Raw genomic sequence first — 55491 nt, 5'->3', positions numbered from 1 at the left:
GCAGCATCGCCTCGTCTCCGCCGGGCGGTTGCGCGGTGATGATGCGGGCACCGGGGAACGAGGCGCGAAAGAACGCGGCCTCGATCTGGCGGGCGCTTTGCGCGACCTGCGCCGCGATCAGCCCGTTCCAGCGCTCGGTATCGGTGCGCGCCGAACTGACATCCAGCGCCGCGATCAACCGCCCGTCCGGGCCCCAGATCGGCGCATCCATGCAGGACAGGCCGGTATTGCGGGCATAAAAATGTTCGTCGCGATGGATGGTGACCTGTCGCCCCTCGATGATGCAGGTACCGATGCCGTTGGTGCCCTCGGCGGCCTCGGACCAGTCGGCACCGTTGCACAGGCCCCAGCCGCGGAAAACGCCCGCATCGGCCTCGGTCACGCGCTGCTCCAGCACGATGCCACTGGCATCGGTCAAAAGCACGCTGCACCCGGTCGGGCAGACCAGCTGGAACAGCTGGTCCAGCTGCGGGCGGGCGACGTTGATGAAGCCGTCCAGTGCCTCGCGACGCTCGGCCAGTTCGCGCGGGGTCAGCCGGCGCACGCTGGGCGCACCTGCCGGGTCCAGACCATGCTTGACCATCGAACGTCGCCAGCTTGCCGCCAGCCGCGTCACCGCGCCGGGCGATTGCGAGGCTTTCGCGACGCGATCCTCATGTCGGTGTTCGGGCAAGGCGTCCTCCCTTCCTTACTCGATCCCCGGAGTATCGACCGGCTTGTCGTATGGGGCAAGAAATCCTTTACGGCGTGACGGTGACGTGACCCCCGGCGCTCCAGGCCCGGAATTCGGGGCGATACATGTCCTCGACGCTGGCCGAGGGGTGGCGGAAGCTGCCCTGCGTCACCGCGCGGATGATATAGGCCAACCGGAAGGGCTCGGTCCCGGTCCAGCTGAGCGCGGCGGCAAAGCGGTCGGCGCGGAACTCGGTCATCTCGGCATCGGTCTGGCCGTCCAGCCAGTCCAGCGAGGATACATCGCCCGCCCGCAGCAGGTTCGGGTTGTCGATCTCCCATCCGGCGGGCAGGGGGTTGGTGACGATCAGGCGGCCACCGCCGTCGGATTCCGGGGTGACCTCCAGCCGGACGACCATGCGCGTGCCCTGCGGGACCTGCGTGGGGTCGATCGCTTCGCCTTCCATGGTGAAGTAGCTGCGCGCGATGCGGTAGCCGCGCCCACCGGCCTGCGGCGGAGTGGCGGGCTTGCCGGTGGCGGTCAGCGTTACCTCCAGCGGCTGATCGCCGGGATTGGCGATGGCTGCGGATGCATCGGGCAGGCTGGTCACGGGCTGATCCAGCGCCACGCCGTTCAGGCTGGCCTGCGGCGGGGATTGCGACAGCGCCTGCGCCGCCAGCACCGTCCAGACCGATTCCTGCGTCGAGAGGCTGCGTCCGCTATCCTGCGCATTCCCGATCTGCTCGGCCACGTCGCTGGTCAGCGCGGTCTGGTCGATCACCTGGGTCTTGGCCTCGGCGGCCAGGGCCAGCAGTGCCGTCGCATCGCGCAGGCGCGTGCCGTAATCGGCGCGGAAGACTTGCGGTTCCGGCGTGGACTGGTCCAGCGCCGCGCCCGCCTGCTGGAACATTCGGTCGGCGCGGGCCTGATCGCCATACGAGGCCAGCGCCGCCCCCAGATGCCCTGCCGCCATCGGCGTCGAGAAGGCCGCCGCTGCGGTATCGGCATAGTAGCGCAGATCGCCCACCGTCGCCGCACGTTCCCGCGCCAGCACCGCCAGCGCATAAGCCAGCGCGGCATTGTCCTCGGGCGAGGAGGCGCTGGGGTCGCTGGCGTAATTGGCGCGGTTTCTCAGATTGTCGATCGCCATGCGGAAGGCGCGGTCGGGGACCTGATGACCCGCCGTCCGTGCGCGGGACAGGAAGTCGGTGGTATAGGCCTCGAGCCACAGATCGCCCGAATCCGCCCGCCACAAGCCAAAGCCGCCATTCGGGGCCTGCCGGGTCAGGATCTGGGTGATGGCGTCCGCGACGGCCTTGTCGGTATCCGTCGCGCCGACGCCCTCGATGGCGGACAGGCGCGGCAGATACAGCAGCGGCAGCGCGCCCGAGGTCAGCTGTTCGGTGCAGCCATAGGGATAACGCTCCAGCCGGGCCAGTGCGCCCGCCACATCCAGCCTTGCATAGGGGCCGATGGCCGCGGTCAGCAGCGCGCCGGGCATCAGCCCTTCGGTCAGGTCCGGGGGCAGGGTGACGCTGCTGCCCGGCGCGACGCTCAGCCGGTCCTGCCGCTGGATGTCGGGATCGTTCAGCGCCACGGCAATGGCGATGTCTTTGGAAAGCTGGTTGCCATCGGGCGTGGTCAGGGTCAGGCGCAGGTTGGCCACGCCCTCGGCATCGCTGGCGGTGATGGGCATCTGGACCTGAGCCTCGGATTTCTCGGCCAGGGTGACTTCGGGCTGCGGCAGGCTGGCCAGAACGGGCGCGTCGCCGCCAGTTTGCTGGACCGCCAGACGTATCGCGCCCGTCGGGCCGGAGGCATGGGTCAGGCGCAGTCCGACCTGCGCGGCATCGCCTGGCGCAAGGAAGGCGGGCGCGGTCACGGTCAGCACCACCGGGTCGCGGACAAGGACCGAGGCATCGGCCTGACCGACGCCGTGATCGCTCCAGACCACGGCCATCACCCTCACCTCGCCGTTGAAATCGCCCACGGGGATTTCAACCTTCGCCGTGCCGTCCGCACCAATGGTGACGGGGCCAGAGAACCAGCTCATCAGTTTCTCGGTCGGGGGCGGGCCGTCGGCATTGGCGGACATGGCGTCGCCCCCCTCGCGCAGCGCCCCATCCGGCGCGCCCGAGGGCAGGATCAGCCGCCCATAAAGATCGCGCAGGCCCACGCCCAGCCGCCGCTGGCCGAAGTAATGGCCGGATGGGTCGGGCGGGGCGAAGCGGGTCAGGTTCAGGATGCCCTGATCGACGGCGGCAATGGTCGCCTGCACCGTCTGGCCCGCCGCGCCTTCGACCTTCAGGGTGACCGGGATCACACCGCGCGGGCGGGTTTCCTTGGGCGCCTCGATCGCGGCGGACAGCTTTCGCGGCCCCGGATCGACAGCGGCATGGGCCAGACCCAGCGCCCGCACCGGGACGCGATTGCCCGGCGCGACCTCGCCCAAGGGGCGGATGGCGCTGACGGTGACATAGACGCCGGCGCCCCAATCATCGGTCACCGGCAGGTCCACGGTATTTTCACCGGTCTTCAGCGCCACAGTCTGCATGGCGACAAGCCGGTTCGACAGGACCGAGACGATCCCCATCCCATCGGCCAAGGCCTGCACCTTGACCCGCGCGGTGTCGCCGCTGCGATAGGCGGGCTTATCCAGCAGCACCTGCAAGCGGTCCGGCGTGGGCGACCCGGCATTGGCCACCGCACCCCAGCCCGCACTGAAGGTGACCGAAGCCTGCCCGCCGCTGCCCGAGGCAGGTTCCGCGACCAGCTCATATTGGCCCCATTCCACCGGGACCGCGATTTCGGCAGGGTCCGCGCCGGGCTCGGCCACGCCTTCGGTCACGCGCGAGCGTGTCGTGATCGGCTCCCAGTTCCATTGCCCGTCCAGCGAGTACCATTGGTAATCGGTATCGATCCGGTTCAGCACCCAGCGGACCGGGGCGGTCGCGCGGGTCAGGTCGGGGGCCACCGCGACCAGCGAAAAGCGGGCCTCGACGTTTTCAGCGACGGTATCGCCCTCAAATAGCGGACGGATACCGATGATCGGCGCATCGGGCATGACGATGCGGGATTCCACCCGCTCGACCGGGCGGCCCGCGCCTTCGCGCAGATCAAGGATGACCGTCGCGTCGAAGGGACGCGGACCAAGCTGGGTCGCCGGGGGCAGGCTGGCTTGCAGGCTGTAATTCCCCTGCGCATCGGTCACGCCCGCGGGCAGGCTTTCCATGACCGGTTGGGTTTCGTCGTCAGCACGGCCGAACTGATAGCCGTCGAAACCGGCAAGGCTGCGGCTGGGGGCAAGGCGCAACTGCCCCTCGACCGGCAGGTTCGCGGCGGGCGCTCCGAACAGCCAATGCGCGCTAAGCGAGACGGCAAGTTCGCCACCTGCACGGGCGGGGCCATCGGGCAGGCGGGGGGTAAAGTCGATGCGCTCGGGCAGGAAATCCTCAACCAGCAGGCGGGCCGTGGCCAAGGCCGGGCCATCAGCCTCGGCGCGCAGTTCCAGCCGCCATGTTCCACGTGGGGCATTGCCGGGGATCTGCCAGTTCAGCGTGCTGCCGCCCGCACCGGCGGCAGTGGGCTGCAGCCGCGCCTGCTCAACCCCGTCGGGGCGCAGGACCACCGCCGTCAAAGGCAGCTTGTCCAGCGCACGGACCTGCGCGTCGCGGGCAAGGATCGTGGCGTTCACGACTTCGCCCACGCGATAGGCACCACGATCAGTCGTCAGGAAGATGTCGATGGGCGGCGCGGGGGGCTGGCCCTCGATCCCGCGATCGGACAGGTCGAATTCAGGATCGGTCAGCGACAGGAAGGCCATGTCGCGAGGCGCGCGGTCCGCGCCCTCGCCTTGCCAATCGGTCACCGTGACCAGCGCGGGTTCCGCCCCGCCGGTGCCAAGGCTCAGGCCCGGCGCGAAATGGGCGATGCCTTGGGCATCGCTCGCCACCCGCGCCAGAACCTCGTTCGAGCGGCTGACCAGCGCGACCTCGGCCCCCGGCTTGGCACCGCCGTCGCGCAGGCCCCGCACCGCGACGGTCAACCCATCCGTGCCCGAGAATGTCGAGATCCCGAAATCCGAGATCACGAACCATTGCGTCGCCAGTCCCGTGTCCTGCACATCCTGACCCGTGACATTGGCCTCAAGGATATAGATTCCCGGCTCAAGCGGCCCGGCCTCGGCGGGCACGGCAAGACTGGTGGTCAGTTCCTGATTGAGCGATTCGCGACCGACCGGACGCGCGACCTCGGCCGAGCCCTTCCAGACCTCGCGCGCCATCCGCCCCGAGAAATAATCGGTCTGCCAGCTGTCGAGGGGCGAGGCGAACATGTCCTCGGCCATGGTGCGGATCAGGTTGCGGTCGGAAATCCGCAGCAGGCGCAGATCGACGCGATCGGCATTGATCGTGACCATCGACAGGCGCTGGTCCCCCGATGCGGGCAGGACATAGGCGCGGCCCGGAAAACGCACCTCGGGCGCGCGGTCGCGGACATAGCCTTTCAGCGTCACGTCGCGCGCCAGTTTCTCGCCGTCACCCGAAGGCAGGCCCGCGCGCAGGGTCATTTCGACATCCTGCCCATGGGTCAGTCCGGCGACGCACAGCCGGTCGCCACTGGCCTCAACCGTCAGGTCACCGGCGGGCAGGCGCAGATAGGGGGCGTAATCGGCACCCTTGACCAGTTCGCGCGACATTACGGCGCAAAAGCGGGGCAGGCGGGATTCGGGCTCGACCTGCGTGTCGGTGACGCGGAAACCGTTCCGGGCCTCGGATTCGTCCAATGCGGTCGCGATTTCGGGGTCGTTCGGCGAAAGCTGGGCCGCCAGCCGCAGCGCGCTTAGCCCGTCGCGGCCACGGTCCAGCCGCTCCAGCGCCATGGCCAGCCAGGACAGCGCCCGCCCTGCCACGGCATCGGAATCGGCGCGGAGGTAGCCGTTCACTGCCATCGAGGCGATGGAGCCCGCGGCCTGCCGGTCGTTCGAATCGCTGGTGTAAAGTGTGAGCCGGGCCAGATTGGTCCAGTCCTCGGCCAGATCGTCGGTGGCGACGATCTGTGACAGGCTGCGCGCCGCCCCGGCCAGATCGCCTGCTGTTTCGGCGGCTTCGGCTTCGGCACGGGGATCGCCCGGACCCTGCGTCGGGGTCATCGCGGGCCACAGCCGCGCCTGATCCAGCGCGGCGTCCAGATCGGCAGTAGACAGAAAAGCAGCAGCCCCGGCCCGCGCGCGGGCAAGGTCGCGCTGCTCATCGGGGGTGGCGACGACGCGGGCGGAAATGGCCCCGGCGAAGGGCGCGGGTTCGCCCGCCTCGGATTTGGGGAAGCAGGACCGTGCCTTCTGGTTATAGGTCAGCGCCTGGCATTGGTCGTCACCCAGACAGGCCTGAATGCAGGCCTGCAGGGTGGTGTCGAAAATCCGTGACAGATCGCCGCCGGGCAGGTCGGCATCGGGCAGAAGCTGCAGGCGGCGGTCGGGGATCGGCGCATCCTGCGCCAATGCGGGCGCGGTCAGCGACAGGCCAAGGGCAAGGGCGGCGACAAGATGGCGGGGCGATTGCACGAGCATGGGCTTCTCCGGTCCGAATGCCCATAGTTGTGGCATCACCGGCCCATGCGGGCAATCTGCCTATTCCCATTCGATCTGGGAATAGGCAGTGGCAGCATTGCGGGCGGTGGTCGCCGCGAAATCGGCCCAGCCCTCGGACCAGGGCTTCATCATGTTGACGATGGCGGGGATCGCCTGCGACAGCGGCATGCCATTCGCGACGGCCTTGCGGGTCGTATCGCGCAGCGCCTGCAGGTATTGCTGCTGCGGGGCCACGGCTTCGTCCCAGTTTTCGGCGATGGGGCCGTGGCCCGGCACGATCAGCGCGGGTGCCGGTTCGGGCGGACCTGCCGCGATCCAGTCAAGCCAGCCCTTGAGCGACCCGTCCAGCGACGGCGTCAGCCCGCGAAACACCAGATCCCCGGTGAAAAGCGCGCCTGATTCGCTGTCCTGCACGATCAGGTCATTGTCGGTATGGCCGCTGGGCTCGGGTGTCACCGTCAGCTCGGTCGGTCCCAGCGGGATCACCATGGCTGCGGTCAGCTGCTGGTCGACCGGGGCGATCTGGGTGCCCAGAAAGGCGAGATGCCCGATCTGGTTGGGGATCGAGATCATCCAGCCATCGGCGCGGCGGGCCACTGCCTCGGGCAGGCGGCTGGATGCGACGATGCGCGCGCCGGCCTCTGCAAAGACCTCGGCCCCCAGAATATGGTCGGGATGCATATGGGTCAGGATCAGGTGGCTGATCGGCTTGTCGGTGACCTTGCGGATCGCGGCATAAAGCGCCTCGCCCTCGGCCCGGCTGCCCCCGGCGTCGATCACTGCCACGGTATCGCCGACGATGAACGAGAGATTGGCGATACGACCCTGATTCTGCCGCGAAAGCTGATCGACCGCGCCCTGGTGGAAAAACAGGTCGCCAGCGATTTCCTGCATCGCCAGCGCGGGCAGGTCCTCGGTCGGGACGCAGCGTGCCTCGCCACCCTTCAGCCGGGGGTGGCGGGCCAGCCAGTCGCGGGCGATCGGCTCGGCCCGGCGCTGGCATTCCTCGCGGTCGGCAGAGTCGGCCGCGGGCAACAGGCGCTCGGCGCAGGTGGTTGGATCATTCGCCAGACAGGCGGCCAGCATCAGATGAAACATACCCGCCCTCCATGTTTCGCGCGGCAGGGGAAGGTAGCATGGCATGGCCCGACGCGCCAACTGGAGCTTGTGGGCAGATGTCCCGGGTGAGCCGGTCGAAATGTCCTAAGACCTTTGGCTGGTTGACTGAAATCACCATCGGCATAGCATCACAGGGTCCGCAATTGCGGGCGCTATGATAGGGAGGAACTCATGGCTTGGACCAAACCCGCGCTGAAGGAAATTTCCTGCGGCATGGAAATCAACATGTACGCCCCGGCCGAAGACGAGCCGGTCCTGTTCTGAGATAATCTGACACAAGCGTAATTCCGGCCGGTTCCGCCCGCGTCGGGACCGGTCGCGCCAAAAGCCATAACCATGCGTATCGTGATTCTCGGCACCGGCGCCGGTGGAGGGCTGCCGCAGTGGAACTGTGGCTGTCCGAACTGCGAAGCCGCGCGCGCGGGGCGTATCCCCGCGATGAGCCAGAGCGGGATTGCGATTTCCGCAGACGGAATCGATTGGGCGCTGGTGAATGCCTCGCCCGATCTTCGGACCCAATTGGCCGCCAGCCCCGTGCTGCGTCCTGAAGGGCTGCGGCATTCCCCGATCCGCTCGGTTCTTGTGACCAATGGTGATATCGACCATGTCGCGGGGCTTCTGACCCTGCGCGAAGGGCAGGCCTTTGATCTGTTCGCCACGCCCGCCATTCATCGCGTGCTGGCGGACAACCCGATGCTGGCCGCCCTGAACCCCCAGCTTGTCCCCCGGCGCGAGATCGTTCTGGACCGACCTTTCACGTTGGTCCCGGGCGTCACCGCGACGCTGTTCGCCGTGCCCGGCAAGGTGCCCCTGTATCTTGAGGGCGAGGTGGTCGAGACCGGCCAGATGGGTGAGGAAACGGTCGGCGTGGAACTTAGCGCGGGCGGTCGGCGCGTCTATTACATCCCCGGCTGCGCCACCGTCCCCGAATGGCTCAAAGACCGCATCGCGGGCGCCGATGCGCTGCTGATGGATGGGACCTTATGGACCGATGATGAGATGATCCGCGCGGGTCTTGGTGCCAAGACCGGGCGGCGCATGGGGCATGTCCCGGTCTCGGGCGCGGATGGCAGCATGTCGGCCCTGAACGACGTGCCGGTCGTACGCCGGATCTATGTGCATCTGAACAATTCAAACCCGCTGGTCGATCCCGCCAGCCCCGAGCGCGCCCGCGCCGAGGCTGCTGGCTGGCAGATCGGCCATGACGGCATGGAGATCACGCCATGAAGCTTGCTGATCGCGGACCCCAATCCCGTACCGATTTCCACGAACGGCTCAAGCATATCGGGGCCGAGCGTTATCACGACCGCCACCCGTTCCATAAGCGGCTGCATGGCGGGCAATGCTCGGTCGACGAGGTGCGGGCATGGGTCATCAATCGCTGGCAGTACCAGTCCCGCATCCCGATGAAGGACGCGGCCTTCATGTCCCGGATCGAGGACCCGCAACTGCGCCGCATCTGGCGCAGTCGCATCGAGGATCACGATGGCGGCGTCACCGAGGGCGGCGGCATTCGCCGCTGGCTGGCCTTGGCTCAGGCGGTGGGGCTTGATCCCGACTATGTCGCCAGCGGGGTGGGCGTCATGCCCGCCACCCGTTTTGCCGTCGATGCCTATGTGCGCTTTGTGCGCGACATGCCGCTGCTGGATGCGGTGGCGGCTTCTCTGACCGAGATGTTCGCCCCCAAGATCCATGCCGAACGGATCGAGGGTCTGCTGGCGCATTACGACTTTGCCGATGATGCCAGTCTGGCCTATTTCAAGAAGCGTCTGGCCGAGGCGCCGAAGGATGTCGAATTCGGGCTGAACTATGTGCTGGACCATGCCGATACGCTGGAAAAGCAGGATGCGGCGGCGGCGGCCCTGACCTTCAAGACCGATGTGCTGTGGGCGCAGCTTGATGCGCTGTGGCATGGCTATGTGGAAGGGCGCATTCCCCCCGGCTCATGGCGACCCGGTGAAGGGCTGGCGCTGCGTGGCCCTGCCTTGGCCGAGGTGTCATGACCGGCCCGCGGATCAGCAATCTCTGCGTCCCCTATCTGCCGCGGGGAGTCCGGCTTTATGACGACCGCGTGCGCGGCATCCGCGTGCTGCTGGCCCCGGAACGGGCGATGCAGCTTGATCCGATTGGCGACGCGATCCTGTCGGAACTGGACGGGCAGCGCAGCATGGCCGAGGTCATCCTGACGCTGTGCGAACGCTACAATGCCCCGGTCGAGCAGATCGAGGGCGACGTGCATGAATTCATCGCCGGGCTGGTCGATCGACGCATGGTCTTTCTGGCCGCGGCTGACGAGGTGACGCCATGACCCAGCAAACCTCTCCGCATGACATCCGGGGCAATCCGGTCCGGGTCGGCTTGCCGATGGCAATGCTGGCCGAGCTGACGCATCGCTGCCCGCTGGCCTGTCCCTATTGCTCGAACCCGGTCGAGCTGGCCCGCGTCTCGACCGAGCTTACGGCGGCGGAATGGGGCGACATCTTTCGGCAGGCGGCGGATCTGGGGGTGCTGCAGGTGCATCTGTCGGGCGGCGAGCCCGCCTCGCGCCGCGACCTGACGGAAATTGCCGCCAGCGCCCGCGATGCCGGGCTGTATGTGAACCTGATCACCTCGGGGATCGGTCTGACCGAGGCGCGCCTGCGCGAGTTGGACGGGCTGGTCGATCACGTGCAGCTGTCCTTGCAGGGGATCGATGCCGAGATGGCCGATTGGATCAGCGGCTATGGCGGCAGCTTCGCGCGCAAGATGCAGGTTGCAGAATGGATCGGCCAGATCGGCTTTCCGCTGACCCTGAACGCGGTGGTGCATCGCCAGAACCTTGATCGCCTGCCCGAGATGATCGATCTGGCCGAAAGGCTGGGATGTCGCCGGATCGAGGTCGCGACCGTCCAGTTCCACGGCTGGGCCGACCTGAACCGCCGTCCGCTGATGCCAACCCGCGAACAGGCGCAGCGCGCCCGCGAGGTGGTCAATCAGGCCCGCCACCGGCTGCGCGGGCGCATGGTCGTCGATTACGTGCCTGCCGACCATCATGCGACATTCCCGAAAAGCTGCATGGGGGGCTGGGGCTCGACCGGGCTGAACATCGCGCCGGACGGCATTGTGCTGCCCTGCCATGCCGCCCAGACCATCAAGGGGCTGGAGTTCCAGAACATCCGCGATGCCAAGCTGACCGAAATCTGGCACAACGGCCCGGCCTTTAATGCCTTTCGCGGCACGGCATGGTTGCCTGAACCCTGCGCCAGTTGCGAGCGGCGCGAGATCGACCACGGCGGCTGCCGGTGTCAGGCCATGGCGATGGCCAATGATCCGATGGCAACCGATCCGGTCTGTTCGCGTTCTCCTTTCAATGCGCGGCTGCGGGCCGAGGCCGAGGCCGATGCCGCCAGTGACGATGTCGCGCTGGTCTACCGGCGCATGTCGCGGGAGAAACGGACATGAGACGCCTTGTGCTGATCGCGTTGCTTTGCCTGCCGCAACTGGGGCTGGCGGCCGAGGTCGAAAACCCGCTGGAACCCTCGCCGATCTGGGACGACCTGCGTTCCAGCATCATCGGGACCGAGGACGAACCGGCGATCGACCCCGGCGTGCTGCTGCTGGATGCGCCGAAGCGCGCCGACAACCCGGCGCTGGTGCCGGTGCATGTGGCCCAGCCGCCGGGCGCGCCCGCAATTACCGCGCTGACGCTGGTGATTGACGGCAATCCCGCCCCGGTCGCGGCCGAGTTCACCTTTGGTCCCGCCCTGATGCCGCTGGATTTCGAGGTTCGCGTCCGGGTCGACAGCTATTCCGACCTGCGCGCCATCGCCACGCTGGCGGATGGGCGCAAGGTCATGGCCGGGCGCTATGTGAAAGCCTCGGGCGGTTGCGCCGCGCCGGCCGGAAAAAGCATGGACGAGATGCGCGCCACCATGGGCGAAATGCGTTTCAAGAAGGCCGAGGAAAACGGGCGCGACATTGGCACCCTGATGATCCGGCATCCGAACTTCTCGGGGTTGCAGCGCGATCAGGTGACGCTGCTGACCATCCCCGCCGAGTTCATCCAGACGCTTGAGGTCAAGCAGGATGGGGCCGAGCTGTTCACCATGAGCGCGGGCATCTCGATTTCCGAAGACCCGGTGTTCCGCTTTGCCTATCAGCCGGGCGATGGTCCCGTTCAGGTCCATGCCGTCGACACCGAAAGCCGGGCCTGGGATCAGTCCTTCTGAAGCTCGGCCGGGTTGCCCGACAGTCGCAGGCTGCGGGCGCGCAGGGCCTCGGCCTCGGTCGCGTCATGGGTGACGATGACCAGCCCGGCCCCGGTGTGGGTCAGCAACTCCTCGGTCAGGGCCAGCATCCGCGCGCGGGTGTCCTCATCAAGCGAGGCGAAGGGCTCATCCGCCAGAAGGATGTCGGGGCCGGCGGCAAAGGCGCGGGCCAGCGCCAGCCGCCTTTGCTGGCCAAGTGACATCTGGCGCGGGAACTTGGCCTCATGCCCCGACAGGCCGACCTGTTCCATCCAGTGCCGCGCCGTGTCGACGTCGCAGCCGGTTGGGATGGTGATATTGGCGATGGCATCGCGCCAAGGCAGCAGCACCGGTTCCTGAAAGACCAACGCCAGCCGGTCGCCCCCCTCAAGCTGACCGCGGAAACGGCTGTCCAGCCCGGCAAGAATGCGCAGCAGTGTCGACTTTCCGATGCCGGACGGCCCCAGAATCGCCAGCCTTTCCCCGCGCGAGACCGTCAGCGTGATCCGGCCCAGAATCTCGCGGTGACCAAAGCTCTTGCCGTCCAGTTCAAGCCGCATCCTGCCTCCAGCGATTGGCGCGGCTTTCCCATGGGCGCAGGATGAACAGGTCGATTGCCAGCATCACCGCGACAAAGGCCAAGGCCCAGGCCAGTACCCCGGTCACGTCGAAGCTGGAAAACAGCAGGTGGATCTTGAAGCCGACGCCGTTCGAGCGGCCCAGAAATTCGACCACCAGCACGATCTTCCAAATCAGCGAGATCCCGGCCCGCGCCGAGGCCGCGATCTGCGGTGCCAGCTGGGGCAGAACGACATGGCGCAGCCGCGACGTCCGCGTCATGCGGAATGCGCGGGCCATCTCGTCCAGATCGGGGCGCAGCGCGCGCGCGCCCTCGCGGATCATCACCGCGACGACCGGGATCTTGTTCAGGGCGACGGCAAGGATGGCGGCGGTCTCATTCAGGCCGATCCAGATGTAGCACAGCACGATGACCACCAGCGCGGGCACGTTCAGCAGGATGATCAGGCCGGGATTCAGCCAGTCGTCCAGCGCCCGGCTGCGGCCCATCATCAGCCCGATGACCAGCCCGACGGCCATGGCCAGCGCGAAGCTCGCGCCCACCCGCATCAGGGTCATCCCGGCGTTGAACCACAGCTCTCCGGTCGAGGCGAGGTGACCGATCCGCGCCAGCACCTCCCATGGCGGGGGCAGGGTCTGGGGGCGGTCGGTCAGCATGGAGGCGACCACCCAGACCGCCAGCATCGCCAGAACAGACAGGACGCCCGGCAGCAGCGCCGAGCGCGGTTTTGCGGTATCCGTCAACAGGCTACTCCGGTGACCAGAACAGGCCGTCGGGCAGGGTGGTGACCCCGCCGGTCAGCTCATCCCCGCCCAGTTCGGCCATGGCGGTGAAGGCCTGCTGCGCGTCCTCGGCATTGACCGGGCCGGGCTTGGGCACGCCCGCGCGCCAGCCAGCCTTCAGCGCCTCGAATTCGGCATCGTCCTTGGCATCCATATAGCTGCGGATGTCCTGCCACGCTGCGTCGTCGGTCAGCAGCACCTGCTTGGCATCGCGCGAGGCCTTGGCCAGCCCCGCTGCCAGCGCCGGATTGGCCTTGATCCAGCTGTCGCGCAGCACATAGCCCAGCAGCGGCGTCGAAGGGTCCAGCCCCAGATCCTTGGCGGCGGTCTCGACCGAGATCACCTCGCGCATACCGCGCGCCCGCATCTTGGCCTGGAAATGCCAGAAATTGATCGCGGCATCGACCTCGCCGGTTTCGGCGGCATTCAGGATCATCGGCGGTGCGCCAAATACCTGTTCGGTGGTTTCGGCAATATCCTGTCCCAGCTTCTCACGCGACCATGCCCGCAGGATCAGCCAGCTTTTGTCGACCGGGCCACCGGCGATCCCGATCTTCTTGCCCTTGAGATCGGCCAGAGACTGCACCGGGCTGTCGCCCTTGACCATCAACCCGCCGACGGCGGTCGAATAGGGCAGGAAGGTGAAATCCGTCCCCCGCGCCCGCTGCTGCGCCACCCACAGCCAGTCCGAGACGATGGTTTCGACCTCGCCCCCCTGCATGGCGACTTGCGTGGCGGGGTTTCCGGCCAGAATCATCGGAACCAGCCGGAAGCCGTTCTCGCGGTCCAGCCCGCGCTTGATGATCGTCTGGATCTCCCAGTTGACGGTGCCGTTTTCCAGCGTGCCGATGCGGATCTGCGGCAGCGAATCCGCGGCGCAAGCAGGCAGGGCCAAGCCGCTCAGGACCGCCGCAAAGCCCAGCAGAGCCGTTCGCCTGTTGAATTGCATGATCTGTCTCCCCCCAAATCGCGCCCAAACTGGCATGTGCCGCAATCGGGACCAATCCAACCGAAGTCGTAGAAGATTTTCGACAGCCGCGCCATAAGCCTTGCGCCAAGCGCCCATCGTCCTAAGATGCTGGTTGACTGCCGCAGCGTGAAGAAGCCCGGCAACCATCTCGTTCTTTGGGAGGAGGACGGTGGACTCAGCTACCTCGAATGCGCAGGACCGCAACACGGCACGGCATCTTCCCGTCGACCGCGTGCGCGAGATCCTGATTGTCGAAGACCACCCGCTGATGTGCGATGCTCTCGCGCTGACGCTGAAGATCAGCTTTGGGCTGAAGAATGTCCGCACCGCGCGCAGCCTGTCCGCTGCGCAGGAGCAGATCCGCAATCAGGGCATGCCCGATGCGGTGATCCTTGACGTGAACCTGCCCGATGCGCGCGGCGCCGAAGGGCTGGTCATGCTGCGTCGTCAGATTCCGGATGTGCCGATCACCATGATCTCGGCCGATCTGGACAATGCGATGATCTCGGCCGCGATGGCGGCAGGGGCGCAGGGCTATGTGTCGAAGTCCCTGGCGCGAGAGGCGCTGGTCGCCAGCCTGCGCCGCATGTGGGAGGGCGAACGGGTCACCCCCGACAGCTACGTCCCCGAGGATGCGGGCGAGGAAGACGCCGCCCGTGCCGAACTGGCCCGCCGCTTTGCCAGCCTGACGCCCCAGCAGATGAAAATCCTGCGGCTGATCTGTCAGGGCAAGGCCAACAAGGAAATCAGCTACGAGCTGTCCATCGCCGAGGCCACGGTCAAGACCCACATCACCGCGATCATGTCCAAGATCAACGCCCGCCGCCGCACGCAGGCCGTGCTGCTGGCCAATAGCGTAAGGTTGTTCGAACCCGCATGAACCGCGTCCTGCCCGAGCAATGGCCGGGTGTCGCGCCTACCGACCGCCCGAAACGGACCGGGCCTGCGCCCGCCCCGCCTGTGGCCGTATCCGTGCCTTCGGATGCCCCGGATATCGTCGCGCAGGTTCTGGCCCGGCTGCAACCGGTCGATCCGGCGCTGGTCCTGCTGTTCGGGGATCCGGGGCATGGCTTGGGCGCGGTCGGTGCCCAGCTGACAAAGGCGCTGGGGCCGGGCTGCACCGTCGTCGGCTGCTCCTCGGCGGGTGAGATCGGGCCAAGCGGCTATTGCACGGATAGCGTGATTGCCTTGGGCTTTCCCGCGGACAGCTTTCGGGCCGGGGTCTGCATGTTGCGCGATCAGGCGCATGTGCCGGTCTCGGATTGGATGGCAACCCTGCGCCGCTTCCATGCCGATTTCGCGCCGCGTGCCGGACGGTCCTGCTTTGGTATCCTGCTGGCCGATGCGCAGGCCCGGCAGGAAGACGTGCTGGTCGCCACGCTGGACGCCGCGATTCCGGGGGTGCCGGTGGTTGGCGGCTCGGCGGCACGCGGGCTGAATTTCGCCCCCTCCTGCCAGATGGTCGCGGGCGAGGGGCGGACGGGGGCCGCAATCTTTCTGCTGGTCGAGACCGATTTCGCCGTGGCCGAAGTGTCCTTTGCGCATTTCCGTCCGACCGAGCATCGCGCCGTCGTCACCGCCGCCAACCCCCATGATCGCATTATCTGGGAGTTGAACGCCGAGCCCGCCGCCGAGGAATATGCCCGTCTTGCCGGGCTGCGCCCCGAGGCCCTCACCACCACCGAATTCGCCCGCCATCCCCTGTTGCAGCGCACTGGACGGCGGCACCATGTCCGCGCCATCCGGGCGGTGACCCCGGATGGCGGCCTGCAACTGCTTTCCGGGATCGAGGCGGGGAATATCCTGACCTTGGGCAATGCCGTCGACATGACCCGCGGCTTTGCCGAAGCACTGGACGCGTTGCCGCGCCCGCCGGTGATGGTGCTGGGCTTCGACTGCATCCTACGCCGCCTTGCGCTGGAGCGCGCCGGCATGGCCGAGCAGATGTCCGACCTGCTGGCCCGCTACCATGTCGCCGGCTTCAACACCTATGGTGAGCAGCATAGCGGCATGCATGTGAACCAGACCTTTGTCGGCATGGCGCTGATGCCGCCGGAAAGTTGAGCCATGTTCCTGCGCAGCGATGACAATGAGGCCCGCCGCGTCGAAAAGCTGACGCGCATCTCGGATGTGCTGGTCGAACGGATAGACCGGCTTGAGGAAAGCCGCGGCTCGGCATGGTCGATGTTTCAGGCCGCCGTTGCGCTGGAACAAGAGGTGCAGGCCCGCACCCGCGATCTGGAAAAGGCCCTGGCCGACCTGTCCGACCGCAACCGTGAACTGGCCGTCGCCCGCGCCTTTGCCGAAGAGGCCAACCGCTCCAAGACCCGTTTTCTGCGCGCGGCCAGCCATGACCTGCTGCAACCGCTATCCGCAGCCAAGCTGTTCCTGTCGGCGCTGCAGGACACCGCGCAGGACGAGTTGCAGACCGAGCTGTCGCAGCGTCTGGCCGGGGCCTTTGAATCGGTCGAGGAGCTGATGCATGCGGTGCTCGACATCTCGCGGCTGGACAGCCAGCGCATCGAGTTCCAGCGCAAACCTGTCCATCTGGGCGAGATGTTCCAGCGGCTGGCCGTCGAATACCTGCCGATGGCGCAGGCCAAGGGGCTGCGGCTGCGCTTCATTCCGACCATGGCGGTGGTGGAAAGCGACCCGACCTTCCTGCGGCGGATCGCGCAGAACCTGATCTCGAACGCGATCAAGTATACCGATCAGGGCGGCGTTCTGGTGGGCGCGCGCAAGCGTGGCGAATCGGTCTGGCTGGAGGTGTTCGACACCGGCATCGGCATTGCCGCCCATGACCGCGCCCGGATTTTCAACGAGTTCCACCGCATCAGCCGCGACGGCGGTGCGCCAGGCATGGGGCTGGGCCTGTCGATCGTACGCCGGGCCTGCGCGAAACTGGGCCATCCGATCGCCATGGACAGCGAGCCGGGGCGGGGCACGGTGTTTCGTGTCAGCCTGCCTTTGGTCACGCCCGAAAGCCGGGTCATCGTGCCCGCAGCCCTGCAATCCGGGCCCTGCCTGCGCGGGCGGGTGGCGTTGGTCGTCGAAAATGACGCGGCCATGCGGCGGGCGCTGCAATTGCTGTTGCGCGACCGGTTGGGCATGGTCGCGCGTGTGACCGGTGGCACGGCCGAGGCACTGGCCGAAATGGGCGACGACCCGCCCGATGTGGTGATCGCGGATTACAATCTGGACAATGGGGATACCGGCTTGCAGGCCATTGCCGCGCTGCGCCGGGCGGTCGGTCAACCGGTGCCCGCGATCATCATCACCGCGCGCCGCGACCCCGAGATCGGCCGCGCCGGGCTGGAGATGGGCGCGCTGGTTCTGGAAAAGCCGCTGCGCCCCGATGAACTGCAGGCGGCACTGCAGCACATGCTTGCCTAAGACCAAAGCATCAGAGCCGGATCGCCGCCCTTTCGCGATGCATGGGGCGGGGGCAGGTTCGGCCCGAGGGAAGGAACCACTGATATGAAAATATTCCGCAGTCTGGTCCTGATCGGCCTTCTGGCCGCAGGTCCCGCGCTGGCCGACAAGGCAGGCGATCTGGTTTTCACCGAACGCGGCCCCTGGCAATTGACCGATGCGCCGCTGAAATGGGCGATCAGCCAGACCGGTCCCGAGGTCGAAGGCTTCAAGCCCTTGGGGCAGGGCACGATCACCATGACGCAGATCAGCGATCCGTCCGACGGCAAGCCGGTGCTGCAACTGGCCGAGGACACCGCCCGCATCAAGCGCAAGATCGGGCCGTTTCCGGTCACCGGCGGCGACCCTTCGGTGACCTTCTTTCTGGAAACCGTGGCCCGCGACATGGCCGCGCTGACCGGGGGCAGCCCGTTCTATATCCGCAACCGGCTCAAGGACGCGCTGTTTCGGGGCGGTGAGGTGACGCAGGACGGCAACCTGACCGTCGCCAGCTTCCAGCCCTTCAAAGGCGACAAGAACAGCCAGCGCATGTATGGGTTCGAGACGCTGGTGCTGCGCTTTGCGCTGGACGATCCGAAAAAGCCGATCCGCAAGATGAGCGCGCAGACCGGTCCGCTGGCTGGCGATCGCCCCGCCTATCTCAGCGAAATGGTCCTGAAATGAGCCGGCTTGCGCATCTGGTAGCGGCCCTGGCGCTGTGGGCGGGGTCGGCCTCGGCGCAGTCGGTCAATGACTATCCGACCAATGCGCGGGCGGATTACGTCTTTGTCTGCATGGCGACCAATGGCCAGACCCGCGAGATGCTGGACAAATGCTCCTGCGCCATCGACCATATCGCGGAAATCCTGCCCTATGAGCATTACGTCCAGGCCGAGACCGTGCTGCGCATGCGTCAGGTCGCGGGCGAGCGGACGGCCATGTTCCGGCAGGGCGCGGTGGTGAATGAAATGGTCGCCGAATACCGCCGCGCGCAGGCCGAGGCCGAGATCCTCTGCTTCTGAACTGGACAAAACGCGCGCCCCGCGTTTCCTTGGCGCCAACCATCGAAAAGGGGGAAACGCATGGATCTGGGTATCAGGGGCAAGCGCGCGCTGGTCTGCGCCGCATCAAAAGGCTTGGGCCGTGGCTGCGCCGAGGCACTGGCCGAGGCCGGGGTGGATCTGGTCATCAACGCCCGCGGCGCCGAGGCGCTTGAGCAGACCGCCAAGGACATCGCCGCGAAATACGGCGTCAAGGTGACCCCGGTCGCCGCCGACATCACCACCGAGGAAGGCCGCGCCGCCGTGTTGGAGGCGCTGGGCGGTCAGGCCGACATTCTGGTGAACAATGCGGGCGGGCCGCCGCCCGGCAAATGGACCGATTGGAGCCGCGACGATTTCATCAAGGCCATCGACGCCAACATGCTGACCGCTGTGGCACTGATGCAGGCGCTGGTCCCGGGCATGATGGAGCGCGGCTGGGGCCGGGTCGTCAACATCACCTCGCAATCGGTGCGCACGCCGATCGCGATTCTGGGCCTGTCGAACACCGCTCGCGCCGGGCTGACCGGCTTTGTCGCCGGCATGTCGCGGCAGGTCGCGCCCTCGGGCGTGGTGGTGAACAACCTGCTGCCGGGTATCCATGCGACGGATCGCGCGGACAGCCTTGATGCGGGCGTAGCCAAGGCCGAGGGCATCAGCATTGATGAGGCTCGTCATCGCCGCGAGCAGACGATCCCGACCCACAGCTATGGCACGGCCGAGGATTTCGGCGCGACCTGTGCCTTCCTGTGCAGCCAGCATGCCCGATTCATCGTCGGCCAGAACATCCTGCTGGATGGCGGGGCCTCGAACATCTCGATGTAAGGCACTGGGCGGCAGGTTGGCTCTTGCCAGAATCCTGCCGCCCGGCTAGTCCGAAAGTCGGAAATCGGGAGACACTGGCGCAAGTCAGGGCCGAAGGAGCAACCGCCCCGGTAAACTCTCAGGCAAAGCGAACCGTTTTCCGAAGAAGACTCTGGAGAGTGGCGGCACATGTCGCCCGCCGAAGGGATAACGATCTCAGGCGCCCCGGACGGGGTAGGGACAGAGGGGGCATCGAAACGGACGGGATTATTCCGTCCGCAAGGTGAGGGATGCCCATGGCCGATTTACGGCGCACGAAGCTATATGACCTGCATCTCGCGCTGGGCGCGAAGATGGTTCCCTTTGCCGGCTGGGAAATGCCGGTCCAATACCCGATGGGCGTGATGGGTGAACATCTGCATACCCGCGCCAAGGCCGGGCTGTTCGATGTCAGCCATATGGGTCAGGTGATCCTGCGCGGGCCGGATGTGGCCCTGGCGCTGGAAACGCTGGTCCCCGCCGATATCGCCGGGCTGGGGCAGAGCCGTCAGCGCTATGGTGTCTTTACCAATGTCACCGGTGGCATCCTTGACGACCTGATGATTGCCAACAAGGGCGATCACCTGTTTCTGGTCGTGAACGCCGCCTGCGTCGATCAGGACATCGCCCATCTGCGCAAGCTGGAAGCCTTGGGCGTATCTGTCGAGCCGGTCGAGGGCCGCGCGCTGCTGGCGCTGCAAGGCCCCGAGGCCGAATCCGTGCTGAAGGCGCTGGTTCCCGGCGTCGAGGCGATGAAATTCATGGACGTGGCCGAGTTCGACTGGAACGGCGCGACACTGTGGGTCAGCCGCTCGGGCTATACCGGCGAGGATGGCTATGAGATCTCGATCCCCGGTGAGCGGGCCGAGGATTTCGCCCGCGCGCTTCTGGATCACGATGCGGTTTCCCCGATCGGTCTGGGCGCGCGTGACAGCCTGCGGCTGGAAGCCGGGATGCCGCTTTACGGCCATGACATGGATGCGGGCGTGACCCCGGCTGTCGCGGCGCTTGGCTGGTCGATCCCCAAGGCCCGCCGTCTGGGGGGCACGCGCGAGGGCGGCTTCCCCGGTGCGGATACGGTGCTGGCCGAGCTGGCCAGTGGCCCCGCGATGACCCGTCGTGGCTTGCGCCCCGAAGGTCGCGCCCCGATCCGCGAGGGCGTCGAAGTTTTTGACGCGGCCGAGGGTGGCCGCCGCATCGGCATAGTCTGTTCGGGTGGCTTCGGTCCCACGGTCGGCGGGCCGGTGGCCATGGCGATCCTGCCGGTGGATCTGGCCGAAGGCGCGACCGTTTACGCGGAATTGCGCGGCAAGCGACTGCCTGTCACCCTGACCGCACTCCCCTTCCACAAACCGAGCTACAAGCGCTGAGAGGCCAGGCATGCTGAAATACACCGAAGACCACGAATGGCTGAAACAGGATGGCGACGAGATCATCGTCGGCATCACCGCCCATGCCAGCGAGCAGCTGGGGGATGTCGTCTTCATCGAACTGCCGGAAGTGGGCCGCGAGGTCGAGGCGGGCGAGGAGATCGTGGTGATCGAATCCGTGAAGGCGGCCTCGGATATCGTGGCCCCGGTCGCCGGTGTCGTGACGGCGATCAACGAGGCGCTGCCCGATGCGCCCGGCGCGGTGAATGACGACCCGCTGGGGGCGTGGTTCTTCCGCATCAAGCCGACCTCGGTCGATCTGTCCGAGTTCATGGACGAGGCGGCTTATAACGAACTGATCGGCTAAGGCCGCTCTGCCGGGCCTGACGGCCCGGCGAAAACCGAGGGGGCTGTCTGCCCCCTCGGGCTCCCCCGAGGATATTTCCGCAAGAAAGATGCCGCGCCCGCGGCGTTGCGTGACCTGACTGGAAGGCGCAGATGGCCACCTGGACCCCGACCACCTATAACCCCGACGATTTTGCCAACCGCCGTCACATCGGCCCTTCTCCGGCCGAGATGGAGGCCATGCTGAAGGTCGTCGGCGCGGATACGCTGGACACCCTGATCGAGCAGACCGTGCCGGCAAACATCCGGCAGGATAAACCGCTGGACTGGCCCGCGCTTTCCGAAGCGGCGCTGCTGGGCCGCATGCGCGAAGTCGCTTCGCGTAACCGCGTGATGACCAGCCTGATCGGGCAGGGCTATTACGGCACCGTGACCCCCCCGGCAATCCAGCGCAACATTCTGGAAAACCCCGCCTGGTACACGGCCTATACGCCCTACCAGCCCGAGATCGCCCAAGGCCGTCTTGAGGCGCTGCTGAACTACCAGACCATGGTTGCCGATCTGACTGGGCTGCCGGTGGCGAACGCGTCCTTGCTGGACGAGGCGACCGCCGCCGCCGAGGCCATGGCCATGGCGCAGCGCGTGGCGAAATCGAAAGCGAAGGCATTCTTCGTCAGCGACGACCTGCATCCGCAGACGATCTCGGTCATCGAGACCCGGGCCGAGCCGCTGGGGATCGAGATCATTCGCGGGGTAGAATGCGATCCGAAGGCGGTGTTCGGCGCGATTTTCCAATATCCGGGCACTTTCGGCCATGTCCGCGATCTGACGGCGGAATGTGCGGCCTTGCATGAGGCCGGGGCCGTTGCTGTTGTCGCGACCGATCTTCTAGCGCTTTGCGTGCTGAAAGAACCGGGCGCTATGGGGGCCGATATTGCCGTGGGCTCGGCGCAGCGTTTTGGCGTGCCGATGGGCTATGGCGGGCCGCATGCCGGTTTCATGGCCTGCCGCGACGAGATGAAGCGCGCCATGCCGGGGCGTATCGTCGGCGTGTCCATCGACGCCAAGGGCAACAAGGCCTATCGCCTGTCCCTGCAAACCCGCGAGCAGCATATCCGTCGCGAGAAGGCCACGTCCAATGTCTGCACGGCGCAGGCGCTGCTGGCCGTCATGGCGAGCTTCTATGCCGTCTTCCACGGTCCGGTGGGTCTGCGCGCGATTGCGCAGCGCGTCCATCTGAACGCGGTGACTTTGGCCAATGCGCTGCGTGCCGAGGGGGCCGAGGTCGAGCCGGAAGCCTTCTTCGACACGATTACCGTGCGCGTCGGCGTGGGCCAGCAGGGCATCATGTCCGCGGCGCGTCATCGCGGCATCAACCTGCGCAAGGTTGGCCGTGATCGCGTGGGTATCTCGGTCGATGAGACCACGGATGCCAGCGTCATCGCGCGCGTGCTGGACGCGTTCGGTCTGGCTGCGCCGTCCGAGGCTGCGACCGCACCGGCGATCCCCGAGACGCTGATCCGCGAAAGCGACTATCTGACCCATCCCGTCTTCCACATGAACCGGGCCGAGTCGGAAATGATGCGCTACATGCGTCGTCTGTCGGATCGTGATCTGGCGCTGGACCGGGCAATGATCCCGCTGGGCTCCTGCACGATGAAGCTGAACGCCGCCGCCGAGATGATGCCGATCACTTGGCCCGAATTCGGCGCGCTGCATCCCTTCGCGCCGGAAGATCAGGCTGCGGGCTACCATGAGGTCTTTGCCGATCTGACCGCGAAACTGTGCGAGATCACTGGCTATGATGCGTTTTCCTTGCAGCCGAACTCGGGTGCGCAGGGGGAATATGCGGGTCTGCTGACCATTGCCGCCTATCACAAGTCGCGCGGCGAGGATCGTGACATCTGCCTGATCCCGGTTTCCGCCCATGGCACCAACCCGGCCTCGGCGCAGATGTGCGGGATGAAAGTGGTGGTGGTGAAATCCGCCCCGAACGGCGACATCGACCTTGAAGATTTTGCCGCCCACGCCGCGAAGGCGGGCGACAGGCTGGCCGCTGTGATGATCACCTATCCCTCGACCCATGGCGTCTTTGAAGACACCGTGCGCGAGGTCTGCGACATCACCCATAAGCATGGCGGGCAGGTCTATATCGACGGTGCGAACATGAACGCGCTGGTCGGTCTGGTGAAGCCCGGAGAGATCGGCGGCGATGTCAGCCACCTGAACCTGCACAAGACCTTTGCCATCCCGCATGGCGGCGGCGGCCCGGGCATGGGGCCGATCGGGGTCAAATCGCATCTGGCACCCTTCCTGCCGGCCGATCCGCGCACGGGCGATATCGGTGCGGTCTCGGCGGCGCCTTGGGGTTCGGCCTCGATCCTGCTGATCAGCTGGGCCTATTGCCTGATGATGGGTGGCGAGGGGCTGACGCAGGCGACGCGCGTGGCGATCCTGAACGCGAACTATATCGCGAGCCGTCTGGCCGGGGCCTATCCGGTGCTGTTCATGGGCAATCGCGGCCGCGTGGCGCATGAATGCATCCTCGACATGCGGCCGTTCCAGGCGCATGGCGTGACCGTCGACGACATTGCCAAGCGCCTGATCGACAACGGCTTCCACGCGCCGACCATGAGCTGGCCGGTGGCTGGCACGCTGATGGTCGAGCCGACCGAATCGGAAACCAAGGCCGAGATCGACCGTCTGATCACCGCGTTCGAGGCGATCCGGGCCGAGATCACCGAAGTGGCCGAGGGCCGCATGAGTGCCGAGGCCTCGCCCCTGCGCCATGCCCCGCACACGGTCGAGGATCTGGTCGCTGATTGGGATCGCGAATATTCGCGTGAGCAGGGTTGCTTCCCGCCGGGTGCGTTCCGGGTGGACAAGTACTGGCCTCCGGTCGGACGCGTCGACAACGCCTATGGCGATCGCAACCTTATCTGCACCTGCCCGCCGCTGGAAAGCTATGCCGAGGCGGCCGAGTAAGGCCCATTGAAATCCGGCATCGCGGGATCATCTTGGGGTGAAAGACCCGGAGACCCGCGATGCCCGCCGTGAAACTGACCTGCCTGTCCTGCGGACAGGTGAACCGCCTGCCCGAAGAGCGCCTGTCCGCCAACCCGAAATGCGGGATCTGCGGCGCGGGCCTGATCGCGGCCAAGCCCCAGCCGGTCGATTTCGCGACCCTGCAAAAGGCCGCGCGCAACGACGACATGCCGCTTCTGGTCGATTTCTGGGCACCCTGGTGCGGTCCCTGCCGCGCTATGGCCCCCGAATTCGAAAAGGCCGCACAAGCGCTGAAGGGCCGGGTGAGGCTGGTCAAAATCGACACTCAGGCCCATCCGCAGGCCAGCCAACGTTGGAACATCCGCGGTATTCCGGCCTTCATCCTGTTCCGTTCGGGGCGCGAGATTGCGCGCGAGGCCGGCGCCCGCCCCGCCGCCGATCTGATCCGTTTCGCCGAGTCTGCTGCGCGCGCGAGAACGTCTTGACATTCCCATTCGGGCGGTCCAATTAGCCCCGAAGTGGGGCCGTAGCTCAGTTGGTAGAGCGCGTCGTTCGCAATGACGAGGCCAGGGGTTCGATTCCCCTCGGCTCCACCAAATCCCAGAATTCACCGGATAATCAGCGGCTTCATCTGGCGCTGGCTTGTTGCGTTTTGGCTGGTTCCTTTACGGCCGCTGCCAAATCAGACCCCGCAGCGCTCAAGGAAGCCGTCAAGCACCGCGGCCAGCCGGTCGGCCCAAAGATCCTGCCCGGCCTCGTCCTCGATCAGGTCGTTGCAGATCTCGATCAGCACGTTGGGGCGGCCATGGGCCAGCGCATGGCGGTCGATGGAATCGCCGTCCAGATGGCCGGAATAGGGCTCGTTGTCGCCGGTGATCCAGCCCTTGTCGCGGCATTCGCGGATCAGGGCCGGGCCAAGGCGCTCATCCCGATGTGAATACAGCACACCGACCGCCCATGGCCTGCGCGATCGACCGCGCAATTGCCGGGTAAAGCTGTGGATGGCGCAGATCGCCCGAAGCGGATGGCTGGCGGCCAGATCGGCATAGGCTGCGTGATAGGGGCGATAAAGCCGCTCTAGCCGGCGCTCGCGCTCGGCCATGTCCATGCGGCGATTGGCGGGGATGACGGTGCCGTCATAGATCCGCATCAGCAGGGTCGGATCATCCTCGCCCCGGTTCGGGTCGATCACCAGACGCGAGAAGTTCGACAGGATCGCGGGCGCGTCCAGCCGTTCGGCCAGTCGTCGCGCCAGCCCCGCCGCGCCCACGTCATAGGCGATGTGGCGGGCCATGTCCGCCGGGTCGATTCCCAGGTCCCCGCCATTGATCCAGTCGGGAACACGGTTCGCCGCATGGTCGCAGGTGACAAGCCAACGCGACATGCGGTCGCGTCCGATGGTGGTGTAAGCTTCTGCCGTCATGGTTCCTTGGCCTTGCATGAGGCAAGGTTTAGTGCAAGCCCTGACCCTGGCACAGTTGCCGTGGCACGGCCAATATGGGTATACAGCGCTTGCTAGCGCAAACACCGACGGGAGAGACGGATGAGACGGCACCGCAAGGTCAAAATCGTGGCAACCCTGGGTCCATCCTCCAGCGATTTCGAGACCATCCGCAAATTGTTCGAGGCCGGTGCCGATGTGTTCCGCCTGAACATGAGCCATGGCACCCATGCCGAGCAGAAGGCGCGCTACGACATCATCCGCCGGGTCGAAACCGAATCGGGCCGCCCGATCGCGGTTCTGGCCGACCTTCAGGGGCCGAAGCTGCGCGTAGGCGCCTTTGCCGCCGGGCCGCATGATCTGGCCAATGGTCAGGCCTTCCGTTTCGATCTGGACGCCACGCCCGGCACTGCCGAGCGCGTGCAACTGCCCCATCCCGAGATCTTTGCCGCGCTTGAACCCGGTTCGGAGCTGCTGGTCAATGACGGCAAGATCCGCCTGCGCGTCGAAAAATGCGGCCCCGATTTCGCCGAATGCGTGGTCACGGCCGGTGGCGCGATCTCGAACCGCAAGGGCGTGAACGTGCCCGACGTGGTGCTGCCGCTGGCGGCGCTGTCGGACAAGGACCGCGACGATCTGGAATTCGCCTGTGAACTGGGCGTGGACTGGCTGGCCCTGTCCTTTGTCCAGCGTCCCGAAGACGTGATCGAGGCCCGCAAGCTGGCCAAGGGTCGTGCCGCGATCCTGTCGAAGATCGAGAAACCCGCGGCCGTCCGCGCATTCTCGGAAATCCTCAAGGTCTCGGACGGGATCATGGTGGCGCGGGGCGATCTGGGCGTCGAGCTGCCGGTCCATTCGGTGCCGCCGATCCAGAAGCGACTGGTTCGCCAGTGCCGCGCAGCGGCCAAGCCGGTGATTGTCGCCACCCAGATGCTGGAATCGATGATCGAAAGCCCGATGCCGACCCGCGCCGAGGTTTCGGACGTGGCCACCGCCATCTATGAAGGCGCGGACGCGATCATGCTGTCGGCGGAAAGCGCCGCCGGGGCCTATCCGGTCGAGGCGGTCCTGACCATGGACGCCGTCGCCCGCTCGGTTGAAAGCGACCCGACCTATCGCGACATCATCGAAAGCTCGCGCGTGGCCAAGCGCCAGACCGTCGCCGACGGCATCGTTGCCGCGGCGCGCGAGATTGCCGAAACCACCGACATTTCCGCGATTTGCGCCTTTACCCAATCGGGCACCACCGGCAGCCTGATCGCGCGTGAACGTCCGCGCGTCCCGATCATCGCCATGTCCTCGGAGATCCCGACGCTGCGGCGGCTGTGCCTGACCTGGGGGACGCATTGCGTACTGACCCCCTCGCTGGAGCGGTTCAAGCAGGCGGTGGTCAACGCGGCCAAGGCGGCACGCGATTTCGGCTTTGCCGATGAGACCAATCAGATCGTCGTCACCGCCGGCGTGCCCTTCAATCAGGCCGGTACCACCAACATCCTGCGCATCGCGCCTTGCGACGAGCGCTTGATCTATCGCACCGATCCGGAATAAGCCTTTGTTTCAATCGGATCTGCCAGCGCAAGGGACCGCATGATGATCGATATTCTGTTGCTTGCGGGCGTCGCCCTTTGTGCCCTGTCGGTGCTGCTGGCGATCCTGTCGCTGGCCCGCACGCAGGCCCCGCGTGGGGCGGCGATTGCACTGGTTCTGGGGCTGCTGGTCCTGCTGGGGGTCAATGTCCTTGATGACCGTCCGCTTAGCCTGAACAGCGTGGCGCAGTCGTGGTCGCGCGTGACCAGCGGCAATGTCGCGCCGCCGGCTCCGGAAGCTGCGGCGCCTGCCGCTGCCCGGGAAGCTGCGGCCCCGGTCACGGAGGCTCCGGCCCCTGCGGCGGAAACCCCGGCCAATCCTGCGGCCCCGGCTGCAACTCCTGCCCAATAGGGCTTGCCTTTTCGCTGGCGCCCCCGTATAGGGCGCGCTTCCACCCGCACGGCCGGCCAATATGGCATTGCCGAGTCGTGCGTTCACTCTGACCGCAAGGAGAGTAAAATGCCGAAGATGAAGACCAAATCGGCCGCCAAAAAGCGGTTCTCGATGACGGCCTCGGGCAAAGTGAAAGCTGGCCCGGCTGGCAAGCGCCACGGCATGATCAAGCGCTCGACGAAATTCATCCGCGATGTGACCGGGACCATGATCCTGTCCGATGCGGACGCGAAGATCGTCAAGAAATACATGCCCTACAACCGCTAAGGAGAACCGGACATGGCACGAGTCAAATCGGGTAAAGTCACCCACGCCCGCCACAAGAAGGTTCTTGACGCGGCGAAAGGCTATTACGGCAACCGTTCGCGCAACTTCCGTACCGCCACCCAGGCTGTCGACAAGGCGAACCAGTACGCCACCCGCGACCGCAAGAACCGCAAGCGCAACTTCCGCGCCCTGTGGATCCAGCGGATCAACGCAGCCGTCCGTCTGGTCGATGCGGAAATGACCTATTCGCGCTTCATCGCGGCGCTGGCCAAAGCCGGCATCGAAGTGGACCGCAAGGTTCTGGCCGACCTGGCTGTGCATGAGCCCGAGGCTTTCGCCGCGGTTGTTGCACAAGCCAAGGCTGCCGCCTGATCGTCATCGTCTGAAAAAGGCGAAACGTGATGAAACCCGCGCCCCCGGCGCGGGTTTTTCGTTGCATGCATGATCTCGCCGCACCCCACCCTCTGAGATCCCATTATCCCGCGCGCGTGGCGCTGGGTCGCAGGCCCTTGGGGATCATCGGCTCGGCGCTGACGGCGCGGCGCAATGTCCTTGAACTGATTCCCGAAATCGCAACGCGACAGCCCATGGTCTCGGGGCGGACGGGCAAGCGCTGGCACATGGTCATGGACCCCGGCGCCCTGCGCATCGTGCTGAAGGACCGGGTCGAGGATTACCCGAAATCGGTCATCACGAAATCGCTTCTGGAACCCGCCATTGGCCAGTCGCTGTTCGTGGCCGAGGGCGCGCATTGGCGCTGGCAGCGCCGCGCCGCCGCGCCCGCCTTTGCACAGCGCCATATCGAGGCCCTGACCCCGGTAATGACCGCCGCTGCCGAGGCCAGCGCCCGCCGCCTTGCCGCTGCCAGCGGTCCGGTCGACATCTTTGCCGAAACCGTGGCCGCGACCTTCGAAGTGATCTCGGACGTGACCTTCTCGGGCGATGAGGGGTTTCAGCGCGACGCGGTGCATCAGGCGATCGATAGTTATATCGCGGGCGCGGCGCGGCTCTCGATTCTGGATATCATCGGCTTGCCGGGCTGGGTGCCGCGGCCGGGACGGCTGCGGTCCGGCAATGACCTGAAGCGGATGAAGCAGGTGGCCGATGACGCGATCCGGGCGCGGGCGCGGTCCGGTCCGCGCGAGGTGCCCGATCTGCTGGACTTGCTGCGGGCGGGCGAGGACCCCGAGACGCACCGCGCCATGTCCATCCCCGAACTGCGCGACAACCTGCTGACCTTCATCGTCGCCGGGCATGAAACCACGGCCCTGACGCTGGCCTGGGCGCTGTATCTGTTGGCCTTCGATCCGCAGGTGCAGGACCGTGCGGCCATCGAGGCCCGCACGGTCCTGGGCGCACGCGCCGCCACCGCGCAGGATGTGGCGCAGCTGACCTATATCCGCCAGATCATCGACGAATCCCTGCGGATGTATCCGCCCGCCGCCTTCCTGTCGCGGACCTCGCTGATCCATGACCGCTTGGGCGGGCGCGAGGTCCATCCCGGCGAGACGATCATGCTGCCCATCTATGCGCTGCACCGCCATCACCTGCTTTGGAACGATCCCGACCGCTTCGACCCCGACCGCTTTGCGCCCGGCGTCACCCGCGACCGCTTTGCCTTTCTGCCCTTTGGCGCCGGTCCCCGCATCTGCATCGGGGCAAGCTTTGCCATTCAGGAGGCGGTGATCATCCTTGCCACCTTGCTGGCCCGCCTGCGGTTTGAACTCACCGAGCGCCAGCCAGAGCCGCGGATGATCCTGACCCTGCGACCGCAGGGTGGAGTCTGGCTGACGGTGAAATTACGCTAATTCTTGCGCGGCTTACGCGATGGGGTCACACTCGCGGGCATGTGACAGGAGCAAGCTCATGACAGCGATCATTGACTTCCTGAATACGATTTTCTGGGGATATGTTCTGATTTACGGCCTGCTGGCGGTCGGTATCTATTTCACCATCCGCCTCGGCTTCATCCAGATCCTGCATTTCGGGGAAATGTTTCGCTGCGTGCTGGGATCACGTGCGACGGACAAGGACGGGATCTCGCCCTTTCAGGCGTTGACGGTCAGTCTCGCCAGTCGCGTCGGTACCGGCAATATCGCGGGTGTGGCGGTGGCGATCACGCTGGGCGGGCCGGGGGCGATATTCTGGATGTGGATGGTCGCGCTGGTCGGCATGGCCACGGCCTATGCCGAATCCACATTGGCGCAGCTTTACAAGGAACACGGGCCGGGCGGCATGTATCGCGGTGGTCCGGCCTTTTACATCAAGAAGGGACTGGGGCAGGGGTGGCTTGCGGCGATTTTCGCGGTGACGCTCATCGTCACCTTCGGGCTGATCTTCAACGCCGTGCAATCGAACTCGATCGCCGAGGCTGCCTCGGGGGCTTTCGGCCTTAACAAGGCGGTGGTCGGCATCGCGGTCGCGGTGCTGTCGGCGCTGATCATCTTTGGCGGCATTCCGCAGATCGCACGGGTGGCCGAGTTCATGGTGCCATTCATGGCGGGGGCCTATCTGCTGGCGGCAGCATGGGTGATGATCGCCAATATCACCGAGGTTCCCGGCGTCTTTGGCCATATCATCGCCTCGGCCTTTGGCTGGCAAGAGGCGGTGGGCGGTGCCGCAGGCGGCATCGCGGCGGCCATGATGAACGGGGTCAAACGCGGCCTTTTCTCGAACGAGGCGGGCATGGGCTCGGCCCCGAACATTGCCGCGGTTGCGGTTCCTGTCCCGCACCACCCGTCAAGTCAGGGCTTCGTGCAGGCGCTTGGCGTTTTCATCGACACGCTGATGGTCTGTTCGGCCACGGCGGTGATGATCCTGCTGTCGGGTGCAGTCCCTTCGGCAGAACTGACGGGCGTGGCGCTGACTCAGGCAGCATTGACCGAGCATTTCGGCGGCTTCGGCCAGACTTTCGTGGCGGTGGCGATCTTCTTCTTCGCCTTCACCTCGATCATCGGCAACTACGCCTATGCCGAGAACGCGATGGTCTTTCTTGGCCATAACCACATGACCGGAGTCGTCGTCCTGCGCGTCGCGGTCATTGCCATGGTGATCTGGGGCGCAATCCAGAAGGTGCAGACGGTCTTTGACTTTGCCGATGCCTCGATGGGGCTGATGGCGACAATCAACCTGTTCGCCATCGTTGCGCTGTCGGGAACGATCACCTATGTCACCCGCGACTATCTGAACCAGCGCGCCGCGGGCCGCGACCCGACCTTCCGTGTCAGCGACCATCCCGAAATCGCGCCGGGCGTGAATCCCTTGATCTGGAAGTAAGACGTGATCACCATCTACCACAAGCCGAACTGCAGCACCTCGCGCAAGGTGCTGCAGATGATCCGCGATGCCGGGCATGAGCCGCGTGTCATCGACTATATCAAGCAGGGCTGGGACCGCGAGGTTTTGGCGGATCTGCTCAAGGCCGCCAGCCTGACCCCCGCGCAGGCTCTGCGCGTCAAGGGCACCGACGCCGCCGAGCGCGGGCTGGTCGGCGCGGATGATGCGACAATCCTTGACCACATGGTGCAGAACCCTGCGCTGGTTGAGCGTCCCATCGTCGCCGGACCCAGCGCCACGCGTCTTTGCCGTCCCGTTGATCTGGTCGCCCAGACCTACTGACCCCCCGCACACTTTCGCATTCCGCCCGTGCGTGATAAGGCGCGCGGGAACCGCAAGGAAAGCCGCCATGTCCGATCTGATCACCCTTCGCCAGTCCTATCTCGACCGCATCTCGACCGCCGCCGATGCCGATGCACTGGAACAGGTGCGCCTTGGCGCCCTTGGCAAGAAGGGCGAGATCAGCGGCATGATGAAGGAACTGGGGCGCATGACCCCGGAAGAGCGCCAGACCCGTGGCGCCGACCTGAACCGCCTGAAGGACGAGATCGACTCCGCGCTCCGCGCCCGCAAGCAGGGCATGGAGGACGCGGCACTGGACGCGCGCCTGAAAGAGGAATGGCTGGACGTGACCCTTCCGGGCCGTCCGCGCGGGCAGGGGACCATCCACCCGGTCAGCCAGGTCACCGAGGAAGTCACCGCGATCTTTGCCGATATGGGCTTCCGCGTCGCCGAAGGGCCGCAGATCGAATCCGACTGGTTCAACTTCGACGCGCTGAACATCCCGCCCGAGCACCCCGCCCGGCAGGAACATGACACTTTCTTCATGGCCCGCGCCGAGGATGACCCGCGTCCCCCGCATGTCCTGCGCACCCATACTTCGCCGGTGCAGATCCGCGCCATGCAGGCGACGGGCGCCCCGATCCGCGTGATCGCGCCGGGCCGCGTCTACCGGATGGACATGGACCAGACCCATTCGCCGATGTTCCATCAGGTCGAGGGTCTTGCCCTTGGCAAGGACATCTCGATGGCGAACCTGAAATGGACGCTGGAAGAGTTCTGCCGCGCCTTCTTCGAGGTCGACAATGTCGAGCTGCGCTTCCGCGCCAGCCATTTCCCCTTCACCGAACCCTCGGCCGAGGTCGATATCCGCTGCTCCTGGGAGGGCGGCAAGCTGACCATCGGGCAGGGCAATTCCTGGCTTGAGATCCTCGGTTCCGGCATGGTTCACCCCAAGGTTCTGGCCGCCGCTGGCGTCGATCCGAACGAATGGCAGGGCTTTGCCTTTGGCATGGGCATCGACCGCATCGCCATGCTGAAATACGGCATCCCCGACCTGCGGGCCTTCTTCGAATCCGATCTGCGCTGGCTGCGCCATTACGGCTTTGCTGCCGGTGATGTGCCCAGTGTGGCGGGCGGGTTGTCGCGCTAAACGCGCCAATCTCATCATCCCGCCGCGCTTTTCATGGGCGCGGCGGTCACAGGCCCAGTGGCACGCCCAGCGAATAGCGCTGACGCAGCACCTCCTGGCATCCCCGGACCATGCCAGGGATCAGGAAAATATCCACCACCCACCATATGACGACGGCGATCAGCGGGATCAGCCCGACGCCCAGCACCAGCGTGAGCCAGCCGAGGATCGACAGGATCAGGATGGTGATCGCGGTTCCGGTCTTGCCCAGATAGAAGCGATGGGCACCGAACCCGCCCAAGAAAATCAACAGCAGGTAGGCCACGACCGGCGACGGCGCCTCATTCGTGATGCGTTGCTCAATAAGCATTTGTTGCTGAACGGTCAGGCTCATGGCTCCCCCCTGAGGCTGTGAAATACTTCGCAGTCATGCCACGGCACCGTTTAATATCAGGTGAACGCCGGATCGTGATTTCTGACGCGTAGGGTGCGCTTCAGCGCACCCGTCCCGCTCAACACCCAGACATAAAAATTCTTTGTCACCCCGCCCCGATATGCCACCCTCCTCATGGGGAGGGGCTTTCCGATCGGCGAAACAGCCGCCCCGGCCATGTCTTGTAACATTCCAGTAGGTGACCGGAGTCGATTATGGCAGAATTCGTTGTTGATGCGACCGGAGCGGGCGCTTTCGGAGCCGTCGCGGGCGGCAATGGTGAGGATGACACCATCATCGTGAACATCGGCCCGGATTTTTCGGGCACAATTCAGATCAGTTCCTCGCCTTTTGACGGAGAGATCGAATCCACGACCGTCAATCTGCCCGAGGGCTGGTCGCTGCAGCTGACGGGCCAAGAGGTGATCGGTGATGTCGAAGATCCAGCCTACAAGAACTATTCCTATGTCGTCCTGAATGCCGACGGGCAGGAGGTCGGAACGCTCAGCCTGAACAGCAATGTCATCGACGGCGCGCCCTGCTTCACCCGTGGCACATTGATCCGCACCCCGCAGGGCGACGTCGCGATCGAACAACTTGCGCCCGGTGACCTCGTCCTGACCCGTGATCGTGGCGCGCAGCTGGTGCGCTGGATCGGATCGACCCGCCTCGGCGCTGCGGCGCTTGCAGCCTTGCCGCATCTGCGCCCGATCCGCATCGCAGCCGGAGCATTGGCCGAGGGCGTGCCGAACTCGGACCTGCTGGTTTCGCCCCAGCATCGCGTGCTCGTCCGCTCGCGCATCGCGCAGCGGATGTTCTGTGCGGATGAGGTGCTGGTCGCCGCTCGGCAATTGCTGGATGTGCCGGGTATCACCGTCGCGGATGACGTGCCCGAGGTCGAATATATCCATATGCTGTTCGACCAGCATGAGGTCGTGATCTCGAATGGCGCCCAGACCGAGTCGCTCTATCCCGGCGCGCAGGCGCTGAAATTCGTCGGTCGCGCCGCAGCAGAGGAAATCTTCACGCTGTTCCCTGAACTGCGCGCCGCGGACCACGCCCCGATTCCGGCCCGGACTCTGCCTGGTGGTCGGCAGAGCCGCCAATTGGCCCGACGCCATGTCCAGAATGGCCGCGGCTTGCAGTGACCGTGCCGATGTAGGGTGCGCTTCAGCGCACCCTCGCTCATCCTCCGGCGCGCAAATCTGACAGCAACTCCTCCAGTGCCTCGGGCTGCATCGCGGCGGGCGGACTATAAGGGTTGGAGAACGCAAAGATCATGTAAAGCACGATCCCAGTATAGGCGCTGAAGATCGACAGCAGCACGATGATCTGCCGCTCGGGCGGAAAAATGTAATAGCCCGCCGAGATCAGGATCATCCCCGATACAGCCGCGAACCAGAAGATCGCGAAAGTCGGCAGGGTCCAGCTGCGATCCCGCTGATCGCGGGCATCGGCAATGTCGTGGATGCGCGCCAGCATGTTGTTGTGCAGCGCCGCCTGACGCGGTGTCTGCGGGATCAGATCCAGCACCTCGCGATAGGCCGCGTCCCATGCGTTCCAGCCCTCGGGCAGCAGCTGGCCGCCGGGACCGTCCTCGTTCCATTCCTGCGTCGTCACCACGTCCAGATAGCGCAGCATCGCCGCCCTGACCGGCTCGGCGGTCGGGCTCTCATAGCGGATGGCGTCATTGTAGATATCGGCGACGGCGCTGGCCTCGGAGGACAGCACACCCTCCAGCCTCTGATAGGATTCCATTTCCTGCGCAAAGACCAAGGCCAGGATCAGCCCCTGCAACGCGCCCAGACGAACGACGATGGAGCCAGCCATCTCGCGGTGATGTGGGGCCTCGCCTGGTGCCAGCAAATGGCGGGTCAGGGCATAGGTGATCAGCGAAATCGCCACCGTGCCGCCAATGAAGGCGACACCATAGACGATGCCCTGCCACGTGACCAACATGCACCGGATGATCCGGCAGTCGGCCCGTTAACGCAAATGATATTCCGCGCCGGACGCGGCAGGTCTCAGACCCAGCCCGACCCCATGCGCCGCCGCATCTCGTCCTTGTCGGACTGGATCATGCCGGGGATCAGGAACAGGTCGATCACCGCCCACAGGCAGACCAGCCCGACCAGCGGCCAGCCGATCAGCACGGGCGTCAGCAGCCAGCCCAGCCCCCACATCGCCAGCATCACCAGCCCGCTCATCCAGCGGCCCAGATACATGCGATGCGCACCGAAGCCCCATAGCAGGATCGCCAGCAGGTAAGCCACCAGCGGCGACTTCGCGTCATTCGCGACCCTCTGTTCGATCAGCATTTCTCTTTGGGTGTCCATCGGCCTCACATCCTTGATGTTTACGCTGTTAACATAGGAAGGGGGCAGCGTAGAACAATAGGATCGCGGGCAATTTAAGGGAATCCGCGCAGCGTCTCGGGGGGCCAGGGTCCACAACCCTACCATTCCGCCGCGCCATGCGCTAAGGGACGCCAAACCCGACGGAGCCGCGCCATGAAATTCACCTTCTCCTGGCTCAAGGAGCATCTCGACACCACCGCCTCGCTTGATGAGATCACCGAGGCGCTGACCGATCTCGGCCTCGAGGTCGAAGGCGTGAGCGATCCCGCATCCAAGCTGAAGACCTTCACCCTCGCCAAGGTGATCGAGGCTGTCCAGCATCCCGATGCCGACCGCCTGCGCGTCTGCCGCGTGATGACGGATGAGGGCGAAAAGCAGATCGTCTGCGGCGCGCCCAATGCCCGTGAAGGCATTACCGTCGTTCTGGCCAAACCCGGCGATTACGTCCCCGGCATCGACGTGACCCTCAGCGTCGGCAAGATCCGTGGCATCGAATCCCACGGCATGATGGCGTCCGAGCGTGAGCTGGAGCTGTCCGAAGAGCATAACGGCATCATCGAACTGCCCTCGGGCGAGGTCGGTGACAAGTTCGTCGACTGGCTGGCCGCGAACCGCCCCGAAACGGTCGATCCGGTCATCGAGATCAAGATCACCCCGAACCGTCCCGACGCGCTTGGCGTCCATGGCGTTGCCCGCGATCTGGCGGCGCGTGGCCTTGGCACGCTGAAAGCGGTCAAGGACGTGACCGTTCCGGGCAGCTTCCCGTCGCCGATCAAGGTGGTGATCGCGCCGGAAGTCGCCGCGAAAGCGCCGTTCTTCTCGGGCCGGCTGATCCGTGGCGTGAAGAATGGCCCCTCGCCGGAATGGCTGCAGAAGCGCCTGACCGCCATCGGCCTGCGTCCGATCAACACGCTGGTCGATATCACCAACTTCTTCACCTTCGACCTGAACCGCCCGCTGCATGTCTTCGATGCGGCCAAGGTCAAGGGCGACCTGCATGTCCGCCCCTCGGTTGAGGGTGAGGAACTGCTGGCGCTGGACGGCAAGACCTATGCCTTTGCCCCCGGCACCATGATCATCGCCGACGAGAACGGCCCCGAAAGCGTCGCCGGCATCATGGGCGGCGAGCATTCCGGCTGTTCGGATGAAACTGTCGATGTCTTCCTTGAAAGCGCCTTCTGGGAGCCGATCGCGATCGCGACCGCAGGCCGCGCGCTCAAGATCAATTCGGATGCCCGCTACCGTTTCGAGCGTGGCGCTGACCCCAGCTTCACCCAGCCGGGGCTGGAACTGGCGACGCAGATGATCCTTGATCTGTGCGGCGGCGAGGCCTCGGAGGTTGTGACCGCAGGCAGCGTTCCCGACACCACTCGCAGCTATACGCTGGAGCCCGCCCGCGTCATCAGCCTTGTCGGCATGGAGATCCCCGAGGCCGAGCAGCGCGCGACGCTGACAGCCCTTGGCTTCCGTCTGGAAGGCGATCAGGCCTTTGTTCCCGGCTGGCGTCCCGACGTGCTGGGCAGCGCCGATCTGGTCGAGGAGGTTGCCCGCATTGCCTCGCTGACCAAGCTGCAAGGCCAGCCTTTGTCGCGTCCGCAGGCGGGCGTACCGCAGCCGGTGCTGACGTCGCTGCAGGTCCGCGAAAAGACGGCCCGTCGCATGGCCGCCAGCCTTGGTTACAATGAATGCGTGACCTACAGCTTCATCGACAAGGCGCAAGCCGAGCTGTTCGGCGGCGGCACCGACGCCCTGCGCATCGAGAACCCGATAAGCAGCGAGATGACGCATATGCGCCCCGACCTGCTGCCGGGTCTGCTGGCGGCAGCGGCGCGCAATCAGGCGCGTGGCTTCATGGACCTGTCGCTGTTCGAATGCGGCCCGGTCTTCTCGGGCGGTGAGCCGGGCGAGCAGGACCTGCATCTGTCGGGCATCCTTGTCGGCGCGAATGCCGCGCGCGATCCGTTTGCCTCGCGCCGTAAGGTCGACATCTTCGACGCCAAGGCCGATGCCGAAGCGATCCTGCAGACCATCGGTGCGCCTGCGAAATCGCAGATCAACCGCAAGCTGGACGGCTGGTGGCATCCGGGCCGCGCGGGCAATATCGCGCTGGGTCCGAATGCACTGGCGACCTTTGGCGAGATCCACCCCCGCGTCCTGCGCCATTTCGGCATCAAGGGCACGGTCGTCGCCTTCACCATCCGCATCGCGGCGATCCCGCTGCCCAAGGTCAAGACGCCCTCGCGCCCGGCGCTGGTCCTGTCGGACCTGCAGGCCGTCGAGCGCGACTTTGCCTTCGTCGTGGATGCGCAGGTCGAAGCGCTGACGCTGGTCAATGCCGCAGCCGGTGCCGACAAGGCGCTTATTGAGCGCGTCTCGGTCTTTGACCAGTTCACCGGGCTGGAGGGGGGCAAGAAGTCCATCGCCATCACCGCCCGCCTGCAACCGCGCGACAAGACCCTGACGGATGCGGAAATCGAATCCGTCAGCGCCAAGATCGTCGAAAAGGTGACGAAAGCCACCGGCGGCACGCTGCGCAGCTAAGCCCGCGCAAGTTCCGGATCAGGCGGCCCGCATCACGCGGGCCGCTTTCGTTTTAGAAGTGGCAGCGCGGGCAGAGAGATCGCCAGCAGCAAAAACGCCAGTGGCAGGGAAAAGAGGAAGCCAACGGCCGAATAGCCTGCCGCCCCCACGATCCCGCCCAGCAGGAAGGCCCCGATCAGGGTCAGCAGGATTTTCAGCTTTACGAGATTGGGTCGGACACCCGATGCGGGCAGCAGCAGGCGACACATTGCCCGGCCCAGTTCGATGCCGATATCGGTGATCATGCCGGTTGCATGGGTCGTGCGCACCCGTGCGTAGGAAATCTTGGTGATGGTCGCGTTCTGCATGCCCATGATGAAGCACAGGCAGGCCAGCGCGAACAGATGGCCCAATGTTCCGCGCAAGATGCCGCCAGCGGCAAAGCACAGCAGGAACAGCCCCTGAATGGCGATTGGCAGCGCATATTGCCTGCGCCCCAACCGGATGCGTGCCCAGTTGATCAGAAGGCTGCTGAAGCCCGCGCCGGTGACAAAGGCTGCAATGGCAAGCGCCGCGATCGCTGCCACCGGCAATTCCCCGGCGACCAGATGGTCGGGGATCTGGGACAGGTAACCCGTCATATGCGAGGTATACTGCCCCAGCGCAAAGAACCCTCCGGCATTTGCGGCCCCCGCGACAAAGGCAAGAAGGGTGGCCAGCACATAGTCGCTGCCGGGACTTCTGCGATGCCCGACAAGGATGCGGGCCGAGGCGATCGGATGGAAAATGCGGTTGCGACGAGCCATTTCAGCGGGCCATGCCAAGGGATGTCCACCCTGACTGTCGCGTCTGGTCCCTTCCTGCGCAAGGCGTCTTGACCAGGGGCGCGATGGCGCAGCCGCTCGATTTCGGCGGCTGCGCGCGACGGCTCAGGCCGCGCCGACGACCAGCCCGCGCTGCACGGCGGGGCGCGCCAGGAAACGTTCCAGATAGGCCTGGACATTGGCCATCTCAGCCAGACCCGTCTCGACCTCGGCATCGTAGCTGGTGCGCAAAGTCCGCACCCAAGGTGCGATGGCCATGTCGGCGATGGAATATTCGCCGGTGATCCATTCCCTGTCAGTCAGCTGGCGGTCCAGCACGCCCAGCAGCCGTCGCGCCTCGTTGTAGTAGCGGGTACGGGGACGGGGGTCTTCGATTTCCTTGCCCTTGTAGCGGTGGAAGAAACCGACCTGCCCGAACATCGGCCCGACGCCGCCCATCTGCCACATCAGCCATTGCAGGGTGTGATAGCGCGCCGCCCCTTCGCGCGGCAGGAACTTCCCGGTCTTGTCGCCCAGATAGATCAGCATGGCGCCAGTCTCGAACAGGCCGAGCGGTTGGCCATCCGGCCCGTTCGGGTCGATCATCGCCGGGATCTTGTTGTTGGGGTTCAGCGACAGGAATTCGGGCGTGTACTGATCCTCGGGGTTGCCGATGCTGATGTGATGGGCGTCATAATCCAGCCCGCACTCCTCCAGCATGACCGAGGTCTTGATGCCGTTCGGCGTATTCAGCGTGTAAAGCTGGATCACGTCGGGGCGGACAGGCGGCCAGCGACGCGTGATCGGAAAATCAGAAAGTGTAGACATTTTGGGACGATCCTGAACAATCTTCAAAGGATGGATGCGGGCCAGGACTTGGCCCCGCCAACGCAAGTGGCCTCAGGAAAGGTAAGCAGATGCTCAAGGAGTTCAAGGAATTCATCGCCCGCGGCAATGTCATCGACCTTGCCGTTGGTATCATCATCGGTGCCGCCTTCACTGCCATCGTGAACTCGCTGGTGGCCGATCTGATCAATCCGATCATCGGCCTGATGACCGGCGGGACGGATTTCAGCGGCCATTATTTCGTGCTGAAAGGCAATGTCCCCGATGGTGCCAGCCTGCAGGCGGCGCGCGATGCCGGGGCCTCGGTCTTTGCCTATGGCTCGTTCCTGTCCGCGATCATCAACTTCCTGATCATCGCCTGGGCGGTCTTCCTGCTGGTCAAGGCCGTGAACCGGGTGCAGCGCAGCGTGGTTCAGAAAAAAGCCGAGGAAGCCGCGCCGACCGGTCCCACTTCCGAGGAACTGCTGCTGCAGATTCGCGACGAACTGCGCGCGACCCGCGCCTGAGCGCAGACCCATGCCCGGCGGCGCGTCCCGACGCGCCGTTTTCTTTTGCGCGGATGGCCGATAGTCTGGTGGAAAACACGCCGGATCGACGGATAGACAGCAGGGATGACCACGATGATCGAGATCGACGCCACGGATCGCCGCATCCTTGCGGTCCTGCAGCGCAACGGGCGCATCACCAATGCCGAACTGGCGGTCGAGGTCAGCCTGTCTGCAAGCGCCTGCCACAGACGGGTTCAACGCCTTGAGGAAACCGGCCTGATCCGCGGCTATGTCGCACTACTGGATGCTCGCAAGCTGGAGCGCCCGACCACGGTCTTTGTGGAGATCACCCTGTCCGGGCAGGCGGATGAGTTGCTGGACGCCTTTGAAAAGGCGGTGCGCAAGATCCCGGATGTGCTGGAATGCCACCTGATGGCCGGATCGGCGGATTACCTGCTGAAGGTCGTGGCGCAGGATACCGACGACTTCGCCCGCATTCACCGCCAGCGTCTGGCCAAACTGCCGGGCGTGGCGCAGATGCATTCGTCATTTTCGCTGAAAACCGTGGCCTTCACCACCGCGCTGCCGGTCTGAAAAATAGGAAACCCCCGAAGCCGGGGCCACGGGGGTATCCAGAAAACAAACGTGTCGCTTGTCTTACAGTGCGCCTTCGCGTTGCGCTTTTTTGCGCGCCAGCTTACGGGCACGGCGGACGGCCTCGGCCTTTTCACGGGCCTTCTTGACCGAGGGTTTCTCGAAATGCTGCTTGAGCTTCATTTCACGGAACACCCCCTCGCGCTGAAGTTTCTTCTTCAGAGCACGAAGCGCCTGTTCGACGTTATTGTCGCGAACACTTACCTGCATGTGGTTGTCACCACCTTCCTAGGTTAAAGTTGAGCAGATTTGCAGGAAGCGGTCTCATATCAGGGCGAATCGCTTTTGTCCAGATTTTCCCCGGCCATCCGCAGGAGAGCAGAATGACCACAGAACGGGACAGGTTGATCGACGCAGCGCTGGAGCATGTCGTCTTTGACGGCATGAGCGACAAGGCCATAGCTGCGGGTGCGCGCGACATCGGCATCTCATCCAGTCTTGCGCATGTCCACCTGCCGCGCGGCGGCGTGGATCTGGCCGCGGCCTATCATCGTCGGGGCGATGCGGCCCTGCGCACATGGCTGGCCACGACGCCCTTGCAGGGTCGTTTTCGCGACCGTGTGGTCGATGCGGTGATGCAGCGGCTAAGAATGACCGATCGCGAAATGGCGCGGGCAGGGGCGGTGCTGTTCGCCCTGCCACAGAATGCCGCATTGGGTGCACGACTGGTCTGGGAGACCTCGGACGCGGTGTGGGACGGGCTGGGCGACACCTCGGAAGACGTGAACTGGTACTCCAAACGCGCGACGCTTTCCACGGTCTATGGTGCGACGGTGCTGTACTGGCTGGGCGACGAGACGCCCGAGCTGGACGAAACCCGCGCCTTCGTGGAACGCCGGATCGATGGCGTGATGCGCTTTGAGAAGGTCAAGGCCCGGTTGGCGGGCCTTCCGGGCATGGCGGCGCTGACCGGCCTTGCCACCGGTTGGATTCATCGCCCGGCAGGCGCGCGCGGTCCCGGTCACCTGCGTGACGTGACCCGTCCCGGCGGGGGCGATGCATGAATTCCAATCTGATGCAGGCGGTCGAGATCACCCGACCGGGCAGCCCCGAAGTCCTGAAACCCGCCACGCGTCCGATCCCCCTCGTGGGTCACGGCCAGATACTGATCCGCGTTGCCTGGGCGGGCGTGAACCGCCCGGACGCACTGCAACGCGCGGGGCTTTATGCGCCGCCGGCTGGGGCATCGGATCTGCCGGGCCTTGAATGCGCGGGAACGGTGGTGGGCATCGGGCCGGGGGTGTCGCGCTGGAAGGTCGGCGACCGCGTTTGCGCGCTGCTGCCCGGCGGTGGCTATGCCGAATACGCAGCCTGTCCCGCCGATCACGCCTTGCCGATCCCCGCGGGACTTGGCCTGCGCGAGGCCGCAGCTTTGCCGGAAACCGCATTCACCGTCTGGTCCAATATCGTCACGCGCGGCGGATTGCAGGCAGGGGAACGCTTCCTTGTGCATGGTGGCTCGTCCGGTATCGGGACGATGGCTATTCAGGTCGCGCGCGCCCTTGGCGCTCGGGTCTGGGCCACCGCAGGTTCGCCCGAAAAATGCGACGCCTGCACCCGCCTTGGGGCACAGGCAATCAATTACCGCGATGCCGATTTCGTCGAGATCCTGACGCAGGCCGGTGGGGCCGACCTGATCCTTGACATGGTGGGCGGGGCCTATATCGCGCGCAATCTTCGGGCGCTGGCCGATGACGGTCGGCTGGTGATGATCGCCTTTTTGGGCGGGGCCAAAGCCGACATCAACTTTGCCCAGATCATGATGCGACGGCTGACGGTCACCGGTTCGACCCTGCGCCCGCAATCCGACGCCGCCAAGGCCCGTATCGCGCATGAGTTGTGCCGTGAGCTATGGCCGTTGGTCGAGACCGGCGCGGTTCGCCCGCTGATCGACAGCACCTATCCGCTGGCCCGCGCCAGCGAAGCCCATGACCGCATGGAAGGCGGCGCGCATATCGGCAAGATCCTGTTGCAGGTCTCGGGCGAGGAATGAAGCGGCCGGACATCTGGCTGCTGCCCGGAGCCTCCGGCGGGGATATTTAAGCAAGAAAGAAACGCGCACACCCCGCCCGCCGGAGCAAAGGGTCGGGGTGTGGCTTCTCTCTTGGCGGTCATCGGCGTCCCCGCCTGTTCCGCAAGGCCAAGCTTGCGCCCGAAATTCTTGCGATTCGGTTAACCGCTTCTCCGTTTCCGAAATACCCCCGCCGGAGGCAATGCGAGGCTGCCGCTATTCCGGCGCGGGCATCAGGAAGCTGCCCTGGCAGTCCCGGCGGGCATCGGGTGCGCAACTGCGCGGTTCAAGGTCCTTGGTGACGCAGATTCGCACTTCCTGAAGCGCCTTGGCGCGGCAGGTCACCGTGATGCCGTCGCGCGTCATTCCGGGATTTGTTTCAAGAAAGGCCTCCTCGATCACCTTCGAAGGCAGGGTGACGTCGCGCGACAGGCGGTTCAGCACTTCGGGCAGGTGGACGCGGGCGGTGGCCTTGCGCACCAATGCGAAATAGTCGCGCGAGGTCAGTCCCGAGCAACGGCCGTGTTTTTTCCATTGATACCAAGCCAATCCGCCCGAACCCATGATATCGGCCATGTCGCGTGTTTCGCGGCGCGAGGGGTCGCGGGCATTGGTCCGGCAGTCTGCGGGCCAGCCTTTTTCGTATTGCGGCCAAAGCCCGTGGACGGTGAAGCCAAGCTTGCGGCCGGCGTCGCATTGGTCCGAGTTTTCGGCGCGGCCCTCAAGGTCGCACCAGCTTGGCGACCAACTGAGCGAGAGGACGTAATAGTCGAACTCTCCGGCCTTGTCGGCGGCATGCAATGGGGCGGCCATCAGGGCCAGAACGGCAAGCGTGGCGAGTGATCTCATGGTCGCAAGAGTAGCGGCAACGGTGCAACCGCGCCACGAAATTCAGGCTTTATTCCGGCTTGGCAAAGCCCTATATATCCTGTCAATCCCCCCTCCCCGAAAATGGAATGGCACCTGCCAACAGCCGTTTTCCCGGCCGAAGAAGATATTGTTAAGGAGAAGGTCATGAATAAGCCGCTGATGGCCAAGGCCACCGCCGTCTGGCTGGTCGACAACACGACTCTCAGCTTCAAACAGATCGGCGACTTCTGTGGCATGCACGAGCTTGAGGTGCAGGGCATCGCCGATGGTGACGTGGCGGTCGGCGTCAAGGGGTTCGACCCCATCGCCTCGAACCAGCTCGACCAGATCGAGATCGACAAGGGTCAGAAGGACCCCCGCTACAAGCTGCGCCTGAAGCACAACCCCGCCGCCGATGGCGAGGAGAAGCGTCGCGGTCCGCGCTACACCCCGCTGTCCAAGCGTCAGGACCGCCCGGCGGCGATCCTGTGGCTGGTCAAGTTCCACCCGGAACTGGCCGATGCGCAGATCTCGAAGCTGGTGGGCACGACCAAGCCGACCATCGCCTCGATCCGCGAACGGACGCATTGGAACATCCAGAACATCCAGCCGATCGACCCGGTCGCGCTGGGTCTGTGCCGTCAGTCCGAGCTGGATTCGGCGGTGCAGAAGGCCGCCAAGCGCAAGGCGTCGGAAGGTGGCGCGATGACCGACGATGAGCGCCGCAAGCTGCTCTCGACCGAGACCTCGCTGGCCATGTCGGATGAGCCGCGCCTGTCGGGCGGCCTTGCCGGTCTGGAGGGCTTCGGCCTGACCAAGGATGAGGACAAGCCCGCTGTCGAGGAAAACCTTGATGCGGACAGCTTCTTCAACCTGCCCGCCGCGGACGAGCACGACGAAGACGAGGATCACTGATCCCAAAAACCCCGGAGCGCCGCTCCGGGGTTTTTCATTTCCGCCCGGTCAGACCGACAGGCAGATGTATTTCATTTCCAGATAATCCTCGATGCCGTGGCGCGAGCCCTCGCGGCCAAGGCCCGATTGCTTGACCCCGCCAAAGGGCGCGACCTCGGTCGAGATGATGCCGGTATTCACGCCGACGATGCCGTATTCCAGCGCCTCTTGCACGCGGGTCACACGGCCGATGTCGCGGGCATAGAAGTAGGCGGCGAGGCCGAAGATCGTGTCATTGGCATATCGCACGGCCTCTTTCTCGGTCTCAAAGCGGAAGAGCGGCGCAAGCGGACCAAAGGTTTCCTCGGTCGCGACCTTCATCGTCTGGGTGATGCCGGTAACCACGGTCGGCTCAAAGAACAGCCCCTCGATCGGCTGGCCGCCGGTCAGGATCTGCGCGCCGCCATCCAGCGCGTCCTGAATGTGGTCCTGCACCTTTTCGACGGCCTTTTCGTTGATCAGCGGGCCGGTGGTGACGCCTTCGGTCAGGCCGTCGCCGACATTCAGTTTCTCGACCGCCGCTGCCAGCTTGTCGGCAAAGGCGTCATAGACGCCCGCCTGCACATAGATGCGGTTCGCACAGACGCAGGTCTGGCCATTGTTGCGGAATTTCGAGGCCATCGCCCCTTCGACAGCCGCATCCAGATCGGCGTCGTCAAAGACGATGAAGGGGGCATTGCCGCCCAGCTCCATCGAGCATTTCAGCACCTGATCTGCTGCCTGCCGCAAAAGGATCCGCCCGGTATTGGTCGAGCCGGTAAAGGTCAGCTTGCGGATGGCGGGGTTCTCGCAGAATTCCTTGCCGATCTCGGATGCCTTGGTCGAGGGCACGATGCTGAACAGCCCCTTTGGGATACCCGCACGTTCGGCCAGCACCGCCATGGCCAGCGCCGAAAGCGGCGTTTCCGAGGCCGGACGCCCGACAAAACCGCAGCCCGCCGCGATGGCCGGGGCGCATTTGCGGGTGATCATCGCGTTCGGAAAGTTCCACGGCGTGATCGAGGCCACGACGCCAATCGGCTGGCGGATCACCGTCAGGCGCTTGTCGGGCATATGGCCGGGGATGGTCTCGCCATAGATGCGCTTGGCCTCTTCGCCGAACCATTCGATGAAGCTGGCGCCATAGGCGATCTCGCCCTTGGCCTCGGCCAGCGGCTTGCCCATCTCGGCGGTCAGGATCTTGCCCAGATCGTCCTGATTTTCCATCATCAGGTCGAACCACTTGCGCATGACCTGCGCGCGGTCCTTGGCGGTGCGGGCGGCCCACAGCTTCATCGCGGCCTCGGCGGCGGTGATGGCGCGCTTGACCTCGGCCCGGCCGAGGTCGGTGACCTGGGCGATGACATCGCCACGGGCCGGGTTGGTCACTTCGAAGGTGGCGCCGTCATCGGCTTCGATCCATTCACCGGCGACATAGGCGCGGGTCTCAAGAAGCGAGGGGTCCTTGAGCAGCATTTTCAGGTCGGTCACATGCTTGTTCATGGCGCAACTCCTGGGCAGGGGACGCTGAAGGCTGGCGCTTTTGCCGTCGCAAGGCAAGCCTGTGGTTGAAATTCCCGCAGTTCACGAAAAAGTTTTGAACTCAAGGGGTTCCCGCGCGTTCCGGCGATAGCGTCAGGTTTTTCCCTCTTGGCGCCTCTCGACTGGGGGCGGCGGATCTCTCTCCCGTCGTCCCCTTTTTACGTCCCGCTCCAGCAGGGCTGCAGATCGCCCGGCTGCGGACGGGCCGCATGCACCCCCCGCGCAATGGCGCGCGCAAGGGCCGATGCGGCGGCATGACCCAGTTGGAACGGCGTCAGCACCGGGTCGGGCAGGGGTTTCGCACCAGTCGAGACGGCAAAGACCAGATCCCCGTCATAGGGGGTGTGGCTGGGAACGATGGCGCGGGCCATGCCGTCCTGTGCGGCGGTGGCCAGCCGGGTCAACGCCGCCTTGTCCAGGCTCGCATCGGTCGCAATGATGGCGATGGTCGTGGCCTCGCCCAGCCGTTTGGACATGGGCGGCTCATGGTGGCCGTCGAAGGGGCCGGACAGGCCAAGGCCGCCGAATTCGCCGTCGATTTCCCAGGGCGCGGCCCAGAACTGGCGCGACTGGCCCACCGTCACCGAACCCAAGGCATTGACCACCACCAGCGCGCCCACCGTGAGCCCGCAATCAAGGCGGGCCGAGGCCGAGCCAAGTCCGCCCTTCCAGCGATGCGTCATCGCGCCAGTGCCTGCGCCCTCGCTGCCCAAAGCGAAATGGGTCGCCGCGGTCCCCAAGGCGGTCCGGCCAAGCGCCGGATAGGGGTTGGCCTGCCAGTCCTTGTCGCCGCCATTCAGCAGGTCAAAGACGATCGCTCCCGGCACGATCGGAACGCGCACGGGGCCGACGGCAAAGCCGCGCCCCATCGCCCGCAACCCCTCGGACACGCCGTCGCAGGCCGCAAGGCCAAAGGCCGAGCCACCCGACAGCACCAGCGCATCGATGCCGGGCACCAGCTTGTCAGGGGCCAGCAGTTCCGTCTCGCGTGTGCCGGGGGCGCCGCCCATGACATTGACGCCGCAGGCCAGCGGTCCATCTCCCAAAAGCACCGTCACCCCCGAGCGCAGCGCGTCGTCCCGCGCATTGCCGACCCGCAGGCCGGTGACATCGGTGATCAGGTTCAGCGGGCCGGGGCGCATGGCAATCCTTCGCTTTTCGCCCGCAACCGAACCGGGGCGGGGCTTGTGACGTTGCACGAAGGTATTGTCGCGCTTAAATCCACGGCAAGTCTTTTGAAAGGATGCGCCCATGACCGCTCCCCTCCACCTTATCTACGGCCGCCCGCTGGACGCGCCGGTCCCCAAGGGTTTCGACCAGGCCATCTTCGGGATGGGCTGCTACTGGGGTGTCGAGCGCCTGTTCTGGAAACAGGACGGCATCTGGCTGACCGAGGTCGGCTTTGCCGGGGGCACCGTCCCCGATCCGACCTACAAGCAGGTCTGCAACGGCGATACCGGCCATGCCGAGGTCGTTCGGCTGATCTATGACAGCTCTCGCATCAGCTATGAGCGTCTGCTGCAGATCTTCTGGGAAAACCACAACCCGACGCAGGGCAACCGGCAGGGCAATGATGTCGGTTCGCAATACCGCTCGGTCATCATGTACTTCAACGACAGCCAGAAGGCCGCGGCGGAGCTGAGCAAGGCTGATTACGGCAACCGCCTTGCCGTCGAGGGCTTCCACGCCATCACTACCCAGATACTGCCCGCCGCGCCCTTCTATCCGGCGCATGAGGATCACCAGCAATATCTGGACCGTTACCCGGACGGCTATTGCGGTCTGCGTGGCACGGGCGTACAGGCCTGTGCCTCTCCAACTCCCGAGGAAATCTGATGCCCACCTGGACCGCGCTGACCCAGACCGCAGGACGCGAGGCCGCCGAGGCGCTTGCCGAAATGGGCGAGGATCTGACCCCGGAGCCCGTCGGCAGCGGCGTTTTCGAGATTGAGGACGGCTCTGACCGCTGGGAAGTCGGTCTGTATTTCACCGAAAGCCCGGACGAGGTGTCGCTGGCGCTGATGGCCGCGGCCTTTGGTGCCGATCCCTTCATCATCTCGGAACTGCCCGAGGTGGACTGGGTCGCCCATGTCAAACGCGAATTATCCCCGGTCGAGGCCGGGCGCTTCTTCGTTCATGGCAGCCATGATGCCGAAAAAATTCCCGAAGGTTCCGAATCGCTGCTGATCGAGGCGGCGATGGCCTTTGGCACCGGGCATCACTCGACCACCAAGGGTTGCCTGCTGGCGCTGGACCGGATGATCGAGGCGGGCGCGAACCCGCAGCGCATCGTCGATGTCGGCTGCGGCACCGCCGTTCTGGCGATGGCGGCGGCGCGGGTGTTCCCGGTGATCGTGCTGGCCGGCGACATCGACCCGGTGGCCGTGGATGTGGCCAAGGCCAATGTCATGGCCAACGGGCTGGACGGGCGTGTCGAATGCGTCGAGGCGATGGGCTTTGATCATCCGCTGATCGAGGGTGCCGCGCCCTTCGATCTGGTCTTTGCCAATATCCTGAAACAGCCGCTGATCGATCTGGTCCCGGACATGGCCAAGATGATCGCGCCGGGCGGCAAGGCGATCCTGTCGGGCATCCTGACCACGCAGGCCGACGAGGTCGTGGCCGCCTATGCCAAGGGCGGGCTAGCGCTGGATCGTCGCGACGATTACGGAGAATGGTCGACGCTGGTCGTCTCGCGCTGAACATGAAAAGGCCCGCCTGTTTGGCGGGCTTTTTTCTGCCTGAGTTTTAGGCATGAAAAAGGCCCCGCGGGTCATCCCCTGGGGCCTCATTCGCTTCGCTCTCCGCCAAGCTTAGCGGGCGCGCGAGACGCTTTCGATATCGCCACGGGTCAGGCCGATATCGTCCAGTTCGCGGTCGGTCAAACGGCTCAGTTCATTGCGCGTCACGCGCGCATCGTTCCAGGCAGCGATCGCCGCCAGAAATTTCGAGCCAATACCGAAAGAGCGCGTCCCGCCATGGACGCGGTTCGTGTCAATCGCCGACATGATGTCACCTGTGTTTGGAAGTGCCCTGAAAGTGGGCTTTCAATCTGATGACAAGCATATAGGACGGGCAAAGTTGAAATTCCACGATTGTAGGGGCATTCCACCTATGCGCCGTATGCATAAGCAGGCGTTTTCATTAAGAATTTGTGTCAACGGACCGATTTTGGGCTATTTGTGCAAGCTTAGTGCGCGCAATATGCGAATTGCGCGCAAATCTTGCTTCAATCGCGCCGCCAGTCGCCCAGTTCCGCCTGCCAAAGCGCAAGTGCCGCAACGGCAGCAGTGTCGGCACGCAGGATCCGGGGACCAAGTGATATGCGGGTGACACAATCCATTGCGGACAGTCGCGCGCGTTCCGATTCGGAGAATCCGCCCTCGGGGCCGATCAGGATGGCCCATGGCCCCTTGGTCAGCCCGGCAAGGGTTTCGGCCGGCCCGACCATCGCCTCATCGGCCCAAAGGATGCGGCGCGTGCCGTCCCAGCCGTCCAGCAACCGCGAGAGCGGGTTGAGGTCGGTGACTTCGGGGACATAGGTGCCGCCGCATTGTTCCGCCGCCTCGACCGCATGGGCCTGCAGGCGGTCCTGACGGATGCGCTCGGAATTGGTGAAGTCGGTCTGCACCGGCACGATCCGCGCGGCGCCCATCTCGGCGGCCTTTTCGACAATGAAGTCGGTCCGGGCCTTCTTGATCGGCGCGAATAGCAGCCACAGGTCCGGCGGGTCCATCTGCGGCGCGGTCTGGCGTTCGGGGACGACATCGCCATTGCGCTTGGCCAGCCGGGCAATGCGCGCCAGCCATTCGCCGTCGCGGCCGTTGAACAGCAGGATTTCATCCCCTGCCTCCTGCCGCATGACCGAGGAAAGATAATGTGCCTGATCCGAGGACAGCGCGATGCCTTGTCCCTGTGCCAGCGGGTGATCTATGAACAGCCTGATTTTCGCCATGATGGGGCGCAGGATAATGCAGACCGACCGCCAGACGCCAGAGGCCCACCGCAGTGTCGCCGATGCGCCGCCCGACAATTGGGTGGACCGCCATGCACCGCCCGCCTGGCGGCCTTGGCTGCGGCTGTCGCGCGCCGACCGCCCGATCGGGACATGGCTGCTGTTGCTGCCCTGCTGGTGGGGCGTCGGACTGGCGATGATCGCCGATGCGCCGACCTGGTTCGACCTGTGGATCGTCATCGCCTGCGCGCTGGGGGCGATCCTGATGCGCGGCGCGGGTTGCACGTGGAACGACATCACCGACCGCGACATCGACGCCAAGGTCAGCCGCACCCGCTCGCGTCCGATCCCTTCGGGGCAGGTGACGGTGCGTGGGGCGGTGCTGTGGCTGGTCGCGCAATGTCTGGCGGGCTTCGTGATCCTGCTGACGCTGGGCACGGCGGCGATCTGGCTGGGCGTGGCCTCGCTGGCGCTGGTCGCGATCTATCCATTTGCCAAGCGCTTCACCTGGTGGCCGCAGCTGTTTCTGGGGCTGGCCTTCAACTGGGGTGTGCTGCTGGCCTGGGCCGCGCATATGGGCAATATCGCCCCTGCGCCGGTGCTGGCCTATCTGGCGGGGATCGCATGGACGATTTTCTATGACACGATCTATGCCCATCAGGATGCCGAGGACGATGCGCTGATCGGGGTGAAATCCACGGCGCGCCTGTTCGGGCGTGATTCGAAACGCTGGCTTGGTCGCTTTGGCGTGGCCGCAACCGCGCTTCTGGTGCTGTCGGTGCTGGCGGCGCGTCCCGAAGGTCCGGCCTTGGTGCTGGCCCTGATGGGGATTGGCGGGTTCGCTGCGCATCTTTCGTGGCAACTCAAGCGTTTCGACATGACGGATAGCGCCGGGTGCCTGCGACTTTTCCGCGCGAACCGCGATTCCGGGCTGATCGTTGCGCTGTTTCTTGCCCTTGCGGGGCTGGTCTGATTGCAGATTCCCGCCTGCGGCAGTAAAGGCGGCAGGTCGGAAACAGCCCGAAGGTCCCCCCGATGGCCAATCCCAAGCCACGCCGCGGTTTTGCCGTGGTTACAAGTCTTGCCGCTCTGATCGCCGCTGGCGGTCTGTCCTATCTCGGCGCCGAGGCGGCGACGAATTTTCTGGAAACCCGCTCGCAGAGTGATGTGTCCGATGCGATGCGGCAGGCCGGATATGACTGGGTCAAGGTCGAGTCCGACGGACTGACCGTCCATCTGACCGGCATCGCCCCCGATGAGGTCCAGCGCTTCCGTGCCAAGACGCAGGCCGAAAACACCGTCGGCGCGACCCGCGTCGTCGATGCCATGCAGGTCAAGGCGCATGAGGAACTGGGCACGCCCGATTTCAGCATCGAGCTGCTGCGCAATGATCAGGGCATTTCGATCGTCGGGCTGGTGCCCGCGACTCTGGACCGCGCCGGGATGGTCTCGGCTTTGGAAAAGCAGGTCGGCAACGGCGAGGTCTCGGACCTGGTCGAAACCGCCGACTTCCCCCAGCCCGAGGGCTGGGACGCCGCATTTGAGTTCGGGCTTGAGGCCGCCAAGCTGGCCAAGCGGGCCAAGGTCTCGATCGTGCCGGGCAAGGTCGAGGTGCGCGCCATTACCGACAGCGCCAGCGAAAAGGCCGCGCTGGAAACCGCGCTGGAACGCGCCCGCCCCGAAGACGTCGCGCTGACCGCCGAGATCAGCGCGCCGCGCCCGGTCATCGCCCCCTTTACCCTGCGCTTCGTCAAGGATGAGAAGGGCGCGCGTTTCGACGCCTGTTCCGCCGATTCCGATGAGGCCATGAAAAGCATCATTGCGGCCGGGAACGCCGCTGGCATCCCCGGCACGCCGCAATGCCGTCTGGGTCTGGGCGCGCCCTCGACCCATTGGGCCGAAGCTGCCGTGCCCGCGATTCAGGCCGTCGCCTCGCTGGGGACGGGATCGGTCACCATCTCGGATACGCAGGTCGCGCTGTTCGCCCCGGCTTCGGTCGAACAGGCCACCTTCGATGAGGCAGCGGGACGGTTGGAATCCGCGCTGCCCGATGCCTTCAGCCTGACCAGCGAGTTGGAAAAGAAGGTCGAGACCCAGAAAGGTCCAGCCGAGTTCAGCGCCGTGCTTGACCAAAGCGGCGTCACCCTGCGCGGTCGCGTCAGCGATGAGCGGATGCGCAATGCCGTCGAAAGCCTTGCCCGCTCGCGCTTTGGCAAGGTCGACAATGCCCTGCGCGTGGACGAATCCGTGCCCTCGGGCTGGACCCTGCGCACCATCGCCGCGCTTGAGGCGCTGGCCGCGCTGAAAAGCGGCACGGTCAATGTCTCGCCCTCGCTGATCCGGCTTGAAGGGGTTTCGGGCAATCAGAGCGCCTCGGATTCGCTGGCCGCGCGCCTGTCGCAGCGGCTGGGTGCGGGCGCGCGCTATGAGTTGTCGGTGCAATACGATCGCAGGCTTGATCCGCTGGTCCATATTCCCAGCGGCGTTGAATGCGTGGACGGGCTGAACGCCGTCATGCACGAATCCGAAATCGGCTTCGAGCCGTCGAAATCGGTGATCGCGGGCGATCCCAAGCCGACGCTGGACCGTTTGGCCGAGACGATGGCCGAATGCGGCGACTACCGGATCGAGATCGGCGGCCATACCGACGCGCAAGGCTCTGAGGAGTTGAACGCCGAACTGTCGCGCAACCGCGCACAGGCTGTGCTGACGGCGATGCAGGAACATGGCATCGACGTGTCGCATATGATTGCCAAGGGTTATGGCGAAAGCCGCCCGATTTCGGAAAACGACACCGAGGAAGGCCGCGAGGCCAACCGCCGGATCGAATTCTCGTTGCTGTCCGATCAGCCGATCCTGACCGATGAGACGGTCCCGGCGGAAAACGTGAGCGGTGTGACAGACACCGCCGAGGCAACAGCGGCCCGCACCGCGCAGGCGACTGCCGAGGCCGCAACCGGCGCGCTGCCGCTGGCGCTTGGCGAGGCGGCCAAGGACGAAGCCCCGGCAGCGACCCCTGACGCAGCCCAGCCCACGGCTGAACCGGCCCCGGCCATCGATCCCGAAGCACTGGTCAAGGTGATCGAGGCGCTGACCGTGCCCGCGCTTGAAGCAGCCTTCCCGGACAATAGCGAAGGGCAGATCGGTTCCGAGGGCGAAGCGCCTGCGGATGCTACCGGCAGCGAATGACGCGGGCGGCGCGCACAGCTATAGAACTATAATACCTAAGGCCCGTAATGCTGAAAGCCGCCCATGAATCGCAATGAATTCATCATCGCCACGACTATTATCCTATTTGCCGCCTTTGTGCTGGGCTGGCTTGCCAGTTGGCTGATCCTGCGACTCAGCCGGGTCACGCCGACCCAGATGGACGAATTGGACAACATGGCGCAGAAACTGCACGACGCCGAGGCCGAACGGGCGCGGGCCATCCGGGTGCTGGAACTGCGCGAGGCCCAGTTGATCGAGGATCTGGGAAAATCCAATAATGAGGTGCAGTTGCTCAAGGGTCACCTGCGCGACAGCCAGTCCGAGATCGAGGAACTTCGCACCTATATCGACCGCCAGTTGGGCCGTCGCTGAAGGCAACCGGTCGCATCCCCGGAATAAAAAAGCGCGCGCCGATCGGCGCGCGCTTCGCGTTTCAGCGGGTCTGGATCAGACGCCGGCTTCGATGATGGCGCGGGCAAGGATCGGCACGGTCTCATCGTTCAGACCGGCGATGTTCAGACGCGAATCGCCGACCATATAGATGCCGAATTCCTGCTTCATCAGCGCCACCTGCTCGGGCGAGGCGCCCAGACGCGAGAACATGCCGCGATGCTCGGCGATGAAGCCGAAGCGGTCCGAGCCGGACAGGTCGCGCAATTCGTTGGCAAGGGTCGTGCGCAGGCGCAACATGCCACCGCGGACTTCCTCAAGCTCGGCCATCCAGTCGGCGCGCAGATCCGCGTCGTTCAGCACTGTCGCGACGATCTTGGCGCCGTGGAAGGGCGGGAAGGAGTAGGTCTGGCGGTTCAGGAAGGCCATTGCGCCCTGTGCCAGATCCTTGGTCGCCTTGTCGGTGCACAGCGCCAGCAGGCAGCCGGTACGCTCGCGGTAGATGCCGAAGTTCTTGCTGCAGGACGCCGCGATCAGCACTTCCGGAATGCGCGAGGCGATCAGGCGGGTGCCTGCCGCATCTTCTTCCAGACCGTCGCCAAAGCCCTGATAGGCCAGGTCGATCAGCGGGGTCGCGCCGGTTTTTTCCAGAATCGAGGCGACCTCGGCCCATTGCTCGATGTTCAGGTTCGCGCCGGTCGGGTTGTGGCAGCAACCATGCAGCAGCACCACGTCGCCCTTTTTCGCCGTCGAGATGTCCTCGACCATCGCCTCGAAGTTCACCGCGCGGGTGTCATTGTCGAAATAGCGATAGGTGACGACCGGCAGACCCATGAAATTCATGATCGAGATATGGTTCGGCCAGGTCGGGTCGCTGACGAACACGCGCAGGTCGGGATTGGCCATGCGGGCCAGTTCCAGCGCCTGACGGATCGCGCCGGTGCCGCCGACGGTGGCCAGCGCAGCGGTGGTCTCGGGCTTGTAGCCGTCGGCCAGGATCATCTCGCCCATGGCCTTCTGGAAGTCGGGTTCGCCCGACAGGCCAGCATAGGTCTTGGTGGTTTCGGTCGCCAGCATGCGCTTTTCGGCTTCCAGTACGGCGCGCATGATCGGGGTATGGCCGGTCGCGTCCTTGTAGACCCCTACGCCAAGGTCGATCTTGCCCTGGCGGGGATCGGCCTTGAATTCGCCCATCAGGGCCAGGATTTTATCGGGGGCCTGCGGTTTCAGATTGCCCAGCATCACGCGTCTCCGGTTGCAATTTTAAGGTCCGGGAAGCTGCCCCATTCGGCCCAGCTTCCGTCGTAAAGCGAATGATCCATATGTCCGATACGTTCAAGCGCAAGGAACAGGATCGCCGCCGTCACACCCGAGCCGCAGGTGGTGATGGCGGGTTTGGTCAGGTCGATACCCGCTGCCGTGAATTCGGCGCGAAGATCGTCCGTGGATTTCATCGTGCCGTCGGTGTTGAACAGCCGGCCAAAGGGCAGGTTCTTCGATCCGGGAATATGCCCCGAGCGCAGCCCGGCGCGCGGCTCGGCCGCCTCACCGCGAAAGCGGGGCTCGCCGCGGGCGTCGATGATCTCATGCGTGGCAAGTTTGCTGGCGGCAGCAACCTGCGTCACGTCGCGCACCAGTTCCGGGCGCAGATGCGGGGTCAGTTCGCGTGCCGTGGGGGTGGCAGGGGCGGAAGCGGTGGCGCGACCCTCGGCCAGCCACTTGCCCATGCCGCCATCCAATACGGCGACATCGGACCAACCCATCAGGCGGAAGGTCCACCAGACGCGGGCCGCGGAACGCACCGGGGAATTGTCATAGACGACGACCTGATCGCCATCGCCGATTCCCAGCGTGGCCATCCGTTCGGCAAAGGTCTCGGGCAGGGGGGCCATATGCGGCAGGCTGCTGCGGCTGTCGGTGATCCGGTCCAGATCGAAAAACTGCGCGCCGGGAATGTGGCAGGCGGCGTATTCGGCCTGCGCGTCGCGGCCCGGCTCCAGAAACCATGTCGCATCAAGGATGCGCAGCCCCGGATCGTCCAGATGCGCGGCCAGCCACGCGGTCGAGACAAGCGTCGTCGGATTGTCGGAATCGGTCGGCATGGTCCTTCCCC

The 55491-nt window shown here is 65.3% G+C and carries 56 protein-coding genes, 1 tRNA gene and 1 riboswitch (1 of these 58 cut by a window edge); of the genes, 37 read left to right on the top strand and 20 right to left on the bottom strand.

Annotated elements, in window-relative coordinates:
* From GL300_RS07010 to GL300_RS07000, 3 genes are all read right to left on the bottom strand, one after another.
* Positions 1–673: the 5' portion of a GAF domain-containing protein gene (locus GL300_RS07010; RefSeq protein WP_155038892.1), read on the bottom strand. It extends 299 nt beyond the left edge of the window; the window shows 673 of its 972 coding nt (coding positions 1–673); its start codon is at positions 671–673; its stop codon lies off the left edge, out of view.
* A gap of 67 nt (positions 674–740) precedes the next feature.
* Entirely contained in the window at positions 741–6239 is a 5499-nt protein-coding gene (locus tag GL300_RS07005; protein WP_155038891.1) for an alpha-2-macroglobulin family protein, read from the bottom strand.
* 60 nt (positions 6240–6299) lie between these two features.
* The gene (locus GL300_RS07000) at positions 6300–7358 is read right to left on the bottom strand and encodes a quinoprotein relay system zinc metallohydrolase 2 (RefSeq protein ID WP_155038890.1); all 1059 of its coding nucleotides are present in this window, start codon (positions 7356–7358) and stop codon (positions 6300–6302) included.
* 192 nt (positions 7359–7550) lie between these two features.
* Between GL300_RS07000 and pqqA the strand changes: the two genes are divergently transcribed.
* The 6 genes from pqqA (at position 7551) to GL300_RS06970 (ending at position 11587) form a co-directional block, all read left to right on the top strand.
* Positions 7551–7643 carry a pyrroloquinoline quinone precursor peptide PqqA gene (pqqA, locus tag GL300_RS06995; RefSeq protein ID WP_028720682.1) on the top strand — a complete coding sequence of 31 codons (93 nt, stop codon included), beginning with the start codon at positions 7551–7553 and terminating at the stop codon, positions 7641–7643.
* A gap of 72 nt (positions 7644–7715) precedes the next feature.
* Positions 7716–8606 carry a pyrroloquinoline quinone biosynthesis protein PqqB gene (pqqB, locus tag GL300_RS06990; RefSeq protein WP_155038889.1) on the top strand — a complete coding sequence of 297 codons (891 nt, stop codon included), beginning with the start codon at positions 7716–7718 and terminating at the stop codon, positions 8604–8606.
* Positions 8603–9382, top strand: a complete 780-nt coding sequence (gene pqqC / locus GL300_RS06985) for a pyrroloquinoline-quinone synthase PqqC (RefSeq protein ID WP_155038888.1) — start codon at positions 8603–8605, stop codon at positions 9380–9382. The genes pqqB and pqqC overlap by 4 nt, the downstream gene beginning before the upstream one ends.
* Complete coding sequence (pqqD, locus tag GL300_RS06980) at positions 9379–9687, top strand: pyrroloquinoline quinone biosynthesis peptide chaperone PqqD (protein WP_155038887.1); 309 nt, start codon at positions 9379–9381, stop codon at positions 9685–9687. Before pqqC ends, pqqD begins: the two co-directional genes overlap by 4 nt.
* Positions 9684–10820, top strand: coding sequence for a pyrroloquinoline quinone biosynthesis protein PqqE (gene pqqE / locus GL300_RS06975; protein WP_155038886.1), 1137 nt, complete (start codon positions 9684–9686; stop codon positions 10818–10820). Before pqqD ends, pqqE begins: the two co-directional genes overlap by 4 nt.
* Positions 10817–11587, top strand: coding sequence for a quinoprotein dehydrogenase-associated SoxYZ-like carrier (locus GL300_RS06970; protein ID WP_155038885.1), 771 nt, complete (start codon positions 10817–10819; stop codon positions 11585–11587). The genes pqqE and GL300_RS06970 overlap by 4 nt, the downstream gene beginning before the upstream one ends.
* On the opposite strand, the gene GL300_RS06965 is transcribed toward GL300_RS06970, so the two are convergent.
* The 3 genes from GL300_RS06965 to GL300_RS06955 all read right to left on the bottom strand — a co-directional run bounded on the left by GL300_RS06965 (position 11575) and on the right by GL300_RS06955 (position 13916).
* On the bottom strand, positions 11575–12165 hold the full coding sequence (locus GL300_RS06965) for an ATP-binding cassette domain-containing protein (protein WP_155038884.1): 591 nt from the start codon (positions 12163–12165) through the stop codon (positions 11575–11577). The two genes, GL300_RS06970 and GL300_RS06965, sit on opposite strands and share 13 nt — an antisense overlap.
* A complete protein-coding gene (locus GL300_RS06960) occupies positions 12155–12868 on the bottom strand; it encodes an ABC transporter permease (protein ID WP_155039228.1) in 714 nt (237 codons plus the stop codon). The genes GL300_RS06965 and GL300_RS06960 overlap by 11 nt, the downstream gene beginning before the upstream one ends.
* Before the next feature lie 64 nt (positions 12869–12932).
* On the bottom strand, positions 12933–13916 hold the full coding sequence (locus GL300_RS06955) for an ABC transporter substrate-binding protein (RefSeq protein ID WP_155038883.1): 984 nt from the start codon (positions 13914–13916) through the stop codon (positions 12933–12935).
* Positions 13917–14106: 190 nt separating this feature from the next.
* On the opposite strand from GL300_RS06955, the gene GL300_RS06950 reads away from it, so the two are divergent.
* The 11 genes from GL300_RS06950 to GL300_RS06900 all read left to right on the top strand — a co-directional run bounded on the left by GL300_RS06950 (position 14107) and on the right by GL300_RS06900 (position 24548).
* Positions 14107–14817: a response regulator gene (locus GL300_RS06950; RefSeq protein WP_192336151.1), complete on the top strand. Its 711-nt coding sequence runs from the start codon at positions 14107–14109 to the stop codon at positions 14815–14817.
* A complete protein-coding gene (locus GL300_RS06945; RefSeq protein ID WP_155038882.1) occupies positions 14814–16001 on the top strand; it encodes an FIST N-terminal domain-containing protein in 1188 nt (395 codons plus the stop codon). The genes GL300_RS06950 and GL300_RS06945 overlap by 4 nt, the downstream gene beginning before the upstream one ends.
* Before the next feature lie 3 nt (positions 16002–16004).
* The gene (locus GL300_RS06940; RefSeq protein ID WP_155038881.1) at positions 16005–17330 is read left to right on the top strand and encodes an ATP-binding response regulator; all 1326 of its coding nucleotides are present in this window, start codon (positions 16005–16007) and stop codon (positions 17328–17330) included.
* Between the two features lie 84 nt (positions 17331–17414).
* A complete protein-coding gene (locus GL300_RS06935) occupies positions 17415–18032 on the top strand; it encodes a hypothetical protein (protein ID WP_155038880.1) in 618 nt (205 codons plus the stop codon).
* Positions 18029–18370 carry a hypothetical protein gene (locus tag GL300_RS06930; RefSeq protein WP_155038879.1) on the top strand — a complete coding sequence of 114 codons (342 nt, stop codon included), beginning with the start codon at positions 18029–18031 and terminating at the stop codon, positions 18368–18370. The genes GL300_RS06935 and GL300_RS06930 overlap by 4 nt, the downstream gene beginning before the upstream one ends.
* 60 nt (positions 18371–18430) lie before the next feature.
* Positions 18431–19213 (top strand): SDR family oxidoreductase, encoded by a 783-nt coding sequence (locus GL300_RS06925; RefSeq protein WP_155038878.1) that lies wholly within the window; start codon positions 18431–18433, stop codon positions 19211–19213.
* Positions 19214–19268: 55 nt separating this feature from the next.
* A riboswitch (glycine riboswitch) is annotated at positions 19269–19358 on the top strand.
* Positions 19359–19488: 130 nt separating this feature from the next.
* Entirely contained in the window at positions 19489–20601 is a 1113-nt protein-coding gene (gene gcvT / locus GL300_RS06920; RefSeq protein WP_155038877.1) for a glycine cleavage system aminomethyltransferase GcvT, read from the top strand.
* 10 nt (positions 20602–20611) lie between these two features.
* Complete coding sequence (gene gcvH, locus GL300_RS06915) at positions 20612–20968, top strand: glycine cleavage system protein GcvH (protein WP_155038876.1); 357 nt, start codon at positions 20612–20614, stop codon at positions 20966–20968.
* Between the two features lie 131 nt (positions 20969–21099).
* Positions 21100–23931: an aminomethyl-transferring glycine dehydrogenase gene (gene gcvP, locus GL300_RS06910; RefSeq protein WP_155038875.1), complete on the top strand. Its 2832-nt coding sequence runs from the start codon at positions 21100–21102 to the stop codon at positions 23929–23931.
* A 59-nt stretch (positions 23932–23990) separates the two neighbouring features.
* Positions 23991–24437: a thioredoxin TrxC gene (gene trxC / locus GL300_RS06905; RefSeq protein WP_155038874.1), complete on the top strand. Its 447-nt coding sequence runs from the start codon at positions 23991–23993 to the stop codon at positions 24435–24437.
* Positions 24438–24472: 35 nt separating this feature from the next.
* A tRNA-Ala gene (locus tag GL300_RS06900) sits at positions 24473–24548 on the top strand.
* Positions 24549–24634: 86 nt separating this feature from the next.
* Here GL300_RS06900 and GL300_RS06895 read toward each other — a convergent pair.
* On the bottom strand, positions 24635–25375 hold the full coding sequence (locus GL300_RS06895; RefSeq protein ID WP_155038873.1) for an N-formylglutamate amidohydrolase: 741 nt from the start codon (positions 25373–25375) through the stop codon (positions 24635–24637).
* Positions 25376–25495: 120 nt separating this feature from the next.
* Between GL300_RS06895 and pyk the strand changes: the two genes are divergently transcribed.
* The 8 genes from pyk (at position 25496) to pheS (ending at position 32408) form a co-directional block, all read left to right on the top strand.
* Positions 25496–26941 (top strand): pyruvate kinase, encoded by a 1446-nt coding sequence (pyk, locus tag GL300_RS06890; protein ID WP_155038872.1) that lies wholly within the window; start codon positions 25496–25498, stop codon positions 26939–26941.
* 42 nt (positions 26942–26983) lie between these two features.
* The gene (locus GL300_RS06885) at positions 26984–27331 is read left to right on the top strand and encodes a hypothetical protein (protein ID WP_155038871.1); all 348 of its coding nucleotides are present in this window, start codon (positions 26984–26986) and stop codon (positions 27329–27331) included.
* Positions 27332–27439: 108 nt separating this feature from the next.
* Positions 27440–27640 carry a 50S ribosomal protein L35 gene (gene rpmI, locus GL300_RS06880; protein WP_024843601.1) on the top strand — a complete coding sequence of 67 codons (201 nt, stop codon included), beginning with the start codon at positions 27440–27442 and terminating at the stop codon, positions 27638–27640.
* Positions 27641–27652: 12 nt separating this feature from the next.
* Positions 27653–28012 carry a 50S ribosomal protein L20 gene (rplT, locus tag GL300_RS06875; protein WP_155038870.1) on the top strand — a complete coding sequence of 120 codons (360 nt, stop codon included), beginning with the start codon at positions 27653–27655 and terminating at the stop codon, positions 28010–28012.
* A gap of 65 nt (positions 28013–28077) precedes the next feature.
* Positions 28078–29448, top strand: coding sequence for a cytochrome P450 (locus GL300_RS06870; protein ID WP_155039226.1), 1371 nt, complete (start codon positions 28078–28080; stop codon positions 29446–29448).
* 58 nt (positions 29449–29506) lie between these two features.
* Positions 29507–30916, top strand: coding sequence for an alanine/glycine:cation symporter family protein (locus GL300_RS06865; protein ID WP_155038869.1), 1410 nt, complete (start codon positions 29507–29509; stop codon positions 30914–30916).
* A 3-nt stretch (positions 30917–30919) separates the two neighbouring features.
* Positions 30920–31258, top strand: coding sequence for an arsenate reductase family protein (locus tag GL300_RS06860; protein ID WP_343042918.1), 339 nt, complete (start codon positions 30920–30922; stop codon positions 31256–31258).
* Between the two features lie 67 nt (positions 31259–31325).
* The gene (pheS, locus tag GL300_RS06855; protein ID WP_155038868.1) at positions 31326–32408 is read left to right on the top strand and encodes a phenylalanine--tRNA ligase subunit alpha; all 1083 of its coding nucleotides are present in this window, start codon (positions 31326–31328) and stop codon (positions 32406–32408) included.
* Between the two features lie 46 nt (positions 32409–32454).
* Here pheS and GL300_RS06850 read toward each other — a convergent pair whose 3' ends face one another.
* The gene (locus tag GL300_RS06850) at positions 32455–32781 is read right to left on the bottom strand and encodes a TM2 domain-containing protein (RefSeq protein ID WP_155038867.1); all 327 of its coding nucleotides are present in this window, start codon (positions 32779–32781) and stop codon (positions 32455–32457) included.
* 254 nt (positions 32782–33035) lie between these two features.
* On the opposite strand from GL300_RS06850, the gene GL300_RS06845 reads away from it, so the two are divergent.
* Positions 33036–33968, top strand: coding sequence for a Hint domain-containing protein (locus GL300_RS06845; RefSeq protein ID WP_155038866.1), 933 nt, complete (start codon positions 33036–33038; stop codon positions 33966–33968).
* Between the two features lie 37 nt (positions 33969–34005).
* Here GL300_RS06845 and GL300_RS06840 read toward each other — a convergent pair whose 3' ends face one another.
* Positions 34006–34779: a bestrophin-like domain gene (locus GL300_RS06840; RefSeq protein ID WP_155038865.1), complete on the bottom strand. Its 774-nt coding sequence runs from the start codon at positions 34777–34779 to the stop codon at positions 34006–34008.
* A 65-nt stretch (positions 34780–34844) separates the two neighbouring features.
* Positions 34845–35156 (bottom strand): TM2 domain-containing protein, encoded by a 312-nt coding sequence (locus GL300_RS06835; protein WP_155038864.1) that lies wholly within the window; start codon positions 35154–35156, stop codon positions 34845–34847.
* Positions 35157–35330: 174 nt separating this feature from the next.
* Between GL300_RS06835 and pheT the strand changes: the two genes are divergently transcribed.
* On the top strand, positions 35331–37718 hold the full coding sequence (pheT, locus tag GL300_RS06830) for a phenylalanine--tRNA ligase subunit beta (RefSeq protein WP_155038863.1): 2388 nt from the start codon (positions 35331–35333) through the stop codon (positions 37716–37718).
* 32 nt (positions 37719–37750) lie between these two features.
* Here pheT and GL300_RS06825 read toward each other — a convergent pair whose 3' ends face one another.
* Positions 37751–38503: a YoaK family protein gene (locus tag GL300_RS06825; RefSeq protein WP_155038862.1), complete on the bottom strand. Its 753-nt coding sequence runs from the start codon at positions 38501–38503 to the stop codon at positions 37751–37753.
* Between the two features lie 123 nt (positions 38504–38626).
* Entirely contained in the window at positions 38627–39328 is a 702-nt protein-coding gene (locus tag GL300_RS06820) for a glutathione S-transferase N-terminal domain-containing protein (protein ID WP_155038861.1), read from the bottom strand.
* A gap of 89 nt (positions 39329–39417) precedes the next feature.
* Here GL300_RS06820 and mscL point away from each other — a divergent pair, with 89 nt between their 5' ends.
* Positions 39418–39852 carry a large conductance mechanosensitive channel protein MscL gene (gene mscL, locus GL300_RS06815; protein ID WP_155038860.1) on the top strand — a complete coding sequence of 145 codons (435 nt, stop codon included), beginning with the start codon at positions 39418–39420 and terminating at the stop codon, positions 39850–39852.
* A gap of 117 nt (positions 39853–39969) precedes the next feature.
* Positions 39970–40428: an Lrp/AsnC ligand binding domain-containing protein gene (locus GL300_RS06810; protein ID WP_192336238.1), complete on the top strand. Its 459-nt coding sequence runs from the start codon at positions 39970–39972 to the stop codon at positions 40426–40428.
* A 63-nt stretch (positions 40429–40491) separates the two neighbouring features.
* Here the strand turns inward: GL300_RS06810 and rpsU are convergent, their stop codons facing one another.
* Positions 40492–40698, bottom strand: a complete 207-nt coding sequence (gene rpsU, locus GL300_RS06805) for a 30S ribosomal protein S21 (protein WP_011748553.1) — start codon at positions 40696–40698, stop codon at positions 40492–40494.
* A gap of 113 nt (positions 40699–40811) precedes the next feature.
* Between rpsU and GL300_RS06800 the strand changes: the two genes are divergently transcribed.
* Positions 40812–41492: a COQ9 family protein gene (locus GL300_RS06800; RefSeq protein ID WP_155038858.1), complete on the top strand. Its 681-nt coding sequence runs from the start codon at positions 40812–40814 to the stop codon at positions 41490–41492.
* Positions 41489–42481 (top strand): NAD(P)H-quinone oxidoreductase, encoded by a 993-nt coding sequence (locus tag GL300_RS06795; protein ID WP_155038857.1) that lies wholly within the window; start codon positions 41489–41491, stop codon positions 42479–42481. The genes GL300_RS06800 and GL300_RS06795 overlap by 4 nt, the downstream gene beginning before the upstream one ends.
* Before the next feature lie 234 nt (positions 42482–42715).
* Here the strand turns inward: GL300_RS06795 and GL300_RS06790 are convergent, their stop codons facing one another.
* Positions 42716–43348, bottom strand: a complete 633-nt coding sequence (locus tag GL300_RS06790; RefSeq protein ID WP_155038856.1) for a ribonuclease T2 family protein — start codon at positions 43346–43348, stop codon at positions 42716–42718.
* 165 nt (positions 43349–43513) lie between these two features.
* Here GL300_RS06790 and GL300_RS06785 point away from each other — a divergent pair, with 165 nt between their 5' ends.
* A complete protein-coding gene (locus GL300_RS06785) occupies positions 43514–44263 on the top strand; it encodes a DUF1013 domain-containing protein (protein ID WP_155038855.1) in 750 nt (249 codons plus the stop codon).
* 48 nt (positions 44264–44311) lie between these two features.
* Here GL300_RS06785 and GL300_RS06780 read toward each other — a convergent pair whose 3' ends face one another.
* Positions 44312–45784, bottom strand: a complete 1473-nt coding sequence (locus tag GL300_RS06780) for an NAD-dependent succinate-semialdehyde dehydrogenase (protein ID WP_155038854.1) — start codon at positions 45782–45784, stop codon at positions 44312–44314.
* Positions 45785–45981: 197 nt separating this feature from the next.
* On the bottom strand, positions 45982–46965 hold the full coding sequence (locus GL300_RS06775) for a P1 family peptidase (protein ID WP_155039224.1): 984 nt from the start codon (positions 46963–46965) through the stop codon (positions 45982–45984).
* Between the two features lie 109 nt (positions 46966–47074).
* On the opposite strand from GL300_RS06775, the gene msrA reads away from it, so the two are divergent.
* Together msrA and GL300_RS06765 are read left to right on the top strand one after the other, a co-directional pair.
* Complete coding sequence (gene msrA / locus GL300_RS06770; RefSeq protein ID WP_155038853.1) at positions 47075–47659, top strand: peptide-methionine (S)-S-oxide reductase MsrA; 585 nt, start codon at positions 47075–47077, stop codon at positions 47657–47659.
* The gene (locus GL300_RS06765) at positions 47659–48525 is read left to right on the top strand and encodes a 50S ribosomal protein L11 methyltransferase (protein ID WP_155038852.1); all 867 of its coding nucleotides are present in this window, start codon (positions 47659–47661) and stop codon (positions 48523–48525) included. The genes msrA and GL300_RS06765 overlap by 1 nt, the downstream gene beginning before the upstream one ends.
* 111 nt (positions 48526–48636) lie before the next feature.
* Here GL300_RS06765 and GL300_RS06760 read toward each other — a convergent pair whose 3' ends face one another.
* Positions 48637–48831 carry a DUF1127 domain-containing protein gene (locus GL300_RS06760; protein WP_155038851.1) on the bottom strand — a complete coding sequence of 65 codons (195 nt, stop codon included), beginning with the start codon at positions 48829–48831 and terminating at the stop codon, positions 48637–48639.
* A gap of 221 nt (positions 48832–49052) precedes the next feature.
* Positions 49053–49778, bottom strand: coding sequence for a 16S rRNA (uracil(1498)-N(3))-methyltransferase (locus GL300_RS06755; RefSeq protein WP_155038850.1), 726 nt, complete (start codon positions 49776–49778; stop codon positions 49053–49055).
* Positions 49779–49794: 16 nt separating this feature from the next.
* Here GL300_RS06755 and ubiA point away from each other — a divergent pair, with 16 nt between their 5' ends.
* The 3 genes from ubiA to GL300_RS06740 all read left to right on the top strand — a co-directional run bounded on the left by ubiA (position 49795) and on the right by GL300_RS06740 (position 53360).
* Positions 49795–50751: a 4-hydroxybenzoate octaprenyltransferase gene (ubiA, locus tag GL300_RS06750; protein ID WP_155038849.1), complete on the top strand. Its 957-nt coding sequence runs from the start codon at positions 49795–49797 to the stop codon at positions 50749–50751.
* Between the two features lie 62 nt (positions 50752–50813).
* Positions 50814–52967, top strand: coding sequence for an OmpA family protein (locus GL300_RS06745; RefSeq protein ID WP_155038848.1), 2154 nt, complete (start codon positions 50814–50816; stop codon positions 52965–52967).
* A 63-nt stretch (positions 52968–53030) separates the two neighbouring features.
* Positions 53031–53360, top strand: a complete 330-nt coding sequence (locus GL300_RS06740) for a hypothetical protein (RefSeq protein WP_155038847.1) — start codon at positions 53031–53033, stop codon at positions 53358–53360.
* 75 nt (positions 53361–53435) lie between these two features.
* Here the strand turns inward: GL300_RS06740 and GL300_RS06735 are convergent, their stop codons facing one another.
* On the bottom strand, positions 53436–54620 hold the full coding sequence (locus tag GL300_RS06735; protein ID WP_155038846.1) for an amino acid aminotransferase: 1185 nt from the start codon (positions 54618–54620) through the stop codon (positions 53436–53438).
* Positions 54620–55480 (bottom strand): 3-mercaptopyruvate sulfurtransferase, encoded by an 861-nt coding sequence (gene sseA / locus GL300_RS06730; RefSeq protein WP_155038845.1) that lies wholly within the window; start codon positions 55478–55480, stop codon positions 54620–54622. The genes GL300_RS06735 and sseA overlap by 1 nt, the downstream gene beginning before the upstream one ends.
* Positions 55481–55491: the final 11 nt, after the last annotated feature.

This window comes from Paracoccus litorisediminis (genome assembly GCF_009711205.1).
Lineage (GTDB): Bacteria > Pseudomonadota > Alphaproteobacteria > Rhodobacterales > Rhodobacteraceae > Paracoccus > Paracoccus litorisediminis.
This window is presented reverse-complemented; position numbering and strand designations above follow the sequence as displayed.

Bases quoted from the DNA above. Each gene is read 5' to 3' on its own strand.
- GL300_RS07005 (WP_155038891.1), bottom strand. From the start codon at position 6,239: ATGCTCGTGCAATCGCCCCGCCATCTTGTCGCCGCCCTTGCCCTTGGC.
- GL300_RS07000 (WP_155038890.1), bottom strand. From the start codon at position 7,358: ATGTTTCATCTGATGCTGGCCGCCTGTCTGGCGAATGATCCAACCACC.
- pqqA (WP_028720682.1), top strand. From the start codon at position 7,551: ATGGCTTGGACCAAACCCGCGCTGAAGGAAATTTCCTGCGGCATGGAA.
- pqqB (WP_155038889.1), top strand. From the start codon at position 7,716: ATGCGTATCGTGATTCTCGGCACCGGCGCCGGTGGAGGGCTGCCGCAG.
- pqqC (WP_155038888.1), top strand. From the start codon at position 8,603: ATGAAGCTTGCTGATCGCGGACCCCAATCCCGTACCGATTTCCACGAA.
- pqqD (WP_155038887.1), top strand. From the start codon at position 9,379: ATGACCGGCCCGCGGATCAGCAATCTCTGCGTCCCCTATCTGCCGCGG.
- pqqE (WP_155038886.1), top strand. From the start codon at position 9,684: ATGACCCAGCAAACCTCTCCGCATGACATCCGGGGCAATCCGGTCCGG.
- GL300_RS06970 (WP_155038885.1), top strand. From the start codon at position 10,817: ATGAGACGCCTTGTGCTGATCGCGTTGCTTTGCCTGCCGCAACTGGGG.
- GL300_RS06965 (WP_155038884.1), bottom strand. From the start codon at position 12,165: ATGCGGCTTGAACTGGACGGCAAGAGCTTTGGTCACCGCGAGATTCTG.
- GL300_RS06960 (WP_155039228.1), bottom strand. From the start codon at position 12,868: ATGCTGGCGGTCTGGGTGGTCGCCTCCATGCTGACCGACCGCCCCCAG.
- GL300_RS06955 (WP_155038883.1), bottom strand. From the start codon at position 13,916: ATGCAATTCAACAGGCGAACGGCTCTGCTGGGCTTTGCGGCGGTCCTG.
- GL300_RS06945 (WP_155038882.1), top strand. From the start codon at position 14,814: ATGAACCGCGTCCTGCCCGAGCAATGGCCGGGTGTCGCGCCTACCGAC.
- GL300_RS06940 (WP_155038881.1), top strand. From the start codon at position 16,005: ATGTTCCTGCGCAGCGATGACAATGAGGCCCGCCGCGTCGAAAAGCTG.
- GL300_RS06935 (WP_155038880.1), top strand. From the start codon at position 17,415: ATGAAAATATTCCGCAGTCTGGTCCTGATCGGCCTTCTGGCCGCAGGT.
- GL300_RS06930 (WP_155038879.1), top strand. From the start codon at position 18,029: ATGAGCCGGCTTGCGCATCTGGTAGCGGCCCTGGCGCTGTGGGCGGGG.
- GL300_RS06925 (WP_155038878.1), top strand. From the start codon at position 18,431: ATGGATCTGGGTATCAGGGGCAAGCGCGCGCTGGTCTGCGCCGCATCA.
- gcvT (WP_155038877.1), top strand. From the start codon at position 19,489: ATGGCCGATTTACGGCGCACGAAGCTATATGACCTGCATCTCGCGCTG.
- gcvH (WP_155038876.1), top strand. From the start codon at position 20,612: ATGCTGAAATACACCGAAGACCACGAATGGCTGAAACAGGATGGCGAC.
- gcvP (WP_155038875.1), top strand. From the start codon at position 21,100: ATGGCCACCTGGACCCCGACCACCTATAACCCCGACGATTTTGCCAAC.
- trxC (WP_155038874.1), top strand. From the start codon at position 23,991: ATGCCCGCCGTGAAACTGACCTGCCTGTCCTGCGGACAGGTGAACCGC.
- GL300_RS06895 (WP_155038873.1), bottom strand. From the start codon at position 25,375: ATGACGGCAGAAGCTTACACCACCATCGGACGCGACCGCATGTCGCGT.
- pyk (WP_155038872.1), top strand. From the start codon at position 25,496: ATGAGACGGCACCGCAAGGTCAAAATCGTGGCAACCCTGGGTCCATCC.
- GL300_RS06885 (WP_155038871.1), top strand. From the start codon at position 26,984: ATGATCGATATTCTGTTGCTTGCGGGCGTCGCCCTTTGTGCCCTGTCG.
- rpmI (WP_024843601.1), top strand. From the start codon at position 27,440: ATGCCGAAGATGAAGACCAAATCGGCCGCCAAAAAGCGGTTCTCGATG.
- rplT (WP_155038870.1), top strand. From the start codon at position 27,653: ATGGCACGAGTCAAATCGGGTAAAGTCACCCACGCCCGCCACAAGAAG.
- GL300_RS06870 (WP_155039226.1), top strand. From the start codon at position 28,078: ATGCATGATCTCGCCGCACCCCACCCTCTGAGATCCCATTATCCCGCG.
- GL300_RS06865 (WP_155038869.1), top strand. From the start codon at position 29,507: ATGACAGCGATCATTGACTTCCTGAATACGATTTTCTGGGGATATGTT.
- pheS (WP_155038868.1), top strand. From the start codon at position 31,326: ATGTCCGATCTGATCACCCTTCGCCAGTCCTATCTCGACCGCATCTCG.
- GL300_RS06850 (WP_155038867.1), bottom strand. From the start codon at position 32,781: ATGAGCCTGACCGTTCAGCAACAAATGCTTATTGAGCAACGCATCACG.
- GL300_RS06845 (WP_155038866.1), top strand. From the start codon at position 33,036: ATGGCAGAATTCGTTGTTGATGCGACCGGAGCGGGCGCTTTCGGAGCC.
- GL300_RS06840 (WP_155038865.1), bottom strand. From the start codon at position 34,779: ATGTTGGTCACGTGGCAGGGCATCGTCTATGGTGTCGCCTTCATTGGC.
- GL300_RS06835 (WP_155038864.1), bottom strand. From the start codon at position 35,156: ATGGACACCCAAAGAGAAATGCTGATCGAACAGAGGGTCGCGAATGAC.
- pheT (WP_155038863.1), top strand. From the start codon at position 35,331: ATGAAATTCACCTTCTCCTGGCTCAAGGAGCATCTCGACACCACCGCC.
- GL300_RS06825 (WP_155038862.1), bottom strand. From the start codon at position 38,503: ATGGCTCGTCGCAACCGCATTTTCCATCCGATCGCCTCGGCCCGCATC.
- GL300_RS06820 (WP_155038861.1), bottom strand. From the start codon at position 39,328: ATGTCTACACTTTCTGATTTTCCGATCACGCGTCGCTGGCCGCCTGTC.
- mscL (WP_155038860.1), top strand. From the start codon at position 39,418: ATGCTCAAGGAGTTCAAGGAATTCATCGCCCGCGGCAATGTCATCGAC.
- rpsU (WP_011748553.1), bottom strand. From the start codon at position 40,698: ATGCAGGTAAGTGTTCGCGACAATAACGTCGAACAGGCGCTTCGTGCT.
- GL300_RS06800 (WP_155038858.1), top strand. From the start codon at position 40,812: ATGACCACAGAACGGGACAGGTTGATCGACGCAGCGCTGGAGCATGTC.
- GL300_RS06795 (WP_155038857.1), top strand. From the start codon at position 41,489: ATGAATTCCAATCTGATGCAGGCGGTCGAGATCACCCGACCGGGCAGC.
- GL300_RS06790 (WP_155038856.1), bottom strand. From the start codon at position 43,348: ATGAGATCACTCGCCACGCTTGCCGTTCTGGCCCTGATGGCCGCCCCA.
- GL300_RS06785 (WP_155038855.1), top strand. From the start codon at position 43,514: ATGAATAAGCCGCTGATGGCCAAGGCCACCGCCGTCTGGCTGGTCGAC.
- GL300_RS06780 (WP_155038854.1), bottom strand. From the start codon at position 45,784: ATGAACAAGCATGTGACCGACCTGAAAATGCTGCTCAAGGACCCCTCG.
- GL300_RS06775 (WP_155039224.1), bottom strand. From the start codon at position 46,965: ATGCGCCCCGGCCCGCTGAACCTGATCACCGATGTCACCGGCCTGCGG.
- msrA (WP_155038853.1), top strand. From the start codon at position 47,075: ATGACCGCTCCCCTCCACCTTATCTACGGCCGCCCGCTGGACGCGCCG.
- GL300_RS06765 (WP_155038852.1), top strand. From the start codon at position 47,659: ATGCCCACCTGGACCGCGCTGACCCAGACCGCAGGACGCGAGGCCGCC.
- GL300_RS06760 (WP_155038851.1), bottom strand. From the start codon at position 48,831: ATGTCGGCGATTGACACGAACCGCGTCCATGGCGGGACGCGCTCTTTC.
- GL300_RS06755 (WP_155038850.1), bottom strand. From the start codon at position 49,778: ATGGCGAAAATCAGGCTGTTCATAGATCACCCGCTGGCACAGGGACAA.
- ubiA (WP_155038849.1), top strand. From the start codon at position 49,795: ATGCAGACCGACCGCCAGACGCCAGAGGCCCACCGCAGTGTCGCCGAT.
- GL300_RS06745 (WP_155038848.1), top strand. From the start codon at position 50,814: ATGGCCAATCCCAAGCCACGCCGCGGTTTTGCCGTGGTTACAAGTCTT.
- GL300_RS06740 (WP_155038847.1), top strand. From the start codon at position 53,031: ATGAATCGCAATGAATTCATCATCGCCACGACTATTATCCTATTTGCC.
- GL300_RS06735 (WP_155038846.1), bottom strand. From the start codon at position 54,620: ATGCTGGGCAATCTGAAACCGCAGGCCCCCGATAAAATCCTGGCCCTG.
- sseA (WP_155038845.1), bottom strand. From the start codon at position 55,480: ATGCCGACCGATTCCGACAATCCGACGACGCTTGTCTCGACCGCGTGG.